Annotated in this window: 56 protein-coding genes (2 of these 56 running past the window's edge); 36 read left to right on the top strand and 20 right to left on the bottom strand. The window is 65.4% G+C overall.

Features of this window, described 5'->3' with window-relative positions:
- Positions 1–601: the end of an isoleucine--tRNA ligase gene (gene ileS / locus HNQ95_RS05945; protein ID WP_154385460.1), read on the top strand. Its footprint begins 2,321 nt before the window's first position; 601 of the gene's 2,922 nt are visible here — the last part of the coding sequence; its start codon lies beyond the left edge, outside the window; its stop codon occupies positions 599–601.
- 249 nt (positions 602–850) lie between these two features.
- Positions 851–1,468, top strand: coding sequence for a hypothetical protein (locus tag HNQ95_RS05940; RefSeq protein ID WP_154385459.1), 618 nt, complete (start codon positions 851–853; stop codon positions 1,466–1,468).
- 172 nt (positions 1,469–1,640) lie between these two features.
- On the opposite strand, the gene HNQ95_RS05935 is transcribed toward HNQ95_RS05940, so the two are convergent.
- The gene (locus HNQ95_RS05935) at positions 1,641–2,093 is read right to left on the bottom strand and encodes a nucleoside deaminase (protein ID WP_182573670.1); all 453 of its coding nucleotides are present in this window, start codon (positions 2,091–2,093) and stop codon (positions 1,641–1,643) included.
- 76 nt (positions 2,094–2,169) lie between these two features.
- Between HNQ95_RS05935 and HNQ95_RS05930 the strand changes: the two genes are divergently transcribed.
- From HNQ95_RS05930 to HNQ95_RS05910, 5 genes are all read left to right on the top strand, one after another.
- A complete protein-coding gene (locus HNQ95_RS05930; RefSeq protein ID WP_182573671.1) occupies positions 2,170–4,344 on the top strand; it encodes a pseudouridine synthase in 2,175 nt (724 codons plus the stop codon).
- Entirely contained in the window at positions 4,344–4,898 is a 555-nt protein-coding gene (gene rsmD / locus HNQ95_RS05925; protein WP_182573672.1) for a 16S rRNA (guanine(966)-N(2))-methyltransferase RsmD, read from the top strand. The genes HNQ95_RS05930 and rsmD overlap by 1 nt, the downstream gene beginning before the upstream one ends.
- Positions 4,899–5,010: 112 nt before the next feature.
- Positions 5,011–6,384, top strand: a complete 1,374-nt coding sequence (locus HNQ95_RS05920; RefSeq protein WP_154385456.1) for a M16 family metallopeptidase — start codon at positions 5,011–5,013, stop codon at positions 6,382–6,384.
- 4 nt (positions 6,385–6,388) lie between these two features.
- Complete coding sequence (locus tag HNQ95_RS05915; RefSeq protein WP_154385455.1) at positions 6,389–7,759, top strand: M16 family metallopeptidase; 1,371 nt, start codon at positions 6,389–6,391, stop codon at positions 7,757–7,759.
- Positions 7,756–8,577 carry a patatin-like phospholipase family protein gene (locus HNQ95_RS05910; RefSeq protein WP_154385454.1) on the top strand — a complete coding sequence of 274 codons (822 nt, stop codon included), beginning with the start codon at positions 7,756–7,758 and terminating at the stop codon, positions 8,575–8,577. The genes HNQ95_RS05915 and HNQ95_RS05910 overlap by 4 nt, the downstream gene beginning before the upstream one ends.
- A 23-nt stretch (positions 8,578–8,600) precedes the next feature.
- Here HNQ95_RS05910 and HNQ95_RS05905 read toward each other — a convergent pair whose 3' ends face one another.
- Positions 8,601–10,031, bottom strand: a complete 1,431-nt coding sequence (locus HNQ95_RS05905; protein WP_067963352.1) for an MATE family efflux transporter — start codon at positions 10,029–10,031, stop codon at positions 8,601–8,603.
- Positions 10,032–10,176: 145 nt separating this feature from the next.
- Here HNQ95_RS05905 and HNQ95_RS05900 point away from each other — a divergent pair, with 145 nt between their 5' ends.
- The 6 genes from HNQ95_RS05900 to lpxK all read left to right on the top strand — a co-directional run bounded on the left by HNQ95_RS05900 (position 10,177) and on the right by lpxK (position 15,793).
- Positions 10,177–11,520: a TldD/PmbA family protein gene (locus HNQ95_RS05900; RefSeq protein WP_067963350.1), complete on the top strand. Its 1,344-nt coding sequence runs from the start codon at positions 10,177–10,179 to the stop codon at positions 11,518–11,520.
- The gene (locus HNQ95_RS05895) at positions 11,507–12,313 is read left to right on the top strand and encodes a 3'(2'),5'-bisphosphate nucleotidase CysQ (protein ID WP_182573673.1); all 807 of its coding nucleotides are present in this window, start codon (positions 11,507–11,509) and stop codon (positions 12,311–12,313) included. Before HNQ95_RS05900 ends, HNQ95_RS05895 begins: the two co-directional genes overlap by 14 nt.
- Before the next feature lie 78 nt (positions 12,314–12,391).
- Positions 12,392–12,643 (top strand): DUF4170 domain-containing protein, encoded by a 252-nt coding sequence (locus HNQ95_RS05890; protein WP_067963345.1) that lies wholly within the window; start codon positions 12,392–12,394, stop codon positions 12,641–12,643.
- Positions 12,643–13,452: a lysophospholipid acyltransferase family protein gene (locus tag HNQ95_RS05885; protein ID WP_067963341.1), complete on the top strand. Its 810-nt coding sequence runs from the start codon at positions 12,643–12,645 to the stop codon at positions 13,450–13,452. Before HNQ95_RS05890 ends, HNQ95_RS05885 begins: the two co-directional genes overlap by 1 nt.
- Positions 13,449–14,765, top strand: a complete 1,317-nt coding sequence (waaA, locus tag HNQ95_RS05880) for a lipid IV(A) 3-deoxy-D-manno-octulosonic acid transferase (protein WP_154385450.1) — start codon at positions 13,449–13,451, stop codon at positions 14,763–14,765. Before HNQ95_RS05885 ends, waaA begins: the two co-directional genes overlap by 4 nt.
- Before the next feature lie 2 nt (positions 14,766–14,767).
- Positions 14,768–15,793, top strand: coding sequence for a tetraacyldisaccharide 4'-kinase (lpxK, locus tag HNQ95_RS05875; RefSeq protein ID WP_154385449.1), 1,026 nt, complete (start codon positions 14,768–14,770; stop codon positions 15,791–15,793).
- Between the two features lie 47 nt (positions 15,794–15,840).
- On the opposite strand, the gene HNQ95_RS05870 is transcribed toward lpxK, so the two are convergent.
- The gene (locus tag HNQ95_RS05870) at positions 15,841–16,074 is read right to left on the bottom strand and encodes a DUF2093 domain-containing protein (RefSeq protein WP_067966764.1); all 234 of its coding nucleotides are present in this window, start codon (positions 16,072–16,074) and stop codon (positions 15,841–15,843) included.
- Positions 16,075–16,246: 172 nt separating this feature from the next.
- Entirely contained in the window at positions 16,247–17,173 is a 927-nt protein-coding gene (locus HNQ95_RS05865; protein WP_154385448.1) for a LysR substrate-binding domain-containing protein, read from the bottom strand.
- A gap of 91 nt (positions 17,174–17,264) precedes the next feature.
- Between HNQ95_RS05865 and HNQ95_RS05860 the strand changes: the two genes are divergently transcribed.
- The gene (locus HNQ95_RS05860; protein ID WP_154385447.1) at positions 17,265–18,164 is read left to right on the top strand and encodes a DMT family transporter; all 900 of its coding nucleotides are present in this window, start codon (positions 17,265–17,267) and stop codon (positions 18,162–18,164) included.
- A 246-nt stretch (positions 18,165–18,410) separates the two neighbouring features.
- On the opposite strand, the gene mutL is transcribed toward HNQ95_RS05860, so the two are convergent.
- Positions 18,411–20,267, bottom strand: a complete 1,857-nt coding sequence (mutL, locus tag HNQ95_RS05855; protein WP_182573674.1) for a DNA mismatch repair endonuclease MutL — start codon at positions 20,265–20,267, stop codon at positions 18,411–18,413.
- Positions 20,268–20,535: 268 nt separating this feature from the next.
- Positions 20,536–21,438 (bottom strand): LysR substrate-binding domain-containing protein, encoded by a 903-nt coding sequence (locus HNQ95_RS05850; protein WP_067963326.1) that lies wholly within the window; start codon positions 21,436–21,438, stop codon positions 20,536–20,538.
- Positions 21,439–21,529: 91 nt separating this feature from the next.
- Between HNQ95_RS05850 and HNQ95_RS05845 the strand changes: the two genes are divergently transcribed.
- The 3 genes from HNQ95_RS05845 to HNQ95_RS05835 are packed head-to-tail and all read left to right on the top strand — an operon-like array spanning position 21,530 to position 23,978.
- Positions 21,530–23,095: a trimethylamine methyltransferase family protein gene (locus tag HNQ95_RS05845; protein ID WP_154385445.1), complete on the top strand. Its 1,566-nt coding sequence runs from the start codon at positions 21,530–21,532 to the stop codon at positions 23,093–23,095.
- Between the two features lie 11 nt (positions 23,096–23,106).
- A complete protein-coding gene (locus HNQ95_RS05840) occupies positions 23,107–23,499 on the top strand; it encodes a nuclear transport factor 2 family protein (protein WP_182573675.1) in 393 nt (130 codons plus the stop codon).
- The gene (locus tag HNQ95_RS05835; protein ID WP_083948618.1) at positions 23,496–23,978 is read left to right on the top strand and encodes a nuclear transport factor 2 family protein; all 483 of its coding nucleotides are present in this window, start codon (positions 23,496–23,498) and stop codon (positions 23,976–23,978) included. The genes HNQ95_RS05840 and HNQ95_RS05835 overlap by 4 nt, the downstream gene beginning before the upstream one ends.
- Positions 23,979–24,001: 23 nt before the next feature.
- Here HNQ95_RS05835 and queF read toward each other — a convergent pair whose 3' ends face one another.
- Entirely contained in the window at positions 24,002–24,463 is a 462-nt protein-coding gene (gene queF / locus HNQ95_RS05830) for a preQ(1) synthase (protein WP_067963317.1), read from the bottom strand.
- A gap of 113 nt (positions 24,464–24,576) precedes the next feature.
- Between queF and HNQ95_RS33925 the strand changes: the two genes are divergently transcribed.
- The gene (locus HNQ95_RS33925; protein WP_154385443.1) at positions 24,577–26,622 is read left to right on the top strand and encodes an NADH:flavin oxidoreductase; all 2,046 of its coding nucleotides are present in this window, start codon (positions 24,577–24,579) and stop codon (positions 26,620–26,622) included.
- Here the strand turns inward: HNQ95_RS33925 and HNQ95_RS05820 are convergent.
- A complete protein-coding gene (locus HNQ95_RS05820) occupies positions 26,612–27,505 on the bottom strand; it encodes a LysR family transcriptional regulator (RefSeq protein ID WP_067966757.1) in 894 nt (297 codons plus the stop codon). The genes HNQ95_RS33925 and HNQ95_RS05820 overlap by 11 nt on opposite strands.
- Before the next feature lie 119 nt (positions 27,506–27,624).
- On the opposite strand from HNQ95_RS05820, the gene HNQ95_RS05815 reads away from it, so the two are divergent.
- Together HNQ95_RS05815 and HNQ95_RS05810 are read left to right on the top strand one after the other, a co-directional pair.
- Positions 27,625–28,827: an acyl-CoA dehydrogenase gene (locus HNQ95_RS05815; protein WP_182573676.1), complete on the top strand. Its 1,203-nt coding sequence runs from the start codon at positions 27,625–27,627 to the stop codon at positions 28,825–28,827.
- A gap of 322 nt (positions 28,828–29,149) precedes the next feature.
- Positions 29,150–29,623 (top strand): cupin domain-containing protein, encoded by a 474-nt coding sequence (locus HNQ95_RS05810; protein WP_067963307.1) that lies wholly within the window; start codon positions 29,150–29,152, stop codon positions 29,621–29,623.
- A gap of 51 nt (positions 29,624–29,674) precedes the next feature.
- On the opposite strand, the gene HNQ95_RS05805 is transcribed toward HNQ95_RS05810, so the two are convergent.
- A complete protein-coding gene (locus tag HNQ95_RS05805) occupies positions 29,675–30,790 on the bottom strand; it encodes a mandelate racemase/muconate lactonizing enzyme family protein (RefSeq protein WP_182573677.1) in 1,116 nt (371 codons plus the stop codon).
- 261 nt (positions 30,791–31,051) lie between these two features.
- Here HNQ95_RS05805 and HNQ95_RS05800 point away from each other — a divergent pair, with 261 nt between their 5' ends.
- The 7 genes from HNQ95_RS05800 to HNQ95_RS05770 all read left to right on the top strand — a co-directional run bounded on the left by HNQ95_RS05800 (position 31,052) and on the right by HNQ95_RS05770 (position 36,906).
- Positions 31,052–31,531, top strand: a complete 480-nt coding sequence (locus tag HNQ95_RS05800) for a cupin domain-containing protein (protein ID WP_067963300.1) — start codon at positions 31,052–31,054, stop codon at positions 31,529–31,531.
- 177 nt (positions 31,532–31,708) lie between these two features.
- Entirely contained in the window at positions 31,709–32,896 is a 1,188-nt protein-coding gene (locus tag HNQ95_RS05795; RefSeq protein WP_182573678.1) for a glycine C-acetyltransferase, read from the top strand.
- A 55-nt stretch (positions 32,897–32,951) separates the two neighbouring features.
- Positions 32,952–33,986 carry an L-threonine 3-dehydrogenase gene (gene tdh / locus HNQ95_RS05790; protein WP_067963295.1) on the top strand — a complete coding sequence of 345 codons (1,035 nt, stop codon included), beginning with the start codon at positions 32,952–32,954 and terminating at the stop codon, positions 33,984–33,986.
- Between the two features lie 177 nt (positions 33,987–34,163).
- Positions 34,164–34,616, top strand: a complete 453-nt coding sequence (locus HNQ95_RS05785; protein WP_246719227.1) for an HPP family protein — start codon at positions 34,164–34,166, stop codon at positions 34,614–34,616.
- 112 nt (positions 34,617–34,728) lie between these two features.
- Positions 34,729–35,598 carry an MBL fold metallo-hydrolase gene (locus tag HNQ95_RS05780; protein ID WP_067963289.1) on the top strand — a complete coding sequence of 290 codons (870 nt, stop codon included), beginning with the start codon at positions 34,729–34,731 and terminating at the stop codon, positions 35,596–35,598.
- A gap of 14 nt (positions 35,599–35,612) precedes the next feature.
- Positions 35,613–36,356, top strand: coding sequence for a fumarylacetoacetate hydrolase family protein (locus tag HNQ95_RS05775; protein ID WP_182573679.1), 744 nt, complete (start codon positions 35,613–35,615; stop codon positions 36,354–36,356).
- Between the two features lie 13 nt (positions 36,357–36,369).
- Positions 36,370–36,906, top strand: a complete 537-nt coding sequence (locus HNQ95_RS05770; protein ID WP_182573680.1) for a DinB family protein — start codon at positions 36,370–36,372, stop codon at positions 36,904–36,906.
- Here the strand turns inward: HNQ95_RS05770 and HNQ95_RS05765 are convergent.
- The 8 genes from HNQ95_RS05765 to aztA form a co-directional block, all read right to left on the bottom strand.
- Positions 36,903–37,280, bottom strand: coding sequence for a type II toxin-antitoxin system VapC family toxin (locus tag HNQ95_RS05765; RefSeq protein WP_182573681.1), 378 nt, complete (start codon positions 37,278–37,280; stop codon positions 36,903–36,905). The two genes, HNQ95_RS05770 and HNQ95_RS05765, sit on opposite strands and share 4 nt — an antisense overlap.
- Positions 37,277–37,504 (bottom strand): type II toxin-antitoxin system Phd/YefM family antitoxin, encoded by a 228-nt coding sequence (locus HNQ95_RS05760; RefSeq protein WP_182573682.1) that lies wholly within the window; start codon positions 37,502–37,504, stop codon positions 37,277–37,279. Before HNQ95_RS05760 ends, HNQ95_RS05765 begins: the two co-directional genes overlap by 4 nt.
- A 93-nt stretch (positions 37,505–37,597) precedes the next feature.
- The gene (locus tag HNQ95_RS05755) at positions 37,598–37,936 is read right to left on the bottom strand and encodes a protein tyrosine phosphatase family protein (protein WP_182573683.1); all 339 of its coding nucleotides are present in this window, start codon (positions 37,934–37,936) and stop codon (positions 37,598–37,600) included.
- 93 nt (positions 37,937–38,029) lie between these two features.
- Positions 38,030–39,256 carry a zinc metallochaperone GTPase ZigA gene (gene zigA / locus HNQ95_RS05750; protein ID WP_182573684.1) on the bottom strand — a complete coding sequence of 409 codons (1,227 nt, stop codon included), beginning with the start codon at positions 39,254–39,256 and terminating at the stop codon, positions 38,030–38,032.
- Between the two features lie 141 nt (positions 39,257–39,397).
- Complete coding sequence (gene aztD, locus HNQ95_RS05745; RefSeq protein WP_182573685.1) at positions 39,398–40,588, bottom strand: zinc metallochaperone AztD; 1,191 nt, start codon at positions 40,586–40,588, stop codon at positions 39,398–39,400.
- Between the two features lie 136 nt (positions 40,589–40,724).
- Positions 40,725–41,660, bottom strand: coding sequence for a zinc ABC transporter substrate-binding protein AztC (gene aztC, locus HNQ95_RS05740; protein ID WP_182573686.1), 936 nt, complete (start codon positions 41,658–41,660; stop codon positions 40,725–40,727).
- 23 nt (positions 41,661–41,683) lie between these two features.
- On the bottom strand, positions 41,684–42,550 hold the full coding sequence (gene aztB, locus HNQ95_RS05735; RefSeq protein ID WP_182573717.1) for a zinc ABC transporter permease AztB: 867 nt from the start codon (positions 42,548–42,550) through the stop codon (positions 41,684–41,686).
- A gap of 8 nt (positions 42,551–42,558) precedes the next feature.
- Positions 42,559–43,434 carry a zinc ABC transporter ATP-binding protein AztA gene (gene aztA, locus HNQ95_RS05730; protein ID WP_182573718.1) on the bottom strand — a complete coding sequence of 292 codons (876 nt, stop codon included), beginning with the start codon at positions 43,432–43,434 and terminating at the stop codon, positions 42,559–42,561.
- A gap of 193 nt (positions 43,435–43,627) precedes the next feature.
- Here aztA and HNQ95_RS05725 point away from each other — a divergent pair, with 193 nt between their 5' ends.
- Complete coding sequence (locus HNQ95_RS05725) at positions 43,628–43,972, top strand: RidA family protein (RefSeq protein ID WP_055979001.1); 345 nt, start codon at positions 43,628–43,630, stop codon at positions 43,970–43,972.
- A gap of 92 nt (positions 43,973–44,064) precedes the next feature.
- Here HNQ95_RS05725 and HNQ95_RS05720 read toward each other — a convergent pair whose 3' ends face one another.
- Genes HNQ95_RS05720 through HNQ95_RS05710 form a run of 3 tightly spaced genes read right to left on the bottom strand, consistent with a single transcriptional unit; the run spans position 44,065 to position 46,541 of the window.
- Positions 44,065–44,400, bottom strand: a complete 336-nt coding sequence (locus tag HNQ95_RS05720) for a DUF8220 family protein (protein WP_182573687.1) — start codon at positions 44,398–44,400, stop codon at positions 44,065–44,067.
- An 8-nt stretch (positions 44,401–44,408) separates the two neighbouring features.
- On the bottom strand, positions 44,409–45,152 hold the full coding sequence (gene hutC / locus HNQ95_RS05715) for a histidine utilization transcriptional repressor HutC (protein WP_182573719.1): 744 nt from the start codon (positions 45,150–45,152) through the stop codon (positions 44,409–44,411).
- A 36-nt stretch (positions 45,153–45,188) separates the two neighbouring features.
- Positions 45,189–46,541, bottom strand: a complete 1,353-nt coding sequence (locus HNQ95_RS05710; protein ID WP_182573688.1) for a formimidoylglutamate deiminase — start codon at positions 46,539–46,541, stop codon at positions 45,189–45,191.
- 94 nt (positions 46,542–46,635) lie between these two features.
- Here HNQ95_RS05710 and hutI point away from each other — a divergent pair, with 94 nt between their 5' ends.
- The 8 genes from hutI to HNQ95_RS05670 all read left to right on the top strand — a co-directional run.
- The gene (gene hutI, locus HNQ95_RS05705; RefSeq protein WP_376769246.1) at positions 46,636–47,865 is read left to right on the top strand and encodes an imidazolonepropionase; all 1,230 of its coding nucleotides are present in this window, start codon (positions 46,636–46,638) and stop codon (positions 47,863–47,865) included.
- On the top strand, positions 47,862–49,406 hold the full coding sequence (hutH, locus tag HNQ95_RS05700; protein WP_182573690.1) for a histidine ammonia-lyase: 1,545 nt from the start codon (positions 47,862–47,864) through the stop codon (positions 49,404–49,406). The genes hutI and hutH overlap by 4 nt, the downstream gene beginning before the upstream one ends.
- Complete coding sequence (hutG, locus tag HNQ95_RS05695; RefSeq protein ID WP_067963253.1) at positions 49,403–50,230, top strand: N-formylglutamate deformylase; 828 nt, start codon at positions 49,403–49,405, stop codon at positions 50,228–50,230. The genes hutH and hutG overlap by 4 nt, the downstream gene beginning before the upstream one ends.
- A 13-nt stretch (positions 50,231–50,243) precedes the next feature.
- Positions 50,244–51,917, top strand: coding sequence for a urocanate hydratase (gene hutU, locus HNQ95_RS05690; protein ID WP_154385427.1), 1,674 nt, complete (start codon positions 50,244–50,246; stop codon positions 51,915–51,917).
- Positions 51,918–51,989: 72 nt separating this feature from the next.
- Complete coding sequence (locus HNQ95_RS05685; RefSeq protein ID WP_182573691.1) at positions 51,990–53,315, top strand: YjiH family protein; 1,326 nt, start codon at positions 51,990–51,992, stop codon at positions 53,313–53,315.
- The gene (locus tag HNQ95_RS05680; protein ID WP_182573692.1) at positions 53,315–53,884 is read left to right on the top strand and encodes a HutD/Ves family protein; all 570 of its coding nucleotides are present in this window, start codon (positions 53,315–53,317) and stop codon (positions 53,882–53,884) included. The genes HNQ95_RS05685 and HNQ95_RS05680 overlap by 1 nt, the downstream gene beginning before the upstream one ends.
- A gap of 114 nt (positions 53,885–53,998) precedes the next feature.
- Entirely contained in the window at positions 53,999–54,571 is a 573-nt protein-coding gene (locus tag HNQ95_RS05675; RefSeq protein ID WP_067963236.1) for an NADPH-dependent FMN reductase, read from the top strand.
- A gap of 350 nt (positions 54,572–54,921) precedes the next feature.
- Positions 54,922–55,749, top strand: partial view of a glycoside hydrolase family 94 protein gene (locus HNQ95_RS05670; protein ID WP_182573693.1) — the start only. Its footprint extends 7,764 nt past the window's final position; 828 of the gene's 8,592 nt are visible here — the first part of the coding sequence; the start codon lies at positions 54,922–54,924; its stop codon lies off the right edge, out of view.

The raw sequence follows: 55,749 nt of genomic DNA, 5'->3' as shown, positions 1-55,749 counted from the left end.
CTGCGATGCGCCGTCGAGCATCCGCCGCAAGGCGGCCGTCCATGTCGTGCGCGTGCTGTTCAACTGCGTCGTCAAGTGGCTGGCGCCGATGCTGCCCTTCACCACCGAAGAGGCCTGGCTCGAACGCCACCCGGGCGCCGAGTCGGTGCATCTCGAACAGTTCCCCGACGTGCCGGCTGCCTGGCGCGACGAGGCGCTGGCCGAGAAGTGGCGCAAGGTTCGCCAGGTGCGCAGCGTGGTTACCGGCGCGCTCGAGCTCGAGCGGGCCAAGAAGACCATCGGCTCGTCGCTGGAGGCGGTTCCTGTCGTCCATATGAGCGACGCGGTGCTGGAAGACGCGCTCTCGGGCATCGACCTGGCCGAGATCAGCATCACCAGCGATCTCGTCATCTCCCATGATGCGGCGCCGGCCGATGCCTTTGTCCTGCGCGAAGTTCCCGGCGTTGCCGTCGTCGTCGAGAAGGCGGAGGACCGCGGGCTGGTGAAATGCGCGCGTTCCTGGCGCTACACCGGCGATGTCGGTTCCGACGCCGCCTTTGCCGATGTCTCCGCGCGCGACGCCGCGGCCCTGCACGAACTCAAGGCGCTCGGCCGGCTCTGACACCCGACCGGCTGGCATGGGCCTGCTCTGAGATGGGCCGGCTCTGAGATGGGCCGGTTCTAACAGATGCTGAAATGCAACGACCGGTAGACATCTCCGGCCGGTCGTTGCCCTTGACGACCCATTAAGGTAAAAGCGCGAAACTCCGGCAGACAAATTGTCGCCGGAATTCCGTCGGATGAGCATACGGACCGGGACCCGGCTCAAGGCCGGCATCTAGCGAGAGGCGTTCGAGTGAAAATTACTGGCATGACGGACCGCATCAGCGCGCGCGGAGCTTTGCTTGCGTCGCTCGCCGTTTCCGGCCTGGCGCTTACGGGCTGCATGAGCGCGCCCACCTACGGCACCGACAAGTCGGCGACGACCCAGCTCGCGACCGACCTGACCAACATCATGTCGTTGAAGCCGAAGACCAACACCATCGACTACAAGCCGCGTCCGGAGCTGGTGAAGCCGAAGACCGGCCAGGTCGCCGCCCTGCCGGCGCCGCAGGACAACATCGTCACCACGGCAAGCGCCGACTGGCCCGAATCGCCCGAGGCACGCCGCGCCCGCATCCGCGACAACGCCACCAAGAATCGCGACAACCCGAATTTCGAGCCGGAAGTCGTCAACGACATGTCTGCGCTGAACGGCCCCGACATGAGCAAGTGGACGCCGGCGCAGCGCAAGGCCGAGATCGAACGCCGCCTGCGCGAGAACAAGCAGGGCAGCACCACTTCCCGCAAATATCTGAGCGAGCCGCCGCTGGCCTACCGCCAGGCAGCCGCCACCGCCGCCCAGGATGAGCTCGGCGAAGACGAGATCAAGAAGGAACGCCGCAAGAAGAAGCTCGCCAAGAAGGGCACGAGCTGGTGGCCGTTCTGATCCTGGCCACAATTGCAGACTGACCGGGCGCCCTGACTGGTTCAGGGCGTTTTCGTTTTTGCGGGGCTGCCTGCAGCAATTCCAGGAAAAGTGTGCAGCGGTTTTCCCTGGGAATTGCGCAACAACAAAAATGCTGGAGAGATTCCGCGATTCGAAGCAAAGCGGAAACGCTCTAGTCCTCGCGCCTGTCCTTGAAGAAGCTCTTGAGCATCTCGGCGGCGCGGGTTTCACCGATGCCGGCATAGACGTCGGGTGCGTGATGGCAGGTGGGGGAGGCGTAGAACCTCACGCCGCTGACCACAGCGCCACCTTTGTCGTCGGCGGCGCCGAAATAGAGCCGGCGCAGGCGGGCAAACGATATGGCCGCGGCGCACATGGTGCAGGGTTCGAGCGTCACATAGAGGTCGAGCCCGGTCAGGCGCTCCTGGCCGAGCCGCACGCAGGCCTGGCGGATCGCCAGTATCTCGGCATGTGCCGTGGCATCGTTGAGTTCACGGGTGCGGTTGCCGGCCCGGGCGACGATTTCGTTGCCCTGGACGATGACCGCGCCGATCGGCACTTCGCCGCGCGCCGCTGCCGCTTCGGCCTCGTCGAAGGCCAATGCCATGTAATCGGGCCGTTTCACGCCTCAACCATCCTGTTACCCCTCGCTAACCCCCGAGCTTCCTGTTATCTAGCCGCCGAAAAGGGCAAAGGCCACCATGGACGACGATCGTAAGAAATTCCCCCGCAAGGGCGGGTCAAAACCGGCTGGAGCGGGCGGCCGTGACGGCGGTGCCAAGAAATTCGGCAAGCCGCGCAGCGAAGGTGGCGCAAAACCCTTTGCCAAGAAGCCGTTCGTGAAGCGCGCCGAAGGTGCCGAGGGCGGCGAACGCCCGAAGCGCGATTTCCGCCCGCGCGACGGCGAGGCGCGCGCCGAGCGGCCGTTCAACAAGGGGCCGCGCCCCGAAGGCAAGCCGTATGAAAAGCGCGAAGGCGGCCGCTCGTTCGGCGGCGACAAGCCCTTTGCCAAGAAGCCCTATCGTGCGCGCGCCGTCGAAGGTGCCGAAGGCGGCGAACGCCCCAGGCGCGATTTCGCGCCGCGTGATGGCGAAGCCCGCGCCGAGCGTCCGTTCCACAAGGGCCCGCGCCCTGAAGGCAAGCCATATGAAAAGCGCGAAGGCGGTCGTTCCTTTGGCGGCGACAAGCCGTACCGTGCGCGCCCGGCCGAGGGTGGGGAGCGTCCGCAGCGTGAATTCCGTCCGCGCGACGGCGAGGCGCGCGCTGAAGGCGGCGAGCGTCCGTTCCGCAAGGGCCCGCGCCCCGAGGGCAAGCCATATGAAAAGCGTGAAGGCGGCCGTTCGTTTGGCGGTGACAAGCCTTATCGTGCCCGTCCTGCCGAAGGCGGCGATCGTCCGCAGCGCGAGTTCCGTCCGCGCGACGGTGATGCGCGCCCGGCAGGCGGCGATCGCCCGTACCGCGCGCGCCCCGAGGGCGGCAAGCCCTTCGAGAAGCGCGGCGAAGGCTTCAAGCCGCGCCCGCGTGCTTCCGAGGATGCACCGGAGCCGGGCGAGCGCATCGCCAAGCGCCTGGCGCGTGCGGGCCTCGCCTCGCGCCGCGATGCCGAGGAGCTGATTGCTGCCGGCCGCGTCAAGGTCAACAACAAGGTGCTGGCGTCTCCGGCGGTCAACGTCATGCCTGACGACATCATCCATCTCGACGGCATGGAAATCCCGCCGATCGAGCGCACCCGCCTGTTCCTGTTCCACAAGCCGGCCGGCGTGGTCACCACCAACCGCGATCCCGAGGGCCGCAAGACCGTCTTCGACGTGCTGCCGCAAGAGCTGCCGCGCCTGATGACGATCGGCCGCCTCGACATCAACACCGAAGGCCTGTTGTTGCTGACCAATGATGGCGGCCTGTCGCGCGTGCTCGAACTGCCGGCGACCGGCTGGCTGCGCCGCTACCGCGTGCGCGTCCACGGCAAGGTCGAGCAGAAGACGCTGGACGGTCTCAGGGACGGCATCGCCGTCGAGGGCGTGTTCTACGGCTCGATCGAGGCGACGCTCGACCGCGAGCAGGGCAGCAATGCCTGGATCACCATCGGCCTGCGCGAAGGCAAGAACCGCGAGGTCAAGAACATCCTCGGCGCGCTCGGCCTCGAGGTGAACCGCCTGATCCGCATCTCCTATGGCCCGTTCCAGCTCGGTGAGCTGCCGGAGGGCCATGTCCAGGAGATCAAGGGCAAGATGCTGCGCGACCAGCTCGGCGAGCGGCTGATCGAGGAGTCGGGGGCCAATTTCGACGCCGACATCGTCAAGCCGTTCTCCAACAAGCCGACCTTCCGCCGCGAGGAAGAGGCGCCGCGCGCCCCGCGTGCACCCCGCCTCGACATCGGCGAAGGCGGCCTGATCAAGAACCGCAAGCGCGATCGCGAGCGTCATCGCGAGGACGTGCTGGGCCGCCTGTCGACCGAACGCCCTGCCGGCTTCGGCGACAAGCCGAGTTTCGGTGACAAGCCAAGGTTCGGCGACAAGCCGAGATCCGGGGACCGGCCGAAATTCGGGGACAAGCCCAGGTTCGGCGACAAGCCCAGGTTTGGCGACAAGCCGAAATTCGGCGGCAAGAAGGGTGACGAGCGCGAAAAGAAGCCGTTCGAGACGCCTGGCGCCCGCAAGACAAATGTCTGGATGGCTCCGGGCGCGCGTCCGCAGAGCGAAAAGGCCAAGGCCGATGCCGCGTCGAAGCCGCGCTTCGACAAGCCGCGTTCCGACAAGCCTCGTTCCGACAGGCCTCGTTCCGACAGGCCCCATTCTGACAGACCCCATTCTGACAGACCGGGCGGCGACGGCCCGCGCGGTGGACGGCCCGGCGGTCCGCGCCGGGATCGCGGCTGATGCGGGTAGTCGGTGGTGATTTGCGCGGCAGGCCGTTGGCCACGCCGCGCGACAACGCCATTCGTCCGACAACGGATCGCACACGCGAGGCGGTGTTCAACATGCTTGCCCATCGCTTCGGCGGCAGGCTCGACGGCGTGCGTGTGCTCGACCTCTTCGCCGGCACCGGCGCGCTCGGCATCGAGGCGCTGTCACGCGGCGCTGCCTATTGCGTGTTCATCGAGGAATCGGCCGAAGGCCGCGGACTTGTCCGCACCAATGTCGAGAGTTTCGGCCTGACCGGCCGGACCAAGATCTTCCGCCGCGACGCAACCGCTCTCGGAGACGCCGGCACGCTCGGGCCGTTCGGCCTGGTCTTCGCCGATCCGCCCTATGGCAAGGGCCTGGGCGAGAAAGCCTTGCGTTCGGCTCGCGCCGGCGCCTGGCTGGCGCCGGGCGCGCTCTGCGTCGTCGAGGAAGCGGCATCCGCTGCGTTCGAGCCGGGACCCGGCTTTGCCGTCGTCGACGAACGTTCTTATGGCGAGACGGTGATCCGCTTCATCGAGGCGCAATAGCTGCGGCGCCCGACTTCGGCCTCTTTCGGACCGGAAGATTACGAACAATTCACTTCCCGCCGCTTTGTGCCGAAGCCTATAAGGCGGGCACGTCCACATTCAGAGGCAGTTGATGATCTTGAGATTCTTGCGGGCGAAAGCCTCGCTGCCAGCCCTGTTGGCCCTGGGGCTGGCCTCGTCGGCGCCGGCTCTCGCCGAAGCGCCGCGCAGCGACTGGAAGGTCACCAGCTTCACGCTCGACAATGGCATGCAGGTCGTGGTCATCCCCGACCATCGCGCCCCTATCGCTACCCACATGGTCTGGTACAAGGTCGGCAGCGCCGACGAGATGCCCGGCAAGTCGGGCATCGCCCATTTCTTCGAACATCTGATGTTCAAGGGCACCAGCAACCACAAGGCCGGCGAGTTCGGCCAGAAGATCGCCGAGATCGGCGGCAGCGAGAACGCCTTCACCACCTATGACTACACCGCCTATCACCAGACGGTGACCCCCGCTGCCCTCGAAACGATGATGAGCTTCGAGGCCGACCGGATGCGCAACCTGGTGCTGACCGATGCGGTGATCGAGCCCGAACGCGACGTCATCCTCGAAGAGCGCCGCTCGCGCGTCGAAAACAATCCTGGCGCGCTGCTCAACGAGGAAGTCGACGCGACGCTGTATCAGAACCAGCCCTACCGCATTCCGGTCATCGGCTGGATGCATGAGATCGAAAAGCTCAACCGCGTCGACGCCACCGACTTCTACGTCAAGTATTACGCCCCCAACAACGCGATCCTGATCGTTGCCGGCGACGTCGAGCCTGATACGGTCAAGGCGCTGGCCGAAAAGACCTATGGCAAGGTGGCGCGCGGGCCGGAACTGCCGCCGCGCATCCGCCCGGTCGAGCCGGAGCAGAACACCAAGCGCACCGTCGAACTGACCGACGAGCGTGTCAGCGTGCCGAGCTTCTCCAAGGCCTGGGTGGTGCCGTCCTACCAGACGGCCGAGCCGGGCGAAGCCGAAGCGCTCGATCTTCTGTCGGAGATCCTTGGCGGCGGCAGCCGCAGCCGGCTCTACCAGGGCCTGGTGGTCAAGGACGGCATTGCCTCCTCCGCCGGCGCCTTCTTCCAGGGCACGATGGTCGACGACACCAGCTTCACCGTCTATGGCGCGCCGCGTGGCGAAGCCGGGCTGCAGCAGGTGGAAGCCGCCGTCGACGTCGAGATCCGCCGCATCATCAAGGACGGCGTGACATCGGACGAGCTCGAAAAGGCCAAGGACCGTTTCGTCCGCTCGATGATCTTTGCCCGCGACAACCAGGCCAGCATGGCCAACATCTATGGCAGCACGCTGGCGACCGGCGGCACGGTTGCCGACATCGAACAGTGGCCGGACAGGATCCGCACTGTCACCACCGACCAGATCAAGGCGGTTGCCGCCAAATATCTCAATCCCGACCATTCGGTTGCCGGCTATCTGCTGCCGGCGAAATCAGTCGAGAAGTGATGTGATGACCAGGCTCATGGCAATGCGTTTCAAGGCCCCCACTTTCTCGACGACGCGTGCATCAGCGGCGACGCTGATGCTGGCACTGGTTTTCCTGGTCCTGCCCGCCATGGTCGCGCGCGCCGAGGTCCGTATCCAGGAGGTCAAGTCCGACAAGGGCATCACCGCCTGGCTGGTCGAGGACTATTCGGTGCCGATCATCGCGATAAAATTCCTGTTCGATGGCGGCAGCACCCAGGATCCCCAGGGCAAGGAAGGCCTCGCCAACCTGATGACCGGGCTTTTCGACGAAGGCGCCGGCGATCTCGACAGCGACGCCTTCCAGATCAAGCTCGACGAGGCTGGCGCCGAAATGGGCTTCAACGAAGGCAATGACGCCGTCGGCGGCGGCATGCGCATGCTCGCCGAGCGACAGGACGATGCCTTCGAACTGCTCAAGCTTGCGGTCGAGACGCCGCGCTTCGACCAGGCGCCGCTCGACCGCATCCGCGCGCAGATCGTCAACGGCATCGTTGCCAATGCGCGCGACCCCGAGACCCAGGCGGCGCGCAAATGGGCCGAGGCGATCTACGGCACGCATCCTTATGCCAGGCCCGACATGGGCACCGAGGCGTCGCTGGCGACCATCACCGCCGATGACCTGCGCGCCTTCCACAAGGCCAATTTCGCCAGGGAAAACATCCATGTCGCCGTCGTCGGCGCCATCGACGCCGAGACGCTGAAGAAGCGGCTCGACCAGGTGTTCGGCGAATTGCCTGACAAAGCCGAATTGCGGCCGGTCGAACGCGTCGAGCCCAGGCTCGGCCAGACCATGCATATCGAATATCCCCTGCCGCAGACCTCGCTGCAGCTGGTCTATCCCGGCGTGCCGCGCGAAGCGCCCGATTTCCTTGCCGCGGCACTGATGGAGCACATCCTGGGCGGCGGCACATTCTCGTCGCGGCTGTTCGACGAGGTGCGTGAAAAGCGCGGGCTGGCCTACAGTGTCAGCTCCGCGCTGATCAACCAGGAGCATTCGTCGTCGCTGATCATCGGCACCGCGACACGGTCGGACCGGGCGGCCGAGACGCTTGGCGTCATTCGCGAGGTGATCCGCAAGATGGCGGAGGAGGGGCCTACCGCAGCTGAACTCGACGCGGCCAAGAAGTACATGCTCGGCGCCTATGCCATCAACAATCTCGATTCCTCGGGCGCGATTGCCGGCACGCTTGTCGACCTGCAGACCGACAAGCTCGGCATCGACTATATGCAGAGGCGCGTCGAGCTGATCAACGCCGTCACGCTCGACGACGTCAGGGCGGCGGCGCGCAAGCTGTTGTCGGTCGACCCCGCGATCATGATCCTCGGTCCGAAATTCGGAGAGAGCAAGGGATGAGCGCCACCTTCGCACTGGCACTTGGCGGCGGCGGCGCGCGCGGCCTCGCTCATATCCATGTCATCGAGGCGCTCGACGAGCTCGGCATCAGGCCGGTGGCGATCGCAGGGTCCTCCATAGGTGCTGTGATGGGCGCCGGCATGGCCGCCGGCCTGACCGGCAGGGAAATCCACGAGCACTCCCGCGCCGTGCTCGGCCGGCCGGCCGAGGTGGCCAGCCGCATGTGGCGGGCCCGGCCGGGCACGCTGTCGGAGATGGTCGAGACCGGCATCAGGGTCACCCAGTTCAATGTCGAGCGCATCCTCAAGTCGTTTCTGCCCGAGGGCGTGCCTGATACCTTCGAGGAGCTGAAGCTGCCCTTGAAGGTGACGGCAACCGACTATTACGGCCATTGCCTGAAGGTGTTCGAGGAGGGCGAGCTGTTTTCGGCGCTCGCCGCATCGGCGGCGATCCCGGCGGTGTTCAAGCCGGTGACGCGCGGCAACACGCTCTATATCGACGGCGGCATCTACAATCCGGTGCCGTTCGACCTGCTCGAGGGCCTGGCCGACCACGTCATCGCCATCGACGTCGTCGGCGCGCCATTCGAGAACGGCCGCAAGCCGCCCAATTCGATCGACCTGATGTTCGGCGCCAGCCAGCTGATGATGCAGTCGATCATCGCCAACAAGCTCGGCCAGAACCCGCCAGACATTTTCCTGAGGCCGCCGGTGTCGCGCTTCAAGGCGCTCGACTTCCTCAAGATCGACCAGGTCATGGCCGAGACGGCGGCGATCAAGGACGAGCTCAAGCACGCCCTCGACGAGATCCTGCGCTAGGCCCGGCGGGCGGCTTTCTCCAGCTATTGCAGCGTCGAAGCCTTGCCGGTGGAGAAGGGCGACTGTGCCGCCGGCGGCAGCGCCGGCACCGGCTCGTCCTGATGCTGCGGTTCGCGCGCGATCGCGTTGACGACGCGGAAGCAGACGAACATCGAGACGACACCGAACACCACAGCGCCCAGGCCCCAGCCGGCGATGACGCCGATGGCGCCCCAGTAATGCGCGCCGATCCAGACGAAGGGGATGACGCCGAGCGTCGAGCGGCCCCAGTTGAACACGGTCGAATAGGTCGGATAGCCCAGATTGTTGAAGGCAGCGCTCGACACGAAGATCGCGCCGTTGAACAGGAAGCTGCCGGCGGCGAAATGGCAGAAGAACACGATCAGTTCGCGGGCGATGCCGTCGGCGCCGAAGGCGCTGGCGATCGGGTTGGCGAAGATCGCCAGCAGCCCCCACACAGCCAGCACATAGACGATGGTGAACAGCAGGCTGTCGCGCATCGTCGTGGTCAGGCGCTCGAACTTGCGGGCGCCGTAGTTCTGCCCGAGGATCGGCCCGACGGCACCCGACAGCGCGAAGATGACGCCGAAGGCGACCGGCACCAGACGGCCGATGATCGCCCAGCCGGCCACTGCCTGGTCGCCGAAGGCAGCCATTTCGATGGTGACATAGGCGTTGCCGACAGGGGTCGCGACCTGGGTCAGCATGGCCGGCACGCCGATGGCGAAGAAGGGCCTGACGGCCTCGCGCAAACCGCTCAGATCCGGGAGCTTGATCAGCCGATGCACAACATGGGCGCCGTGCAGGCCGATGGCCAGCATGACGAAACGTGTCAGCACCGTCGAGATGGCGGCGCCGTCGAGGCCGAGGTCGAAGCCGAAGATCAGGATCGGGTCGAGAATGGCCGCGGCGATGCCGCTGCCGAGCGTCACATACATTGCCCGTCGCGCATCGCCGACGCCGCGTAATATGCCTGTCGTGCACATGCCGAGCGCCATGACAGGGAAGGACGGCAGCACGATCTGCAGGAACCGGGTCGACAGGTCGAGCGTCGCACCGGTGGCGCCGAGCAAAGCGAGCAGGGGCCGCAGGAACGGCAAGGCAGCGAGCGTCATCACAAGCGTGGCGACGCCCATGAACACCATCGAGGCGCCGCCCATGGAGCGGGCCTCCTCGCGCTGGCCGCGGCCGAGGCAGCGCGCCACCAGCGCGCCGCAGGCGATGGTGAAGCCGATCGAGATCGACAGCGTGAAGAACAAAAGCGTCGAGGCAAAGCCGATGGCCGCCGCCAGCTCCTCGATGCCGAGCAGGGAAATGTAGAACAGGTTGAGCGCGTCGACGATGAAGATGGCGATCAGCCCGACCGAGCCGGTGCCGGTCATGACCACGACATGGCGCATGGTCGAACCGGTGGTGAATTTTGCCGGTGCCGCCGCCGGAGCCTGTGTGGACATGCGATTTCCCTGGAAATTTCGGCGGCGAAGCACCGCATCACGGTGGTTTGACCATGCACCCGCCCATTGCACAAGCGGGTTGGGGACAATAGATGGGGTGGTACGGGCCGCGTCCAACGGGCGGCAAGCAATCGGAACATGCCAAATGAACGATACCAACGACGCCGCGAAACTGGCCGACCGGGTGGCGAGCCTCGTCGAGGCGGCAAAGAAGGCCGGCGCTGACGCCGCCGACGCGGTTGCGGTACGCGGCCGCTCGACAAGCGTTTCGGTGCGCCTCGGCAAGGTCGAGGCGACAGAGGCCTCGGAGAGCGAGGACATGTCGCTCAGAGTGTTCGTCGGCCAGCGTGTCGCCAGCGTTTCGGCGACCGCCGCCTCCGACCCCAGGGTTCTGGCCGAGCGCGCCGTGGCGATGGCCAGGGTATCGCCGGAGGATCCCTATCAGGGCCTGGCCGATGCCGCCTTGCTGGCGCAAACGCCGCGCGACCTCGACCTGTTCGACGACACCATCGTCTCGGCCGAACGCCTGAAGGAAGACGCGCTCGCCGCCGAAGAGGCAGCGCTCGCCGTCAAGGGCGTGACCAATTCGTCCGGCGCCGGTGCTGCCGCCGGTCTTGGCGGGCTGGTGCTCGCCACCTCGCACGGCTTCGTCGGCCATTATGTCGGCTCACGCTTCTCGCGCTCGGCCAGCGTCATCGCCGGCGAGGGCACGGCGATGGAGCGCGACTATGATTTCTCGTCACGCATCCACTTTGCCGATCTCGATGCATCGGCCGATATCGGCCGCAGCGCCGGCGAACGCGCGGTCAAGCGGCTCAACGCCCGCAAGGCGGCAACCGGACCCGTCGACGTCGTCTTCGATCCGCGCGTCGCGCGCGGCATTGCCGGCCACCTCGCCGGCGCCATCAACGGCGCCTCGGTGGCGCGCAAGACCAGCTTCCTGCGCGACATGATGGGCAAGCCGGTGGCTTCCGCCGCCATCACCGCCATCGACGAGCCGTTGAAGCGGCGCGGCCAGGCGTCGCGTCCGTTCGACGGCGAGGGCATCGAAGGTGCGACGCTCAAGATGGTCGACAAGGGCGTGCTCAACCACTGGTTCCTGTCGACATCGGCGGCGCGCGAACTCGGCCTCGTCACCAATGGCCGTGGCGCGCGCAGCGGCTCGTCGGTCACGCCGTCCTCGACCAATTTCAGCATCGAGCCGGGCGAGCGCTCGCCCGAGGACATCATCCGCTCGCTCAAGCGCGGCTTCTATGTCACCGAGGTGTTCGGCCAGGGCGTCGACATGGTGACGGGCGAATACAGCCGCGGCGCTTCCGGCTTCTGGATCGAGAATGGCGAGATCACCTGGGCGGTGTCGGAGGTGACGATCGCCTCCAACCTCAAGGACATGTTCCTGCGCATGGTGCCGGCAAGCGACCTCGACCGCAATTTCGGCACTGCCGCGCCGACGCTTCTGATCGAAGGCATGACCCTTGCAGGCGACTGACAACATCGACAATTCCGACCTGAAGGCCGAACTCGACCTGCTGCGTGCTGCTGCCACCGAGGCCGGGCGGATCGCCATGGGCTTTTTCCGGCAGAGCCCGGAAGTCTGGTTCAAGGGCGGCAATTCGCCGGTCAGCGAGGCCGATTACGCCGCCGACCACTATTTGCGCGAAACCCTGACCGCGGCACGGCCCGGCTATGGCTGGCTGTCGGAGGAAACCGCCGACAATCCCGACCGGCTCGGCGCGCGCCGCACCTTCGTCGTCGACCCGATCGACGGCACGCGCGGCTTCGTCGAGGGGCGCACGGCATGGTGCGTCAGCGTTGCCGTCGTCGAGGCCGGCCGCTCGCTCGCCGGCGTGCTCGAATGCCCGGCGCGGCAGGAGACCTTTTGGGCGGTCAAGGGCGGTGGCGCCTTTCTCAACGGCCAGCCCCTGAAGGTGCGCGAGGCGGGCGAACGCATGCGTATTGCCGGTCCCAAGCCGATGATCGACAAGATGCCTGTGCACTGGCAGGGCAGGCTCGATCGCGAGACCTACATTCCCTCGCTGGCCTATCGCGTGGCGATGATCGCCAACGGGGTGCTCGATGCGACTTTCGTCAAGCCCAATGCCCATGATTGGGACATCGCCGCTGCCGAGCTGATCCTGACCGAGGCGGGCGGCAAGCTGCTCGACCGGCATGGCAGCCGGCTCGCCTTTGCCGGCAGTGACATCGTTCACGGCGCGCTGATGGCCGGCAGCGGCACGCTGCTCGATGTCATGGCCGGGGTGCTTGCCAGCCACGACGGTTGATGATTTTACCGACTGTTCCAAAACGGCGCGCTTTGGTCTAGATCAGGCGAGCCCTGAGATGATGAATCAAGGAAACAGATGTCCGAAGAAAACGGAAAAAAGCAGCTCCTGCATCTGGTGTTCGGCGGCGAGTTGACCAAGCTCGGCGGAACCGAGTTCCGCGACCTCGATGCGCTCGACATGGTTGGCATCTATCCCGACTACAAGTCGGCCGAGCTGGCCTGGAAGGCAAAGGCGCAGGCAAGCGTCGACAACGCCCACATGCGCTACTTCGTCGTCCACCTGCATCGACTGCTGGAGCCCGACACGAAGGCTGCCGGTCAGAACTGATGGAGCAACCCCGCATGGCGTCGCCGGCCGTGAGGCCCGCGGCGAAGAAGAAGCGCGTCAAGCAGCCGGCGTCGAAGACGTTCTGGCGCCGCATCCGCGAGCCGCTTGCCAAGTCGCGCTTCGCCAAGGGGGCGGTGGCGAGCCTGTTTGCCGGGGCGATGCGCTTCATCAAGCTGACCAACCCGATGGTCAAGGGCTCCTATGCGCTGGCCGGCGGCAGCCATGCCGACAGCGAGCCGCTGATCGTCGGCCTGTGGCACGGCCAGCATCTATTGGCGCCGGCGCTCTATCCGAGCCAACGCGGCCTGGTGGCGATGGTGTCGCGCAGCGCCGATGCCGAGCTCAATGCGCTTGTCATCAACAAGTTCGGCATCGAGGCCGTGCGCGGCTCGGGCGGCCGCGAAACCAGGCGCAAGCACGAAAAAGGTGGCGCCGTGGCGCTGATCGCCCTGAAAAAGGCGCTCGATGCCGGCAAGAACGTCTGCATGATCGCTGACATTCCGCATGGCACGCCGCGCGACGCCGGCATGGGCATCATCCTCCTGGCCCGGCTGTCCGGGCGCCCGATCGCACCGGCAGCGATTGCCACCAGCCGTCGCAAGGTGCTGGAAGGCAGCTGGGACAAGACCACGATCAATCTGCCGTTCGGCCGCTGCGCCATCTTCGTCGCTCCGCTGATCGAGGTTCCGGCCGATGCCGACGATGCCGAGATGGAGCGCAAGCGCCAGGAACTGACCGCCGCGATCGACCATGCCACCGAGCAGGCCTACCGCCTGGTCGATGGTGGCAAAGGGAGCGGTGGCAAATGAGCGAACGCTGGGCTCGCGCCTTCCTCAGAGCCTATCGTTACGCAGGTGCCGCTGCCTATCCGATGGTCGGCGGCTATGTCGCCTGGCGCGCCTCCAAGGGCAAGGAAGACCGCAACCGCCGGCGCGAGCGCTACGGCGTGCCGAGCCGGGAGCGGCCTGACGGGCCGCTGGTCTGGTTCCATGCCGCAAGCGTCGGCGAGACGATCGCGGTCGTGCCGCTGATCGAATCCATCCTGGGCTATGGCATCAACATCGTGCTGACCACCGGCACGGTCACCTCGGCGCAGGTCGCCGAGGAACGGCTGGGCGGCCGCATCATCCATCAATATGTGCCGCTCGACCTCAAGCCGGCGGTCAGCCGCTTCCTCGACCACTGGCAGCCGGATCTGGCAATCATTGCCGAATCCGAAATCTGGCCGATGACCATCCTCGAACTCGGCGCCCGCCGCGTGCCGCAGATCCTGGTCAATGGCCGCCTGTCCGACCGCTCCTTCAAGTCGTGGAAGAAGCGCGCCTACATCGCCGAGGCGCTGTTCGAAAACATGGCCCATGTGGTGGCGCAGTCGGAGGTCGACGGCGAGCGTTTCCGCGCGCTCGGCGCACGCCCGGTCACCGTCTCGGGCAACCTCAAGGTCGATACCGCGCCGCCGCCGGCCGACGAAACCGCGCTCTACGCCATCCAGCGCCAGATCGGCCGCCGCCCGACCTGGGCTGCCGTGTCGACCCATGACGGCGAAGAGGTGATGGCTGCCGAAGTGCACGCCATGCTGCGCAGCCGCCATCGCAGCCTGTTGACCATCATCGTGCCGCGCCATCCCGACCGCGCCGCGGCCCTGGTGACGGAACTGACCGCCCTGGGCCTGAACGTCGCCCGCCGCAGCACCGGCGACCGCATCACCCCTGACACCGACATCCTGCTCGGCGACACCATCGGCGAGATGGGACTTTACCTGCGCCTGACCGAGATCGCCTTTGTCGGCCGTTCGATGACGGCCCAGGGCGGGCAGAACCCGCTCGAGCCGGCGATGCTCGACACCGCCGTTCTCGCCGGGCGCAACGTGCAGAACTTCCGCGACACCTACCAGCGCCTGATCGACAAGGGCGGAGCCAAGATCGTCCGCGACCGCGACATGCTCGCCGGTGCGGTCAACTTCCTGCTCGGCAACGAAATCGCACGCCACGACATGATGTTGGCCGGTGCCGCCACCGTCGAGGAAATGCGCGGTGCGCTCGCCCGCACGCTGAAGGCGCTCGAACCCTTCATCCACCCGCTGATCGTGCAGTCGCGCCTCAAGGGCGCGGGCGGGAGGTAGCTCTGGCCAGCGAAGCGCCTCCTTTCTGGTGGGAAAAGCCGGACTGGCGCGCTTACGCGCTCTATCCGGTGTCGGCGCTGTACGCCTTGGTGGCGGGCCGGCGCATGAAGGCGGCGAAGCGCGAAAAGATGGACGCACCGGTGCTGTGCGTCGGCAATTTCACCGTCGGCGGCACCGGCAAGACGCCTGTTGCCATAGCCCTTGCCAGGCAGGCCAAACGCATGCATCTGGTGCCCGGTTTCCTGTCGCGCGGCCATGGCGGCAGTTTTTCCGAACCGCACATCGTCGATCCTCATCACGACAGCGCCAAGCATGTCGGCGACGAGCCGCTGCTTCTGGCCGAACATGCGTTGGTCGCGGTGTCGGCCAACCGAGCAGCCGGCGCGCGCATGCTGATCGAGCGCGGCTGCAATTTCCTGATCATGGATGACGGCTTCCAGAGCGCGCGCATCCACATCGACTATGCGCTGATCGTCGTCGACGCCCGTTATGGCCTCGGCAATGGCCACGTCATCCCCGGCGGGCCGATGCGGGCGCGGCTGATCGACCAGCTCCGCTTCGCCGACGCCGTGCTCAAGATGGGCGAGGGCGAGCGCGCCGATGCGGTGGTGCGCCGGGCGGCGCGTGCCGGCAAGCCGGTCTTTGCCGCTGTGGCGCGCCCACGCGGCAAGAAGGCCTTTGCCGGCCGTCGTTTCCTGGCTTTCGCCGGTATCGGCCATCCGGAAAAGTTCTTCGCCACGCTGGCCAAGGCAGGGGCGACGGTGGTGCTGGCGCATCCCTTCGCCGACCATCATTTCTACCTGCCCGACGAACTCGAGGATCTGGTCACCGCCGCGCGCGTCGGCGAGCTCGAACTGGTCACGACGTCCAAGGATGCCGCCAGGTTGCGCCATGGCGCGGCGTCGCCGGAATTTCTCGAAAACCTGAATGTGCTGGAGATCGACGCCGTCTTCGACGTCGAGAACGCGCCCGAGCGCATCATCAGCGAGACGCTCGAAGCCTGGCGCCGCCGGAAGATATCAGGTTGAAGATATCAGGTTGAAAATCTCAGCCTGAAGATCTCAGGCTGGCCGGCTTATTTGCGCGTGCGCAGCTCCGGGTTCATGTCGATTTCACGCGACAGCGACACCGCGGCATCGCGGTAAGGTTCCTGGCGGGCGACGCTCCAGTATTTGAGCTCGTCCAGCGGGATGGATTCCCCCGTCACCGCGCAGCGCACGAAGGAACCGGGGCTCGTCACCTGGAAATCGCCGTCGAGATAGCGGATGCGGGCTTCGCGTGCGCCGGGGCCTTCGAAACGGTTCATCATGGGCTTTCGCTCAATCTCCCTGTGCCGGCTGCCGGTCGCCGGCGGCATCGCCTGCCGAAATCTACAGTTTCTTGACCCGCTAAAGAAGGGGGGCCATCAAGGCGGTCGCCCGTCAAGAAGGGCGGGCCGTGCCTTGCCCGGCTTTTACGGTCACAGAACGTCCTGGGTCAAGTTACCTGTCCTCGGCGAGGAAGCGTTCGACCGTCTCCAGCGACAGCCCGGCATGGTGGCCGATGCGCCGCGCCAGCTCGGCCGCAGCATGTCGCGGCCGTCCCGCAGGGCGATCGAGCCAGTAGGACACAGGGTTCAGCGCGCGGTGTTCGTCGACCATGACGAGATGGCCCGCCTTGAGCTGGTTTTCGGTCAGCGGCGGCCGCGCCAAAGCGATGCCGAGACCGTGGCTCGCCGCCGACAGCACCAGATTGTAGTCCTCGAAGCGCCGGTCCTGCGGTCGCGGTCGGTAGTCGAGGCCGTGGGTGCTGAACCAGGACCGCCAGCTCGACGCATCGGAATCGTGGATCAGCGGAAAGTCCAGCAGCCTTGCCGCGTCGCCCTTGCCGATGCGGGCCGCAAGCGCGGGTGCTGCGATGGGAAAGCAGTGCTCCTCGAACAATTGCGTCGAGATCCGCCCCGGGATCTTGCCGCGGCCGCAGCGGATGGAGAGATCGATGCCCTCGTCGGCGAGGTCGGCCTGGCGGATGTCGACGTCGAGCACGACGCGCAGCTTCGGCTCGCCCGCTTCGAGCTGCGACAGGCGCGGCATCAGCCACAGCCCGGCAATCGACGGGATCGAGGTCAGCCGCACCACGGCCGCACCGCGCGGCTCGACCCAGCGGTCGGTGGTGTCGGAGATCAGCGAGAACGCCTCATTGGCGCGCAGATGCAGGCGCTGGCCCTCGAGCGTCAGCGTCACGCCGCGCGCCCCGCGCTCGAACAGCCGGAGGCCGAGCCAGTCCTCCAGCTTGGCGACCTGCCGGCTGATCGCGCCATGCGTCATGTTGAGCTTTTCGGCCGCCGCCGAGAAGCTGCCGCTGCGCGCCGCCGCCTGGAAGGCGCGCAAGGTTTCGAGAGGGAGCATCTGTTCTGAGCTGTGATCCATGCTCACAGCTGAGCCTCGATTTATTCGTTTGTCAATCAGCTCGGTGTCGGCGACATCTTGGCATGCAGACCCAGACTGACGAGGCCCAGCCATGACCGCCCAGACCACCATCCAGACCGGCAATCCGACACAGCGGGCTTCCACTGTCACCGTGCTTGCGGTGGTCGTGACGATCGTCGGCTGGGCCTCGTCCTTTCCGGCCATCCGCGCCGGGCTTGATGCCATCGATCCGATCGAACTCGGCGCGTTGCGCTTCGCCATCGCGGCCGTGCCGTCGGCGATCTACCTGATGATCCTGCGCCCGGCCTTGCCGGCGCTGAACGAACTCTGGCGTTTTGCCTTTGGCGGCGCGGTCTTCATCGCGCTCTACACGGTGCTGCTCAACTATGGCGAGACGACGGTTTCGGCGGGGGCGGCGAGCTTCATCATCAACGTCAATCCGATCATCACGGCGGTGCTGGCGATGATCCTGCTCGGCGAGCGTTTTCCGGTGCTTGCCTGGGCCGGCACCTTCCTGTCCTTTGCCGGCATCGGCATCATCGCGCTCGGCGAGGGGCAGGGGCTGACCTTCAACACCGGCGCCTTGCTGATCCTCGGCTCGGCGTTCTGTACCTCGCTGAGCAGCATCGTCCAGAAGCGCCTGTACATCAGCCATCGGCCGCTGACCGTCTCGGCCTGGAACATGATCCTCGGCGCGCTGTTCCTGGCCCCGGCGCTGCCCAACGGCCTTGCCCAGATGTCGGTCGCCTCATCGGAACCCTTCTGGTCGGTCATCTATCTCGGCATCGTGCCCAGCCTGATCGCCTATGGCAGCTGGTCGGTGGCGCTGTCGCGCCTGCCGGCGTCGCGTGCCTCCAACTTCATGTATTGCGTGCCGCCGGTGGCGGTGGCGATCGGCTTTGTCTGGCTCGGCGAGACCCCCGGCCTGTTCGGCATCCTGGGCGGCGCGCTGGCGCTGGCCGGTGTGGTGCTGGTCAATCTCAAGCGCTGAGGCGTGCGGACTGTAGCGACTGCCTTGATGGCGCCAGGTGGCAGCACCTGGCGCCATCAATGTCTGAAGCGGTTTTCCCCAGGAGTTGCGCAAAAACAAGGAGATAGCGCGTTTCCTTGATTCAGGCACAAGTGCTGCGCTCCGGCGCAATTCCAGCAGGGCTGTGCAGCGCTTTTCCGGCCGAGATTGTGTAGAAACAAGGAGATAGAGCGGTTTCGCGATTCAGGATGAAAAGCGCGAAACGCCCTAGCGGCGGCCGAACAGCTTCTCGATGTCGGCGAGCTTGAGCTCGATATAGGTCGGGCGGCCGTGGTTGCAGGTGCCCGATCCCGGCGTCGCCTCCATCTGGCGCAGCAGCGCGTTCATTTCCTCAGGCCTGAGACGGCGGCCCGAGCGCACCGAGCCGTGGCAGGCCATGGTGGCGGCGATCGCATGCAGCCTTTCCTTCAGCGTGTCGGCGGTGTCGCTGTCGGCGATCTCGTCGGCGAGGTCGCGGACCAGCTTGACGACGTCGGTTTCGCCAAGCATCGCCGGCGTTTCGCGCACCGCCACGGCACCAGGGCCGAACCGTTCGACGCCGAGACCGAAGCGGGCCAGGGTTTCGGAATGCAGCGCCAGCCGCTCGGCGTCTTCCTCGGGCATGTCGACGATCTCGGGCAGCAGCAGCATCTGCGAGGGGATCGGGCGCGCATGCAGCGCGTTCTTCAGCGCCTCATAGACGAGCCGCTCATGGGCGGCGTGCTGGTCGACGATGACAAGCGAGTCGCTGGTCTGGGCGACGATGTAGTTTTCATGCACCTGCGCCCGGGCAGCCCCCAGTTCGGTGCGCAGCAGCGCTTCGACCACCTCTGACTGGCCGGCGCGGGCATCGGCACTATCAAGCGGCCCGGCGTCGAAGCTCGCCTGCGCTGCCTCGGCAAAGCCCGCGTCGAGCGGCCGGAACGGCGAGCGCTGCGGTTCGTAATTGGCCGAGGTGGCGGCACGGAAATCCGGCCGTATCTGCGGGTTGTAGGCGCGATGGCCGTTGGCCGGGTCGGGGTGGCCGTAGCTGGTCGGCCCCGGCCGGAACGCCCCCATCATCGCCTGCGTGCCTGTCGTCGCCGGCCGGATGCCGGCATTGGCCAGCGCCTGGCGGATCGCGCCGACGATCAGGCCGCGCACCAGGCCGGGATCGCGGAAGCGCACGTCGGCCTTGGCCGGATGCACGTTGACGTCGACGATGGCCGGGTCGAGCGTCAGGAACAGCACCGTCACCGCATGGCGGTCGCGCGGCAGAACGTCGGCATAAGCGCCGCGGATCGCCGAGGCGATCAGCTTGTCGCGCACCGGCCGGCCGTTGACATAGGCATATTGCTGCAGCGCATTGCCCCTGGTGTAGGACGGGATCGAGACATGGCCTTCGAGCCGCACGCTCTCACGCGCGGCGTCGATGGCGATCGAATTGTCGGGGAAGTCATTGCCCATCACCTGGGCGATGCGGGCAAGCCTGCCTTCGACCTCATCCGAGGTCGCCGACAATTCCAGCGTCGAGCGGTCGGTGCCCGACAGGGTGAAACGCACGGCCGGGAAAGCGATGGCGATGCGCTTGACGGTGTCGGCGATGGCGGTCGCCTCGGCGCGCTCGGTCTTCATGAATTTGAGCCGGGCAGGCGTGGCGTAAAACAGGTCGCGCACCTCGACTGTCGTGCCGCGGTTGCTCGGCGCCGGGCGCACGCCCGACACCCGGCCGCCCTCGACGGTGATCTCGGCGCCGCTGTCGGCTGATCTGGTGCGCGAGCGGATGGCGAGCTTCGACACCGAGCCGATCGACGGCAAGGCCTCGCCGCGGAAGCCGAGCGAGCGGATGTCGAGGATGTCGTCACCGAGCTTGGAGGTGCAGTGGCGCGAGATCGCCAGCGCCAGCTCGTCCTCGGGCATGCCCGAACCGTCGTCGACGACGCGGATCAGATTGAGCCCGCCGCCTGCTGTCGCCACCTCGATGCGGCCGGCACCGGCGTCGAGCGCGTTTTCGACAAGCTCCTTGACCACGCTGGCCGGCCGCTCCACGACCTCGCCGGCGGCGATCTGGTTGATCATCGTTTCGGAAAGCTGGCGAATGGGCATGGCGGAACTATAGCGGGATTCGGTTGGGCGGCGACAGGGAGATTGCGCGGGGCAAGGGCATCCACAGCGGATTGGTGACACTGGCATCTTACAGGGGAGGCAGCGCTGCCCGTCATCCCCTGCCGGGACCTTCTCCCCGTAACGGGGAGAAGCAGGCTGGCCGCAGCCTTGGCGCTCTTCCTTCTCCCCGTTCACGGGGAGAAGGTGCCCGAAGGGCGGATGAGGGGCAGCGCGACGATGCAGACTGGGGACACAGCCGCTGTCCGCCTCACGCCTGCGCCGCCAGCCAGTCGCGCACCTTTTCAGCGCTTTCGCTCAGCACGCGATTCCTGGGCCAGGCGACATGGAACCCCTTGTTCGTCGTCATGACGTGGTCGGACAGCCGGACCAACAGCCCCGCCGCGATCAGCCGGTCGGTGAGGTGACGCCAGCCGAGCGCGATGCCCTGGCCTTCCATCACGGCCTGGATGACCAGCACATAGTCGTTGATGACCAGGCCGCGCTTGGCGACGGCGCCGTTCAGGCCGGCCGACTGGAACCATTCGTTCCAGGTTGCAGCAGGGCGATAGGGCTCGTCGAGGTGGATCAGATGGTGCAGGGTCATCTCGGCCGGCGTCATAGGCGTGCCGGCGCGCGCCAGATAGGCCGGGCCGGCGACCGGATAGACCTCTTCGTCGGCGATCTGCAACAGCTCGTAGTCGGGCCAGTCGGCGGCGTCGCCGCCGCGAATGCCGAGCGGAATGCCCTCGGCGACGAGGTCGAGGTCGCGGTCGGCAGTCTGGATGCGCAGGTCGATGCCGGGCAGGTCGTCGCGGAATTTCTGCAGTCGCGGCATCATCCAGAACGAGGCAAAGGCAGTCGAGGCCGACAGCGTCACATGCATGCCGCCGGCGCGGGCGCGCAGTTCTTCCGCCGACTTGCGGATATGCGACAGGCCGAGCGTGACGTCGGCATGGAACCGTTCGCCGGCCTCGGTCAAAAGCACCTGGCGGTGGCGGCGCTGGAACAGCTTGGCACTGAGCTGATCCTCCAGCCCGCGGATGGCGTAGGACACCGCGGCCTGGGTCATGCCGAGCTCGCGCCCGGCGGCGGTGAAGCTCGCCAGCCGCCCGGCGGCTTCGAAGACGATCAGGCTGCCGGCCGAGGGCAACAGGTGGCGCAGGCTTTGCATAAATCAAGCTTATGCAAGTGATGAGGATTTTCAAGCGTCACAGCATCGGATCCAAAGGCTAGCTTCATGCTGGAACGATTTGGAGCCTGACATGAGCGTCGCCACCGCAAAAGCCCCGAGCGAGCCCGCCAAGCGCCGCGAGCGCGGCGGCCGCAACGCCCGCCGCGAGCAGCGCTCGCATGGGCCCGAGGCGCATGGCCGGCCCTATATCACGAGGAACATCCCGACCTACGACATTCTCTCCGAGGACAACCTTGTCCGCATCGAGGCGACCGCCGACAGGATTCTTGCCGAGATCGGCATCGAGTTCCGCGACGATCCTGTGTCGCTGGATCACTGGAGACGGGCAGGGGCCAAGGTCGAGGGGGTGCTGGTCAAGTTCGAGCCCGGCCTGCTGCGCGAGGTGCTGAAGACAGCACCTGCAAGCTTCACCCAGCACGCCCGCAACCCCGAACGTTCGGTCGAGATCGGCGGCAAAAGCGTGGTGTTTTCGCCGGCCTATGGCTCGCCCTTCGTCATGGATCTCGACAAGGGCCGTCGCTACGGCACCATCGAGGATTTCCGCAATTTCGTGAAGCTGGCGCAGTCCTCGCCCTGGCTGCACCATTCCGGCGGCACCATCTGCGAGCCGGTCGACGTGCCGGTGAACAAGCGCCATCTCGACATGGTCTACAGCCACATCCGCTATTCCGACCGCGCCTTCATGGGCTCGGTGACCTCGGAAAGCCGTGCCGAAGATTCCATCGACATGGCGCGTATCGTTTTTGGCGAGGACTTCACCGACCGGAACTGCGTCATCCTGGGCAATGTCAACGTCAACTCGCCGCTGGTCTGGGACGCCACCATGACCACGGCTTTGCGCGCCTATGCCCGCGCCAACCAGGCGGCTGTCATCGTGCCCTTCATCCTCGGCGGCGCCATGGGCCCGGTGACCAATGCCGGCGCCATCGCCCAGTCGCTGGCCGAGACCATGGCCGGCTGTGCCCTGACCCAGCTCGAACGGCCCGGCGCGCCCGTCATTTTCGGCAATTTCCTGTCGTCCATGTCGCTGCGCTCGGGTTCGCCGACCTTCGGCACGCCGGAACCGGCGATCGGCTCGATGGTCATCGGGCAATTGGCCCGGCGGCTCAACCTGCCGCTGCGCTGCTCCGGCAATTTCACCACCTCCAAGCTGCCCGACGCCCACGCCATGAACGAAGGCACCATGTCGATGCTGGCGGCAGTGCATTGCGGCGCCAACTTCATCCTGCACTCGGCCGGTTTCCTCGACGGGCTGTTGTCGATGTCCTACGAGAAGTTCGTCATGGACGCCGATTTCTGCGGCGCGCTGCACACCTATCTCGACGGCGTCAAGATCGACGACAACCAGCTGGCGCTCGACGCCTTCCGCGAGGTCGGCCCCGGCAACCATTTCTTCGGCTGCGCCCACACCATGGCCAATTACGAGACGGCATTCTGGGATTCGGCCATTGCCGACAACGAGCCTTACGAGAAATGGGAGGCGGCAGGCTCGGTCGACGCCGCCACTCGCGCCAACCGGCGCTGGAAGACGATGCTCGCCGAATATGAGGCGCCGCCGCTCGACGAAGGCATAAACGAGGCGCTGCAGGACTTCATGACGCGCAGGAAGGCGTCGATGGAAGATGCCTGGTATTGAGGCCGCAACCTATGCAGGACACGGCCTTCGATCCCCTCGCTGCTCTGAAAACCTACCACGCGGCAATCGACGTGCTCGACTTCGCCGCCATCGAAGCCTGTTTCGCGCCTGACGCCTGTTATGTCTCCGATGGTGTCGGTGACGCCGTCGTCGGCCGCGACGCGATCCTCCAGGCATTTCGCGGCTATTTCGCCTGTTATGGCGACCAGGTTTCCAAGGACGAGCAGGTGGCGGCATTGTCACAGCGCTCCGCCTGGTCGCGCTGGCGGCTCGAGGCGACGCATGCCGTGTCAGGTGTCCGTCTTGTCAGGTCGGGCGAGGAGACGGTGACGTTCGACGTCGACGGCAGGATCATGCGTGTCGAGGTGAAGGATGACGCTGGCGCGCAAGGCAGCGGCCGATGAGGCGTGCTATTGAGGGCCATCACGCCAACGCCGAGGCCGCCATGAAAGCCGCTTTTGCAACTGCCATCCTGCCCTTTCTGGTCACGCCTGCCATGGCCGGCACCGCCGTCGAGGCGGTCAGGCCGTTCTACGACCATGTCGGGCTCGAACTCGATCCGGCCGAGCGCGGCCGTTTCGTCGATCCGGCCAAGGCGGTGCTCGACGCCCGCGACCAGCTCGAGAAATCGGAGCAGGGCGATTGCCTCGATGCCAACATGCCGCTCGACAGCACAGCCTATGACAAGGCCGAACTCGACAGGAGCCTGAAGATCATCGGCTCGGAAACAGGCGACACCGCGATCGTCGTCGCGGCGTTTACGGCTCAGGGCGAGCCGCATCGCATGCAGTGGAAGCTGAAGAAGGTCGACGGCGAATGGAAGGTCGCCGACCTGCTGTCGGTGACCAATGAATGGGCGCTCAGCCAGTATCAATGCCAGTGAGCGCCGCTATCCCTTCGATGCGTTCAGCCGCGGCCGCGATAGGGCGCGACACCCGTGTCGGGCAGCCACACGCCCTCCGGCGGCCTGCCGGTCTGCCAGAACACGTCGATCGGGATGCCGCCGCGCGGATACCAGTAGCCCGCGATGCGCAGCCACAGAGGTTTTGTCGCGGCGACGACGCGGCGGCCGATCATCACGGTGCAATCCTCGTGGAAGGCGCCGTGGTTGCGGAACGAGACCATGAACAGCTTCAGCGACTTGGATTCGACCAGCAGCCGGTCCGGGGCATAGTCGATGACGATGTGGGCGAAGTCGGGCTGGCCGGTGACAGGGCACAGCGAGGTGAACTCCGGGCAGGTGAAGCGCACGATGGCGGGCGGGCCGCCGAGGCGGTCGTAAGGCACGGTTTCGAGCACGGCGGTCTCGGGCGAGGCCGGCGTCTGCACCTGGGTGCCAAGCTGGGTGAGGCTGTCGGTGATGGTCATTGGGCGGCTCTTCTGGATGGGCCTGGCTCAATGCCCGAAAGGCGGCATGCGCCAGACTGCACGGGCCAGATTTTCAAGTGGCGTGTATTAGCGCCTGACAATGCGGGAAGGCAATGACCAGCAACGATCCGCTTCTCCAGCCCTACCAGCTCCGGCATCTCACGCTCAAGAACCGCATCATGTCGACGAGCCACGAGCCGGCCTATTCCGAGGACGGCATGCCCAAGGAGCGCTACCGGCTCTACCATGCCGAGAAGGCCAGGGGCGGCATGGCGCTGACCATGACGGCGGGCTCGGCCATCGTCTCGCGCGACAGCCCGGCCGCCTTCGGCAACCTGCACGCCTATGACGATGCCATCGTGCCCTGGATGGCCGAGCTGGCGGATGCCTGCCACGAGCATGACTGCAAGGTGATGATCCAGCTCACCCATCTCGGCCGGCGCACCGCCTGGAACAAGGCCGACTGGCTGCCGGTGCTGAGTGCCTCGCCGGTGCGCGAGGCCGCCCACCGCACCTTCCCCAAGACCGCCGAGGACTGGGACCTCGACCGCATCGTCGGCGACTATGCCTCGGCCGCCCAGCGCATGCAGGCAGCGGGGCTCGACGGCATCGAGTTCGAGGCCTATGGCCATCTGCTCGACGGCTTCTGGTCGCCTGCCACCAACCACCGCGACGATGTCTATGGCGGTTCGCTCGACAACCGCCTGCGCTTCACCTGGCGGGTCATCGATGCGGTGCGCGCCGCCGTCGGCCCGGATTTCCTCGTCGGCATCCGCATGGTCGCCGACGAGGATTTTGACAAGGGCCTGTCCAGGCAGGAGGGCGTCGAGATCGCCCGGCGGCTGGCCTCGTCGGGGAAATTCGACTTCCTCAACATCATCCGCGGCCATATCGACACCGATGCCGCACTGACCGGCGTCATCCCCATCCACGGCATGCCGTCCTCGCCGCATCTCGATTTCGCCGGCGACATCAGGGCGGCAACGAAGTTTCCGGTTTTCCACGCCGCACGCATCGCCGACGTTGCCACCGCCCGCCATGCCATTGCATCAGGCAAGCTCGACATGGTCGGCATGACACGCGCCCACATCGCCGACCCACACATCACCGCCAAGGTGATGGCCGGCGAAGAGCACCGGATAAGGCCCTGCGTCGGCGCCACCTATTGCCTCGACCGCATCTATGAAGGCGGCGGCGCGCTCTGCATCCACAATGCCGCCACCGGCCGCGAGGCGACGATCCCACATGTCATTGCCCGCACCGACGGGCCGCTGCGCAGAACCGTCGTGGTCGGCGCCGGCGCTGCCGGGCTGGAGGCGGCACGGGTCCTTGCCGAGCGCGGCCACAAGGTGACCGTTCTGGAGGCGGCGAGCCAGGCCGGCGGCCAGATCAGGCTGGCCGCCCAGAACCCGCGCCGGCGCGAGCTGATCGGCATCGTCGACTGGCGGCTGGCCGAGCTGGAGCGCCTCGGCGTCGAGATCCGCTACGACATCTGGGCCGGCTTGGACGACGTGCTGGCGCTCGATCCGGACGCCGTGGTGATCGCCACCGGCGGCCTGCCGCAGAACCCGCCGCTCGACGGCGGTGACGAGCTGGTGACCTCGAGCTGGGACATCATTGCCGGCAGCGTCAAGCCGGCCGAAAACGTGCTGCTTTATGACGACAATGGCGGCCACCAGGGCATGACCGCGGCCGAACTGATCGGCAAGGCCGGCAGCAGGCTCGAGCTTCTGACGCCGGAGCGCTTCTTTGCCCCCGAGATCGGCGGCATGAACCACGTGCCCTATATGGAGGCGTTTCACCGCCATGGCGTGAAGATCACCATCAACACACGGCTCAAGCAGGTGCGGCGCGACGGCAACCAGCTGGTGGCAACGCTTGTTTCGGATTTCGCCAAGGGTTGGAGCGAGGAGCGCCGCGTCGACCAGGTGGTGGTCGAGCATGGCACGCTGCCGCTCGACGAGCTCTATCTCGAGCTCAAGCCTTTGTCGAAGAATTCAGGCGCCATCGACTACACCAGCCTGATCCATGGCGGTGACATCTTCCCTGACAACAATCCGGATGGCCGTTTCCTCTTGCTGCGCATCGGCGACGCGGTCCAGGCGCGCAACATCCACGCCGCCATCTATGACGGCATCCGCTTCGGCCTCAGGATCTGACGGTCTCCGCCGTCAGCCAGCGTACGAATTCGCGCAGGCCCGGCCGGTCCTCGCTGCCGGGGCGGAAGGCGAGCCGGTAGGGCGCTTCGCCGGCGATGCGGTTGGGCGAGGCCATGACCAGCCGGCCGGTGCCGAGTTCGCGTTCGGCCAGCACCTCAGGCACCAGCGCCACGCCCAGGCCGGCAACCGCCGCCTCGACCACCATCGAGAACTGCTCGAAGCGATGGCCCCGCAAGGTCGTGCGCGGGTCGATGCCGGCGGCCTGGAACCATTGCAGCCACAGCGTCGGCCGCGTCGACTGCTGCAAAAGCGGCAGCGCGGCGAGTTCGGCGTCATCGAGTGCTGCGCGGCCATCGAGCAGGGCAGGTGAGGCGACCACCACCAGAACCTCGTCGAACAGCCTGACGATGCCTGCCTGTCCCGCCCCGGCCGGACCGCGCTGGATCGCGGCATCGAAAGCTTCGGTTTCGAAGTCGACGGTTTCCAGCCGCACCGCGAGGTCGATGGCGACATGCGGGTGGGCGGCGTGGAAGCCGGCGAGCCTGGGGATCAGCCAGCGGTCGGCCAATGTCGGCAGCACCGCGATGCTGAGCACGTCGGACTGGCCGCCGAAAGCCATGGTGCGCACCGCCGCCTCATGCAGGCTGTCGAGAATGGCCTCGGCATCGCGGGCAAAGCGCCGGCCGGCATCCGACAAGGCCAGCCGCTGCCTGACACGGTGGAACAGCGCCACGCCGAGCCGGTCCTCCAGCTGCCCGATCGAGCGGCTGACCGAGCTCTGCGTCAGGCCGAGCTGATCGGCGGCGCGAATTGTCGTGCCGAGGCTGGCGCAGGCGCGAAACGCCTCAAGCTCTGCAATCGTTGGGACATAGCTGCGGCGCATCGCCTGGCCTTTGACCGAGTTGATCGAATTTACGCATAAACTATGCGAGATTACTTGTTAGCGAAATGTGCCGAAGCGGTCTAGGATGTCTGGGAAATCACCCATTCTCCGGAGGAACCATGAGCGCATCCACACCGGCCGGCGGCGGCAGCTTTGTCTGGGCCGACCCGTTCCTGATCGAAGACCAGCTGACCGAGGACGAGCGCATGGTGCGCGACGGCGCCGCAGCCTTTGCCGCCGACAAGCTCGCGCCGCGCATCGAGGAGGCCTATCTCGACGAGAAGACCGATCCGGCGATCTTCCGCGAAATGGGCGAGGCCGGCCTGCTCGGCATCACCGTTCCCGAGGAATATGGCGGCCTTGGCGCCGGCTACGTCACCTATGGTCTCGTCGCCCGCGAGGTCGAGCGCGTCGATTCCGGCTATCGCTCGATGATGTCGGTGCAGTCGTCGCTGGTGATGTACCCGATCTATGCCTATGGCTCCGAGGAGCAGCGCAAGAAGTACCTGCCCAAGCTCGCCTCGGGCGAGTGGATCGGCTGCTTCGGCCTGACCGAGCCGGATGCGGGTTCCGACCCGGGCGGCATGAAGACCCGCGCCGAGAAGACCGCCAATGGCTACAGGATCTCCGGCTCGAAGATGTGGATCTCGAACGCGCCGATCGCCGACGTCTTCGTCGTCTGGGCCAAGTCTGCAGCCCATGACAACCAGATCCGCGGTTTCGTGCTCGAAAAGGGCATGAAGGGCCTGTCGGCGCCGAAGATCGGCGGCAAGCTGTCGCTGCGCGCCTCGATCACCGGCGAGATCGTCATGGAGGGCGTCGAAGTCGGCGAAGACGCGCTGCTGCCCAACGTCTCGGGCCTCAAGGGTCCGTTCGGCTGCCTCAACCGCGCCCGCTACGGCATCTCCTGGGGCGTTCTGGGCGCGGCCGAGGATTGCTGGCACCGTGCCCGGCAATACGGCCTCGACCGCAAGCAGTTCAACAAGCCGCTGGCCGGTACCCAGCTCTACCAGAAGAAGCTGGCCGACATGCAGACCGAGATCGCGCTCGGCCTGCAGGGATCCTTGCGCGTCGGCCGCCTGATGGACGAGCATAAATTCGCGCCCGAGATGATCTCGATCGTCAAGCGCAACAATTGTGGCAAGGCCCTCGACATCGCCCGTATCGCCCGCGACATGCATGGCGGCAACGGCATCCAGATCGGCTACCACGTCATGCGCCATGCGCAGAACCTGGAGACGGTCAACACCTATGAAGGCACGCATGACGTGCATGCGCTGATCCTGGGCCGCGCCCAGACCGGCCTGCAGGCGTTCTTCTAGAGCGTCTTGCGCAATTCCGGACGGAAAACCGCTTCGCAGTTTTCCTGGAATTGCTCCTGGCGTCAGCCGCAACCCGAAATCGCCTGATACGGCCGCGAAGCAAGCGCTTCGCGGCCGCTTTTTGCTTGGCGCCGCAAACTGCCCGCGCATGCAGAATGGCTTTCGCTTTCAGGTTTAGGAAGTGCGAATATATTTCGACTTACACGCGAATTGTTTCATTGGCTTGAAACACTGGCGGCGGCTGCCAACCTCAAACGGTTACATCGCATCGATAACTCCGGACCTGGGCGGCAGTTTCGCCTGCGTGCGGGGAGAATAATCTGTGAGCGATCAGACCAGGGCTGAGAACGCCAACCAGATCTTGTGGTTCGGCGACAACCTGATGACCATCCGTGTGCCGGCCGGCGCCGGCGACGACCAGATCAGTGTCATCGAATGCCGCATGCCGCATGGCGAAACGACGCCGCTGCACATCACGCTCAGCGGCGACGAAGTCATTCACATGCTCGAAGGCACGATGCAGTTCTTCGTCGACGGCAAGGACTTCCCTGCCCATGTCGGCCAGACGGTGATGGCGCCCAAGGGGCTGCCGCACAATTTCAGGATCGAATCGACTGACGCCGCGACCTGCCTGATCGTCACCCAGAGTGGCGCCTTCGAGCAGATGGTGCGCCAGATGAGCCTGCCGGTGCGGGCGGACGTCCTGCCGTCGAGGGGCGAACGGGACGCAAGCAGGCGCTTCTTCGACAGCTCAGTGCAACGCAACATCGAGGTCGTCGGCGCTCCGCTACCATAGCGCCGACATCAGGCTGGACGGGTGCGGGGGCGTGTCCGTCCAGCCATCTCTTCAAAGGCTGCAAACAAACAGCGGTTCGCCGAACAGGTCAGGCTCGACGTCGAGGCCGAGGCCCGGCCCGCCGGGCACAGCCATCATGCCGCCTGAAATGGCAAATTCGCCGGTTGCATTGGCCACCGTCACCCAGTTGTGGAAGTCGACCGTGTGCTGCCTGAGATGCTCGGGCGTCGACAACAGCAGGCCCGAATAGGCCGCCGTGTCGATCTGGGCGCCGCCGGTGTCCTCGATCGTGACCTTCAGGTTTTTGGATATGGCGATGTCGCGCAAAAGTTTTGCGCGCGTGAGCCCGCCCACCCGCGCAAGCTTGATGGTGATGCCGTCGACGAGCCCGTCTGATATCGCGCGGATGAGCATGTCGGCGCTGTCGATGGTCTCATCCAGCACCAGCGGCCGGTCGGTGGCGCGGCGGATGGCGAGATTTTCCTCATAACTCGCGCAAGGCTGCTCCAGTGTGTAGTCGAGATTTCGTGTCGCCATCAGGAAGCGCCGCGTCTCCGCTGTGCCCCAGCTGGCATTGGCGTCGCAGAACAGCACCGTGTCGGTGGGTACTGCTGCCCGCACCGCTTCGAGCCTCGCGATGTCCTCGTTGACGTCGAGGCCGACCTTGACCTGCAGCCGGCGATAACCCTCGGCGATGTATTTTGTCGCCCTTATGGCCATCGCCTCGGGCGCCTGCTGGGCAATCGAGCGGTAGAGCGCAAGCTGCTCGCCCTCGGCGCCGCCTGAGAGCGCGGCCAGCGACAGGCCTGAACGTTTGCCGGCCAGGTCCCAGAGCGCCATGTCGATGGCCGACTTGGCGTAAGGATGGCCCTTGAGCAACAGCTCCATGCGCCGGTAAAGCGCCTCGATGCCGGAGGCTGCACAGCCGAGCAGCTGCGGCGCCAGCTCCTTCATCGCCTCGCGGGCGCCAGCGGCAAAGGCCGGGTCGTAGAAGCTGCCGAGCGGCGCCATCTCGCCATAGCCCCTGGCACCGTCGCGGCTGGTGATCTCGACGATTGTCGAATCGAAGCCTTCGGCACTTCGACCGCCCGAGCAGCGATAGGTGCCGTCGCGAAACGGCTGCCATTGCCTGTAGATGCGGATGCCTGAAATGGTCGCGTCGGCCATGTTGTCCCCTGGGCGAAGCCTGATCGTGGCCAAGGATAAACCGGGCAGTCGGCCGCCGCGGCGAGGGAAACGGCGCTTGGCCGCGTCGTTTTCCTGACAGGTCGGGCTCTCCAGTGCAGGGTTCTTTTGCTTTCGTATGAGACGCGAATTGTTTCAGCTTTCGGATACAGCGTTCGGTTTCGCTGAATTCGAGCGGATACGGTCGCCGCTTAGATCGGGGCACCGCGGATTTTCAGACCGCGCTGCTCGAAAGGACGAGAAATGACCATGCATGCGAAGACCGACAGTGACGGCGAGTTGTTGTGGTTTGCCGGCTCTCTGGCAACCATCAAGGTATCGGGTGAGGCGGGAGCCGACACGATCAGCGTCATCGAACATCTGATGCCCTATGGCTCATCGCCGCCGCTGCACATCCATGTCAACGAAGACGAGGTGTTCCATATCCTCGACGGCGTGATGCGCTTCAATGTCGGCGGCAAGGAGCTCGTGGGTCGCGCCGGCCAGACCATGATGGCGCCGAAGGGTGTTCCGCACAGCTACCGCGTCGAATCCGCCGAGGGTGCCCGTTGCCTGACCGTCACCACGCGCGGCGACTTCGAGCGCCTGGTGCGGGAGATCGGCGTGCCCACCGACAAGGCGGAGTTGCCGCCTCAGGTCGCGCCGACGCCGGAGGCCATCACGGCGCTCACCGAGGCCTGTGCCCGCAACGGCATCGACATCATCGGCGCGCCGCTGTCCTGACCCGTCTTGAAGAGCCGGTCGTCCCGGCCGGCTCTTTTCTCGTAAAACGTGCTCGTTGCAAGGCGGCCCGGCTTGGCCGCATCCTGTGCCAGGGATGATCGACCTCTCGGGTCGTATTTCCTGTAGTATCGGCCAGGTCTTGCCGCCATATCAGGCCAACGAACGGGACGTGACGCGATGACAAGTGCTTTCCTCTCCCATCTCCAGACGGAACTGTCCGGCCTCAAAACCGCCGGGCTCTACAAGTCCGAGCGCGTCATCACCTCGACGCAGGGTGCCGAGATCGAGGTCGGCGGCGAAAAGGTGCTGAACTTCTGCGCCAACAACTATCTCGGCCTCGCCGACAGCCATGAACTGCGTGACGCCGCCAAGTCAGCCCTCGACCGTTATGGCTACGGCATGGCCTCGGTGCGCTTCATCTGCGGCACCCAGGAAGAGCACAAGCAACTGGAGGCAAAACTCTCCGGCTTCCTCGGCATGGAGGACACCATCCTCTATTCCTCCTGCTTCGACGCCAATGCCGGCCTGTTCGAGACGTTGCTCGGCGAAGAGGACGCGATCATCTCGGATGCCCTCAACCACGCCTCGATCATCGACGGCGTCAGGTTGTCCAAGGCCAGGCGCTTTCGCTACGCCAACAACGACATGGCAGCACTTGAGGAGGAGCTGAAGAAGGCCGAAGGCAGCCGCTTCAAGCTGATCGCCACCGACGGTGTGTTCTCGATGGACGGCATCATCGCCAATCTCAAGGGCGTCTGCGATCTCGCCGACAGATACGGCGCGATGGTGATGGTCGACGACAGTCATGCCGTCGGCTTCGTCGGCAGGAACGGGCGCGGCACCCCGGAGCATTGCGGCGTCGAGGGCAGGGTCGACATCATCACCGGCACGCTCGGCAAGGCGCTGGGCGGCGCCTCCGGCGGCTACACCTCGGGCAGACGCGAGGTCGTCGACTGGCTGCGCCAGCGCTCGCGGCCCTATCTGTTCTCCAACACGCTTGCCCCTTCCATAGCCGGCGCCTCGATCAGGGTGCTCGAGCTGATCGCCGAAGGCGCGGACCTGCGCCAAAAACTCTATGCCAATGCTGAGCGTTTCCGCGCCGGCATGGGCAAGCTCGGCTTCAAGCTTGCCGGCGCCGACCACCCGATCATCCCGGTCATGCTCGGAGATGCCACGGTGGCCCAGGAGATGGCGGCGCGCATGCTGAAGCGCGGCATCTATGTCATCGGCTTTTCGTTCCCGGTGGTGCCCAAGGGGCAGGCGCGCATTCGCACGCAGATGTCGGCGGCGCATTCTTCAGCCGATATCGATCGCGCGATCGCGGCCTTCGCCGAGGTCGGGCGCGAACTCGAGGTGATCTGGTAGCACTGCCGGGATTGCGAAAAGCGATTCCGGATCAAGCGATTCCGAGGACAAGACAATGTCGAACATGATGCGCGCACTGGTAAAGGCGAAGGCTGAACCGGGGATCTGGATGGCAGAGGTGCCGGTGCCGGAGATCGGCCCCAATGACGTTCTGATCAAGGTCAGGAAGTCGGCGATCTGCGGCACCGACGTCCATATCTACAATTGGGACCAGTGGGCGCAGAAGACCGTGCCGGTGCCGATGGTGACGGGACACGAATTCGTCGGCACCGTCGCCGATTTCGGCGCCGGGGTGAAGGACTACAAGGTCGGCCAGCGTGTTTCCGGCGAAGGCCACATCGTCTGCGGCCATTGCCGCAACTGCCGGGCCGGGCGGGGACATCTCTGCCGCAACACGCTCGGCGTCGGCGTCAACCGGCCGGGTTCCTTCGCCGAATATGTCGCCATTCCCCAGCACAATGTCGTGCCGATCCCCGACGACGTCTCCGACGAAATCGCCGCGATCTTCGACCCGCTCGGCAATGCGGTGCACACCGCGCTGTCCTTCGACCTCGTCGGCGAGGACGTGCTGGTGACAGGCGCCGGGCCGATCGGCATCATGGGCGCGCTGGTCGCCCAATGTGTCGGCGCCCGGAAGGTCGTCATCACCGACATCAACCCGACCCGGCTGGCGCTGGCCCGCAAGATGGGCATCCATCACGTCGTCGACGCCTCGAAAGAGAAGCTGCGCGACGTGATGCGCGAGGAAGGCATGACCGAGGGATTTGACATCGGCCTCGAAATGTCGGGCTCGGCGGTTGCCTTCCGCGACATGATCGACACCATGAACAATGGCGGCAAGATCGCCATTCTCGGCATTGCCCCGACCGGATTCGAGATCGACTGGAACAAGGTCATCTTCAAGATGCTGCATCTCAAGGGCATCTATGGCCGCGAGATGTTCGAGACCTGGTACAAGATGATCGCGCTGGTGCAGGGGCCGCTCGACGTCAGCGGCCTGATCACCCACCGCATCGGCATCGACGACTATCAGGCCGGGTTCGACGCCATGCGGAGCGGCAATTCCGGCAAGGTCGTCATGGATTGGTAGGGGGGATTGGCAGGGTATTTCCATGGAAAGTTTTTTCACTGTGAGGTGAAAAATTCGAACAAAGCGCCGTTGCCAGCCGAAGCCCTGATTTGCTATTGAAGCGGGCCCTTCGGCCTGGAACTAACGATGCGCCGTCACATACGCACCCTTACTGCCCGGCATGAGCCGAAAGGCCAGATGCTCTCGCACGTCAAGTCGGGATCGGGCGCGATCGTCGGTCTGGCGGCTGTCGGCGGCCTCGCATCGGTCACCGGCCTGCCGATGCTGATTGCGCCGCTTGGCGCAACCGCGGTTCTGCTGTTCGGCCAGCCGGCCAGCCCGCTGGCCCAGCCGATCAACATCTTTGCCGGTTATTTCATCGCCACGCTGATCGGCGTCGCCGCTGCGATGGCTTTCCCCGGCCTGTGGGAAATGTCGGCGGTGGCGGTCGGTGTTTCGATCGCGCTGATGCTGATGTTCCGCGTCACCCATCCGCCGGCAGGCGCCATCCCGCTGGTGGCGACAGCCACGCCCTATCAGGGCAGCACATTGTTCATCGTCGTGCTGCTGAGCTGCATCAGCCTGCTTGTGCTGGCGCTTGTCCATCACTGGATCCCGCCGCGCGCCCAATATCCGCGCCGCGTCGATTGACGCTTTGACCTTGCCTCGGTTGCCGCCGCCGCTCTAGCTTGGGCGGCGGCATGAAGAGGTTTGACATGACATGTGAGTCGCAGATCGCAGCTGTTCGCCCGGGCAGGGGCGCATGAGCGGCCGTCTCGTCCTGCTCGGCACCAAGGGCGGGCCGGCGATCAGGCCGGGCGGCCCATGGCCGACATCGACGCTGCTCGAACTCGGCGGCCGCACTGTTGTCGTCGATTGCGGGCTCGGCGTGACGCGCGGCGTGACCGATGCCGGGCTCAGCCTCAAGGCGCTCGACCTCGTTTTCATCACCCATCTCCATTCCGACCATGTGCTCGAGCTCGGGCCGCTGCTGCATACCGCGTGGACGGCAGGGCTTGCCACACCGGTCACACTTTTCGGCCCGGTCGGATTGAATCGATACTGGCAGAGTTTCGTGCAAGCGCTTGAATTCGACATCGAAATCCGCATCGTCGACGAAGGCCGCCCGGATCTGCGCAAAATGGTCGAAGTGGTCGAGTTCGGCGAAGGCGAGGTGCTTAGCGACGGCGATCTGTCGGTTACCGCCCTGCGTGTCGACCATCCGCCTGTCACCGAGTGTTTCGCCCTGCGCTTCGAGCACCAGGGCACTTCGATCGTCTTTTCGGCCGACACGGCGTTTTTCCCGCCTTTGGCGGACTTTGCCCGCGGCGCCGACATCCTGCTGCATGAGGCGATGCTGGAGGAAGGTGTCGAGCGGCTGGTGGCGCGCACCGGCAATGGCGCGCGGCTGCGCGAACATCTGATGGCAAGCCACAGCCTGGCCGGCGAGGCGGGCATCATTGCGGCGCGTGCCGGCGTCGGCCGCCTTGTGCTCAACCACCTCATTCCGGCTGACGATCCCGACATCGGCGAGGCCGATTGGGTCGAAGCGGTCAGGAAAACATGGAATGGTCCCTTGACGATTGGTCGCGACGGGCTTGTTGTGACTGACAAGGGCGAAGACGCCCCCTAACCGGGAGGACGTGCATGAAACTGGCGACGCTGAAGAACGGTTCGCGTGACGGGAAACTGGTCATCGTCTCGCGCGACCTGACGCGATACACCGATGCCTCGTTCCTGGCACCCAACCTGCAGGCGGCGCTCGACGACTGGCGCCGCATCTCCCCGCATCTCGCGGCTTTGGCCGGCTCGCTCGAAATCGGCGCGGTGCCGTCGTCGCGCTTCCACGAGCATGACGCCCATTCGCCCCTGCCGCGCGCCTACCAGCGTCTCGGCGGCGGCGATGCCTTTGCCGGTCCGCGCGATCCGATCGAACTGCCCGGCAAGATCCGCGACGCGAGTATCGAAGCCGCGGTCGCCGTCATCGTCGGCGACGTTGCCATGGCGGCGACCGAAGAGGCGGCGAAGGAGGCGGTGGCGCTGATCGTGCTCTCCACCGATACCATCCTCGATGGCGGCCAGGCCGGCACTTCGGCGCTGTCGCCTGTCGCGGTCACCCCTGATGAGCTGGGCGGCGGCTGGGACGGGGCCGTGCATCTGCCGCTGATTGCCGGGGCGCGCAACGTCACCTCCGTCTGGACCAGCTTTCCCAAGCTGATTGCGGACGCCGCCGCAACCCGCGCGCTCGGCACCGGGGCCATCGTCAGGGGCGCGGTCGAAACGCTGTCGGTGTCGCTCGGCGACACGCTGCGCGTCGAGATGAAAGACAAGGCCGGCCACTCGATCTTCGGTGCCATCGAACGCCAGGTCGGCAGGTTCGAGCCGGCCTGAGACCGCTGCCCGGATGGAGTTGACCAGCCATTTCAGCCGCATGGCGCGGAACAGTCTGTGGTCCAACGACCGCATCTACCGCGCCGTGCTGGCCTTGCAGCCGGGTGAGCTCGAGGCCGAACGGACGAGCTTTTTTCCCTCGCTCAAGGAGACGCTCAACCACATCCTCGAAGTCGACCTGTTCTATCTCGACATGATCGAGGAGGGCGGCGAGGGGCAGAAGCTGTTCGACCGATATGTTGCCTTCGACACGGCGCAAAGCCTTGCCGCGGCGCAAGCCGAATTCGACCGGCGGCTGGTCGCCCGTTGCGATGGTCTGAGTGCTGTCGATCTCGACAGGCGGGTGCTGTCGGATCGCGGTGAGGCCGGCCAGATCCCCGAGCGCATCGGTGACCTTTTGGCCCATCTGTTCATCCACCAGATCCATCATCGCGGCCAGGTCCATGCGATGCTGTCGGGTAGTTCGGTGGATCCGCCGCAGCTCGACGAGTTCTTCCTCGACTACGATCTGCGTTTCAGGGGCGAAGAGGTCGAGCGGCTAAAACTTTAGGCAAGCGCCACATCGTAGCACGCAAATGCCGGATCGGCCGTGAGGATCGACAGCTTCTCGACCTGCGCCTGCGCGATGAGCAGCCGGTCGAACGGGTCGCCATGATGGCGGGGCAGTTCTGTCACTTTCTGGGCATGCTCGATGGTGATGGCAAGCGGCGTAAACTGCATCCTGGGAAGAAGGAAGCCGAAGTCGGTCGGCACGTCCAGCTTGCCTATGCTCTGCTTGATCGCGATCTCCCAGACGCTCGCCGCACTGGCATATACAATCGCCGACGATGCCAGAATGTCCCGGTGGGCTGATCGCAGGCGGGGATCGTCGTTGATCGACCACAGAATGACATGCGTGTCGGCGAGAAAGGCCTCGCCGCTCACGTCATGTATTCCTTGAAGTCGTCAAGCGGTTCGTCAAAATCGTCAGCGATCCAGATCTTGCCCTTGAGCGCACCGATCCGCGGGAGCAACGCCGGTTCCGGCTCAGGCGGCATGACGCGCGCTACGGCCTTGCCGTGGCGCGTGACGATGATTTCTTCGCCGGCTTCCGCCCGCTTGATCAGTTCGGAGAACTTGGCCTTGGCTTCTGCGACCGAAACATTCATGGCCCAACCCTACGACAACAATGTTGTCCTTATGACCATAATTTAGGTCATAACAGGGCTTCACGCAAATATGAGCCCCAGTCGCAGGGCCGGTCAGCCCTTGCTCTGCTGGATTGCCATATAGAGATTGGTGCAGCGTGTACCCGAACGGCAATAGGCGAAAACAGGACCGTCCATCTCGTCGAGCGCGTCGGCCATGTCGGCAACATTGTCGCCGGTCATGGCGCCGCTGATGACCGGGATGTAGCGGAAGGCGAGGCCGGCGGCTTCGACGGCGGCCTTGACGCTGTCCGCGGAAGGCTGGCCGGGCTGCTCGTCGTCGGGCCGGTTGCAGATGACACTCTTGAAGCCGGCGGCCTTGATGGCGGCAACTTCATCAGGGGTTATCTGGCCTGAAACCGAGTAGTCGTCGGTGATCTGACGGTATTCCATCTTGGTCCTCACAGTTTGTTGGCCGCCGCGGCGGCGCGTCGGCGCCAGTCTTGCCACTGCTGGCGCCGCGGGGCAACTGCTGTTGGGCCGGTGTCAGGCAGCCGGGCGCTGCCAGGACGGGAAGGGGTCGGCGAGATCGCGCCATTTGCCTGGGGTAAAAGACGAGGCGTCGACAAGACAGTGGTCGAGCTCGGCGCGGATTTGCTGCTCGTTCATCGGATGGCAGCCGATGAAGACGATCTCCTGGCGGCGGTCGCCCCAGACCGGGTCGAGATAGGGCGTCATCGCCTCATGCCACTCGGGGTGGTCGGGCCATTGCCCGCGCGGCACCGCCGACCACCACAGGCCGCGCTTGCCGGTGCGCACCAGGGCGCCGGCCTGGCTGATCTCGCCGACGAAATCGGACCTTGTGGCGAGCCAGAAAAAGCCCTTGGCGCGGATCACTCCGGGCCATTGCCGGTTGATGAAGCCGTGCAGCTTCTCGGGGTCGAACGGCCGCCGCGCGCGATAGACAAAGGAGCGGATGCCATATTCCTCGGTTTCGGGCACGTGATCGCCAAAGCCGTTCAACTCCTTGAACCACAACGGATGCTGTTCGGCCTTTTCGAAATCGAACAGGCCGGTGCCGAGGACTGTGTCTGTCGGCACGCGGCCGAAATCGGTCTCGACCAGCCGGGCATCGGGGTTGAGCGCGAAGACGATCTTGCGTGCGGCGTCGCGGTCGGCAGCACTGGCTGACGACGCCTTGTTGAGCACGACGACGTCGGCAAATTCGATCTGCTCGACGAGAAGGTCGACCAGAGCGCGATCGTCGCCGGCGCCGGCGCCGGCCTGCTCGCCGCGGTCGCTGAGAAAGTCGGATGACGCATAGTCCTTGAGCAGGTTGGCGGCGTCGACGACAGTCACCATGGTGTCGAGGCGGGCGACGTCGGACAGGCTTTGGCCGTTCTCGTCGCGGAACTGGAAGGTCGAGGCGACGGGCAGGGGCTCGGAAATGCCTGTCGATTCGATCAGCAGGTAGTCGAAGCGGTTCTGCCCGGCGAGCGCGCGCACCTCCTTGAGCAAATCGTCGCGCAAGGTGCAGCAGATGCAGCCATTGGTCATTTCGACAAGTTGCTCGTCAGTGCGCGACAGGTCGGCGCCGCCGTCGCGGACCAGCGCTGCGTCGATGTTGACCTCGCTCATGTCGTTGACGATGACGGCGACGCGCAGGCCGTCGCGGTTGTTGAGGATGTGGTTGAGAAGCGTGGTCTTTCCTGCACCGAGGAAACCGGACAGCACTGTCACGGGCAGTCGTGTCGGCTTGTTTGGGACGGGCATTGGTCATTCCCTTCGATGTGGGTAGCCGGCGACGGATGCCGCCGGCCAGGACGTTGGGGAAGAGCCCGGCGGCGAACGCCGCCGGCCGGGACGTGGGCGAAACATCCGGCGGCGAATGCCGCCAGATGTGCGAGTCGCTGCTCAGTGCGTTTCGCCGGAGCCGCCGACGGCAACGAGGTTGAAGGGCTTGCCTTCGAGCGCGATGTCGTCGCCTTGCTTGAAGCTCTCAGCATCGACGATATGCAGCACGCTCTTGAGGGGATCGGAGACGACGATGCGGCTGCCGGCAACCGCGATGCGCGGGCGCGGGTCGCTCCAGTGGCCGTCCATGGAGTAGGGTTCGGTCAGCTTCAGCGAGGCGTCGATCTTGCCCGCGATCACGTCGATGCGGTGCAACTGGCCGTCCTCGGTGAAGACATAGGCAAATTTCGCCTGCACCGGATCGACGGTGAAATGCACCCGGCGCGTCGGCAGCTCGATCAGCCGGAAGGCGTCTTCCGACTTCGGGTCGATCAGCACGACAGCACTTGGGCCATAGTTGCCGAGGAAATATTGCAGGCCGCGGCCGCCGACCAAAGTCGTCGATTTGCCCGCGGGCAAGGCCTTGTCATAAGGCAAAAGCTCGATCTTGCCGTCGCCTGAGGTGATAAGAAGCCCTTCGGCGCAGGCAATGGCCACCAGGTTGCCCGAGGATGCTTCGCCATGCAGGTCGGGGCAGGCATGGATATCGCCGACGGTCGCACCGGCGCGATCGACGACACGAATACCTATTGGCAGCTCGTCGGGTTTGTCCGTGTTGGGCTCCGATATCAGTACGTCGTCGCCAAGGGCGATCGCGACGCCATGGTGGGGAGCGTCGGTCACCACCTCGCGGATGGCCGGCTTGCCGTCCAGAATGTCAGCCTCGCGGGTGACGCGCGCCTTGCCTTCGCCGTCGAAGAACAGGGCGATGTCGCCGTCATGGTCGACGAAATGCGACGGCTTCTTGCCCTCGAAGGCGACGTCGAGCAGCCTGGGTGCCTCGACCTTGATGTCGCCGTGGTCGCCATGGTCGCCGAAGGCGATGCCGCTCGACAGCACCGAGATCACGTCGCCCTTGCCTTGGACGGCAAAGATGCTGCGGCCGCTGTCTGAGCGGTAGAGGCTGGTTGGCGCCTTGACGTCGAAGGTTTCGATCGTCTTGCCGGTTTCCATGTCGAGGGCATGGACGACTGAGGCTGCATGGTCGGAGACGAACAGCCGCCATGCCGTCTTTTCCTCTGAAGAGGCGGGGGCGGTGGCGAGGCCGATCAGCATGGCGAGCGCGGACGCCGTGGAGAGCAGGTGTTTCATGATATCCTCATAAATGTTATTACATAACAGATTGTGCGAGAAGAAAAGGCGAGGTTTTGCGCCCCGCCTTCACCAGGCTGGTCGGGTCGTGCGGCAGCCCGATCGCGCGGGCCGCCGGTGCTTCGGACGGGCAGTCCTAGCTGCCGAGGATCGCGCCCTTGATGGTGGCGATGTTGGACTTCATCATCTCGATATAGGTTGCGGCAGGGCCGTCGGCCTTGGACAGGGCATCGGAGTAGAGCGTGCCGCCGACCTTGACCCCGGTTTCGGCCGAAATCTGCTCGACAAGGCGCGGATTGGTGATGTTTTCGACGAAGATCGCCGACGCCTTGTCGCCGCGAACCTGCGAGATCAGGGCCGCCACGTCGGCAGCGGAGGCCTCGGCCTCGGTCGAAATGCCTTCGGGGGCCAGGAAGGTCAGGCCATAGGCGTTTTCGAAATAGCCGAAGGCGTCATGCGAGGTGATGACGGTGCGCTTCGCCTCGGGGATCGATGCCACCGCTTCCTTGACCTCGGTCTCGGCCGCGGTGAGTTTGGCCGTATAGGCGTCGGCGTTGCTCTTGTAGGCATCGCAACCGGCGGCATCCGCCGCGCAGAAGGCGTCGGCGATGTTCTTCACATAGATCTTGGCATTGGCGATCGACTGGAAGGCATGCGGGTCGAGGTCGCCGTGATGGTGGTCATCACCGCCTGCCTCAGCGGCGTGCTCATGTTCTTCCTTCATCTTGATCGGCTCGACGCCCTTTGTCAGCTCGACGACCGACGCCTTGGTGGCGCTGGCCTCGACAAGCCGCTGCAGGAAACCCTCGAACTGCAGGCCGTTGACCAGCACGACATCGGCCTTGGACATCTTCACCGCATCGGCGGGCGAAGGTTCATAGACATGGGCGTCGCCGTCGGGGCCGACGAGTGTGGTCAGCTCGATGCGGTCGCCGCCGACATTTCTGGCGAAATCGCCGATGATCGAGAAGCTCGCCACTACTTTCAGCGGTTCGGCTGCGGCCGAAATCGTGGTCAGCGACGTTAATGTTATAACGCTCATAAGCGAGGCGAAGCCAATTGTTCTGAGCATGTGTCTCTCCATGTTGAAGCGGATCAGGCGGTGCGGTGGCGGTGGCGGCGCAGCTTGGTGTTGAAGACGCCGCGTGTGCCGAAAAGGATGGAGGCGAGATAGATCGCGCCTGAAGACAGGATGATGGCCGGGCCCGAGGGCAGGGAGGCGTGGTAGGACACCAGCAGGCCGGCGATGCAGGAGATGGCGCCGAAGCCGAAGGCGAGAACGCACATCGGCTCGACGCGCGCCGTCCAGAAGCGTGCCGCGGCTGCCGGCAACATCATCAGGCCGACCGAAAGCAGCGTACCGAGCGCCTGGAAGCCGCCGACGAGATTGAGCACGACGAGGCCGAGGAAGATGAAATGGACAGGCGTGCCGAGCCGGCTGACCGAGCGCAGGAACAGCGGATCGAGGCATTCGGCGACGAGGGCGCGCCAGAAGATGGCGAGGGTCAGCAGCGTCAGGCCCGATATCAGCGCGATCAGCGTCAGCGCGTCGTCATTGAGCGCCAGCACGGTACCGAACAGCACATGCATCAGGTCGACGCTCGAGCCGCGCAGCGACACGATCAGCACGCCGAGCGCCAGCGAGATCAGGTAGAAGGCGGCCATCGAGGCGTCTTCGCGCTGCACGGTGAAGCGTGACACAGCACCTGCGCCGAGCGCCACGATGACGCCGGCGATCAGCCCGCCAATGGTCATCGGCACGATCTGCAGGCCATAAAGCAGGAAGCCGGCGGCAGCACCGGGCAGGATGGCGTGCGCCATGGCGTCGCCGGTCAGGCTCATGCGCCGCAGCATCAGGAAGACGCCGACCGGGCAGGCGCCCAGTGCCAGCATCAGCGAACCGGCCAGCGCGCGCTGCATGAAGCCGAATTCGACGAAGGGAGCGATCAGGAACTCATACATGGCGAAGGTCACGCTGCCCGGGGGCCGGATTCATGGTCGGGATGATCATGGACCTCGCCATGATCGTGATGGTGATGCCCGCCATGCCCCTCTGTGTGGGAATGCGCGTGGTCATGTCCATGAGCGTGGGAATGCGCATGGCCGTGCCCGTCGTCCGGCTCGCACCAGGGCGCATCGTCATGCCAGGCCTCGTCGAAACGGCGCGCCTTGAGCAGGTTTTCCGGGCGCAGCACCTCGCGCGTTTCGCCCCAGGCGACCGGCCGGCGGGCCAGAAGCAGCGTGTGCGGGAAATGTGCGCGCACCAGTTCGAGGTCGTGGGCGACGACAAGCACCGTGCGGCTTTCGCCATGCCAGCGCTGGATCAGCTGGATCAGGTCGCCGACAGTCTTGGCGTCGACCGCGTTGAACGGTTCGTCGAGCAGGATCAGATCGGCATCCTGCACCAGCACACGGGCAAACAGCGCGCGCTGCAGCTGGCCGCCCGACAGCGTGTCGATGGCGCGCTTTTCGAAACCTTCGAGGCCAACCGCCATCAGCGCCTTGGAGACGGCATCGCGGTCTTCCGTGGAATAGCGGCCAAGCAGGCCGCGCCTCGGCCAGAGACCGAGCGAGACGAGATCGACGACGCGGGCCGGGAAGCTGCGGTCGAGTTCGGACTGCTGCGGCAGATAGGCGACGCGTTTGCCCGGTGTGACGGTGCAGATGCCGGCCATCGGCTTCAGCACGCCGACGATGCCCTTCATCAAAGTGGATTTGCCCGAGCCATTGGCGCCAATCACGGCGGTCAGCGATCCCGAGCTGATCGAGCCGCTGAGATGGTGCACTGCCGGATGGCTGTTGTAGCCAAGCGTCAGGTCCTTGAATGTCAGGCAGGCGTCGGTCATCGGCTTCATGCTTTGTCGCAGCGAACTGGTCCTTGGATATGTGATGTTATTACATTAGTCAACGAGGTCGGGCGACAAAGCGGTGGATCGGTGCGGCAAAGCCGCTGGCCCACGCAATTCGACCACTGCGGCCTTGCCGGGGGAGGTGGCAAAATCTAAGAAGGCGCCACCCCTAACGGAAGGAGACCCACCCATGAGCGTTCGTCGTATCGATGTCGGCCCCCGCATGAGCCAGATCGTCATCCACAACAACACCGTTTACCTGGCTGGCCAGGTCGGCGCCCCGGGCGAAAGCGTTGCCGCGCAGACCAAGGCCATCCTGGCCGAGATCGACGCGCTGCTCGCCAAGGCCGGCACCGACAAGACCAAGATCCTGCAGGCGATCATCTGGCTCGACGACATGTCGACCTTCGCCGAGATGAACTCGGTCTGGGACGGCTGGGTGCCGCAGGGCAACACGCCGGCGCGCGCCACCGGCGAAGCCAAGCTGGCGGGCCCGGAATACAAGGTCGAGATCATCGTCACCGCCGCTGCATAAGCGACGCGTTTCGGCTCGAAGCCCAAAAGAACGCCGCGTATCCAAGGGGATGCGCGGCGTTTCTGATTCCGTATCGAGGCGACTTGGAAAAACTAACGGTGTCTGGCGAACAGTTCTCGCTGAGCCTGGTTGAGGGAGCCATCGTCCCAATCGACTTCACGTTTCGACAGCGGCATATGGTTTCGCCGATGCTGATTGTCGTAGAACAGGGTGCCATGAATGCCGAGGGCGTCACGCTTCAGGATGGGACGGCCCCAAAGCTGCGCCAGGACCGAGCCTGCGGCCTTCTTGCCAAGCCGCTTGATCAGGTCTTCGACCAACTCCATGTCGCGATCGGCCGGGAAGATGGCGGCAAACTCCTCCTCCGTTGCCTGGAATACACTGAAGGTGGCGTTCGCAGCGCCGTCGATGATCTGGATGTTTTTCATGGGGCCGGCTAGCCGTCGGACGGCGTGAAGCGCGCCACCACGGCATGCGCATTGGCCGGATAGGTGAAGCGCACATGGGTGACCGGGCGCTCCGCGCTCCAGGTCCGCCTTTCGATGATCAGGCAGGGTGCGCCGCTGGCGAGGCCAAGGTCGGCGGCCGTCTCGCCATCGGCGGAGGCGGCGCGAATGACATGTTCGGCAGCACTCCACGGCACCTGTCCGATCAGCCACGGCCCGGGCGCCGATTTGCGAAACTCCTGATCGGCGGCTTCGGGGACGGCGGCGAGGCTGATTAGCCGGTCCTCGACGCAGAACGGACGCACCCCGGCATAATGCAGGCACTGCAAGGCCAGGACCTGGCCTGCGGTCGACGGGCTGGGGCCGAGCCTGTCGCGGTCGACTGTCGTGGCGCGCCGCTTGGTCTGGGCCATCAGCTCGTAGCGATAGGGCAGGCCGAGCGCTTCGACCTCGACGCGGATGTCGTGGATTTCGAGCACCGCCGCCTGCGATTGCGGCCGGCGCACGAAGCTGCCGGAGCGGCGCCGCCTTTCGATCAGCCCGGCCTTGGCGAGCTGCGACAGCGCCTTGTTCACGGTCATGCGCGAGCAGCCATATTGCTCGGTCAGCTCGTGTTCGAAGGGGATGCGGTAGCCGGGCTCCCATTCGCCCGAGACGATGCGGTCCCTGATGTCGTTGAGGATGCGCTGGTAGAGCGATGTCGATGCATCGCCGCCAACCGTCTCTTCAACCATCTCCGCTATCGAATCGGACACCCCAGTCTCCCTTTCTTACGCCGCCGTCAGCTCCATCATCACGTTACGAAACCGGGCCGCAATAGCATCCCTGCGGAAATGTGCGCCATCAGTCACGACTTTGCGGCCATTTGCCCAGACACAGTCGACTTTTCCGCCCGAGGCGAAGATCCAGGCATCGAGAATGGCGTCGTCCGACTTGCCGGCAAGCGTCGGGTGGTTGGGGGCGAGCGAGACGAAATCGGCGGCAGCGCCTGCCGCCAGTCCCGCCGTGCCCACGCCGAGCGCCTGGGCGCCACCGCCAAGTGCCGCATCGAACAAGGCGCGGCCGGTCGACTGGCCTGAGGTGGCAAGCACATTGCGGGCGCGATGGGCGAGGCGCTGCGAATATTCGAGCATCCTGAGTTCGCCACTGAGGCCGATCTCGACATTGGAATCCGAGCCGACGCCGTATTTGCCGCCATGTTCGACAAACAGCGGTGCGGCAAAGACGCCGTCGCCGAGATTGGCCTCGGTGATCGGGCACAGGCCGGCGACCGCGCCCGACCGCGCCATGGCGATCGTCTCGGCTTCGGTCATGTGGGTGGCGTGGATCAGGCACCAGCGCCTGTCGACATTGGCATGGCTGAGCAGCCATTCCACCGGCCGGGCGCCCGACCAGGCGACGCAGTCTTCGACTTCCTTGACCTGTTCGGCGATGTGGATGTGAACAGGGCCTGACGTCAGCGCGGTGACTATGGCCAGTTCGTCAGGCGTTGCGGCGCGCAGGCTGTGCGGCGCAAGGCCGAGCACCGCACCGTTGATGCCCTTCAGCGCTTCGCCGCACCTCTCAAAAAGCCTGGCGAAGCGATTCGTATCGTTGATGAATCGGCGCTGGCCGTCATTGGCGGGCGCGCCGCCGAAACCCGAATGGGCGTAGAACACCGGCAGCAAGGTCAGCCCGATGCCGGTAGCGACAGAGGCCGCCGCGATGCGTTCGGCCATCTCGGCGATGTTGGCATAGGGGCTGCCGTCGCGGTCGTGATGGAGATAGTGGAACTCGCCGACGCGGGAAAAACCGGCCTCCAGCATTTCGACATAGAGCTGGGCTGCGACCGCCTCGACCTGCTCTGGGGTCATCGACAGCGCGAAGCGGTACATCACCTCCCGCCAGGACCAGAAGCTGTCCGACGACGGCCCGCGGATTTCGGCGAGGCCGGCCATGCCGCGCTGGAAGGCATGGCTGTGCAGATTGGGCATGCCGGGCAGGACAATGGCGTGGCGCTCGTCGCCGGGCTGGGCGGCCGCGCCTGTTTCCACCGTCGCGATGCGGCCGCCGGCCAATGTCATCCGCACGTTGCGTTGCCAGCCGTCGGCCAGCAGCGCCTGTTCCGCAAAGATCGTCGCCACCAGAATCTCCTCACCTTTCATGTGCACGATAGCACTTGCATCGCCTTTCTGATATGTATATACATAATCGCAGTTGGAGGAAACGAAAAAGATGATGGCTGGCAACCAATCAGCGACATCGGCAAGAATCTGGCGCAATGCGCGGCTGGCGACGCTGGCTGAAGCTGCCACCGGCCTTGGCATTGTCGAAAACGGTGCGATTGCCGCCCATGACGGCCGCATCGTCTTTGCTGGCCCGGAAGCCGACATGCCCCAGGCTCTGCGCGACGGTGCCGACCTCATCGACTGCGAGGGGCGCTGGATCACGCCGGGCCTGATCGACTGCCACACCCATCTCGTCCATGCCGGCAACCGCGCCAACGAGTTCGAGATGCGGCTGGCGGGTGCGACCTATGAAGAGGTGGCGCGGGCAGGGGGCGGCATCGTCTCGTCGGTCAAGGCGCTGCGCGCGGCGAGCCAGTCCGATCTGGTGGCCCAGACCTTGCCGCGCCTCGATGCGCTGGTTTCAGAAGGTGTCACCACCGTCGAAGTCAAGTCGGGCTACGGTCTCGACCTCGACAACGAAGCCAAGTCGCTGCGCGCCGCAAGGCTGCTGGCCGAACTGCGGCCGGTGACCGTGCGCACCACGTTCCTCGGGGCGCACGCGCTGCCGCCGGAAGCCAACGGCGACAAGGACGCCTATATCGACCTCGTTGCCGGCCCGATGCTTGACAGGATCGCGGCCGAGGGCCTTGCCGACGCCGTCGACGGCTTCTGCGAGGGCATCGCATTCTCGACCGCGCAGATCACGCGTGTCTTCGACGCCGCGCGCGCCAAGGGCCTGCCGGTCAAGCTCCATGCCGACCAGCTGTCCAATCTCGGCGGTGCGACCCTTGCCGCACATTATGGTGCGCTGTCGGCCGACCATCTCGAATACACCGATGACGCCGGTGCCACCGCAATGGCTGCGGCAGGCACGGTCGCCGTCATCCTGCCCGGCGCCTTCTATTTCATCCGCGAGACAAAAAAGCCGCCGGTCGAGCTGTTCCGCCGCCACGGCGTCAGGATGGCGGTTGCCACCGACAACAATCCCGGCACCTCGCCGCTGACCTCGCTGCTTCTGACCATGAACATGGCAGCGACCCTGTTTGCCATGACGGTCGAGGAATGCCTCGCCGGCACCACCCGCGAGGCCGCCCGCGCGCTCGGGCTGCTCACCGAGACCGGCACGCTCGAAAAAGGAAAATGGGCCGATCTCGCCATCTGGGACATCGAAAGCCCGGCCGAACTTGTCTATCGCATGGGGTTCAACCCGCTCCATGCCCGTATCTGGAGGGGAAAATGACCACGCTTGTATTGAACCCCGGCAATGCCACGCTTGCCGACTGGCGCGCCATCTATCGCGGCGCCGTTCCTGAACTCGATCCGGCCTGTCGCCCCGGGATCAAGGCCAGCGCGGAGACGGTGGCGCGGATCGTTGCCAAGGGCGAGCCGGTCTATGGCATCAACACCGGCTTCGGCAAGCTCGCCAGCGTCCGCATCCCGGCCAACGACCTCGAAACGCTCCAGCGCAACATCGTGCTCAGCCATGCCGCCGGCGTCGGCGAGGCGATGCCGGTTGCCGTGACCCGCCTGATGATGGCGCTCAAGCTCGCCAGCCTGGCGCAGGGCGCCTCCGGCGTGCGCGAACAGACCATCGACCTGTTGCAGCAGATGCTCGCCAAGGGCGTCATTCCGGTCGTGCCGGCGCAAGGGTCGGTCGGCGCCTCGGGCGATCTGGCGCCGCTGTCGCACATGACCGCAACGATGATCGGCGTCGGCGACTGCCACACCCCGCATGGCATCGTGCCGGCCAAGGTCGCTTTCGTTACCCACGAACTCGAGCCGATCACCCTGGGCGCCAAGGAAGGCCTGGCGCTGCTCAACGGCACCCAGTTCTCGACCGCTTACGGGCTCGCCGCTCTGTTTGAGGCGGAAAATCTCTATCATTCGGCGCTGGTGTCAGGCGCGCTGTCGACCGATGCCGCCAAGGGCTCGGATGCGCCGTTCGACCCGCGCATCCATGTCCTGCGCAAGCACCGCGGCCAGATCGAGACGGCTGAGACGCTGCGCAATCTGATGGCCGGCAGCGCTATTCGCGAAAGCCACCGCATCGGCGACGAGCGTGTCCAGGATCCGTACTGCCTGCGCTGCCAACCGCAGGTCATGGGTGCTGCCCTGACCTTGTTGCGCCAGGCCGCCGACACGCTCGGCACCGAGGCCAACGGCGTCACCGACAATCCGCTGATCTTCACCGAGGACGACACCGCGCTGTCGGGTGGCAATTTCCACGCCGAGCCGGTGGCATTTGCCGCCGACATGATCGCGCTTGCCGTCTGCGAGATCGGCTCGCTGTCGGAACGCCGCATCGCCATGCTGGTCGATCCGGCCCTGTCGGGCATGCCGGCGTTTCTGACGCCGAAGCCCGGCCTCAACTCCGGCTTCATGATCCCGCAGGTCACGGCCGCTGCCCTGGTCTCCGAGAACAAGCAGAAGGCCTATCCGGCCAGCGTCGATTCGATCCCGACTTCGGCCAACCAGGAAGACCACGTCTCGATGGCCGCCCATGGCGCCCGCCGGCTGCTCGGCATGATCGAAAACGCCAATGGCGTGCTCGGCATCGAGCTGCTTGCCGCGGCCCAGGGCTGCGACTTCCATGCGCCGCTGGCCTCGAGTTCGGCGCTCGAAGCCGTGCGCAAGCTCGTTCGTGCCCAGATTCCGCATCTTGACGACGACCGCCATTTCCACCCCGACATGGAAAAGGCCATCGCCCTTGTCCGCAGCGGCGCCATCGTCCAGGCGATCGCCGGCGTCCGCCTGCCCGAGATCTCGGGTGGCGAAAGATGAGCGGCGCGCCCTGGTTGACGGTCCAGCGCGGCGACGCCCCGCTGCTCGTCAGCATCCCTCACACCGGCATAGACCTTGCCGGGCTCGACGATCTGTTCGTGTCGCGCTGGCTGGCGCGGCGCGACACCGACTGGTGGATCGAGCAGCTTTATGATTTTGCCGCCGGCCTCGGTGCAACGGTGGTGCGCACCACGGTGTCGCGCTCGATCATCGACGTCAATCGCGACCCCTCCGGTGCCTCGCTCTATCCCGGCCAGGCGACGACCGAACTCTGCCCGACCACGACCTTCGACGGCGAGGCCCTCTACAACGAAGGGCAGGAGCCCGACGAGGCCGAAGTCGCAAGGCGTCGCCAGACCTATTACGATCCTTATCATGCAGCGCTCGAAGGCGAGATCGTCCGTCTCAGGGCACTGCATCCCGAGATCGTGCTCTATGACTGCCATTCGATCCGCTCGGTCATCCCCAGGCTGTTCGACGGCAAGCTGCCGCTGTTCAACCTCGGCACCAATTCCGGCAAGAGTGCCGATCCCGCCTTGCAGGAACAGGTCGCATCGCTGATGGCAGCCAGCGGCAGGCCCTGGGTGGTCAATGGCCGCTTCAAGGGCGGCTGGATCACCCGCCGGCACGGCCAGCCGGAGCAGGGCGTCCATGCCTTGCAGATGGAACTGTCCTGCCGCGGCTACATGCTCGAGCCGACAGGCAAGGTCGAACCGGCCAACTGGCCGAGCCGCTACGATCCCGAATTCGCCGCACCGATGCGCGCGACGCTCACCAAGATCCTTGAAACCGCGCTCGCCTGGGCGGGCAGCCGACACTCCTAGGGAGGTTTTCGTAATGACCCAACATTCCCGCATCGACAATGCCCGCGTCATCCGCGCCGCCACCGGCACCGAGCTCACCGCCAAGAGCTGGCTGACCGAAGCGCCGCTGCGCATGCTGATGAACAATCTCGACCCGATCGTCGCCGAAAAGCCGGGCGAGCTCGTTGTCTATGGCGGCATCGGCCGTGCTGCCCGCGACTGGGACAGCTACGACCGCATCGTCGCTGCCCTGCGCAAGCTCGAAGGCGACGAGACGCTGCTGATCCAGTCGGGCAAGCCGGTTGGCGTGTTCCGCACCCACAAGGATGCGCCGCGCGTGCTGCTCGCCAACTCCAACCTGGTGCCGCACTGGGCCAACTGGGACCACTTCAACGCCCTCGATAAGAAGGGCCTGATGATGTACGGCCAGATGACCGCGGGATCGTGGATCTATATCGGCAGCCAGGGCATCGTTCAGGGCACCTACGAGACCTTCGTCGAGATGGGCCGCCAACATTTCGGCGGCGACCTCGCCGGCCGCTGGATCCTGACCGCCGGCCTCGGCGGCATGGGCGGCGCCCAGCCGCTGGCCGCGACCATGGCCGGTGCCGCCTGCCTCGCCATCGAATGCCAGGCAAGCCGCATCGAGATGCGCCTCAAGACCGGTTATGTCGACGTCCAGGCCAAGGATCTCGACGATGCGCTCGCCATCATCGACAGGGCCTGCAAGGACAAGAAGGCGATTTCGGTCGCCCTTCTCGGCAATGCCGCCGAAATCCTGCCCGAACTGGTCAAGCGCGGCGTCAAGCCGGATGCGGTGACCGACCAGACCTCGGCGCATGACCCCGTCAACGGCTACCTGCCGATTGGCTGGACCGTTGCCGAATGGGAAGAAAAGCGCGAGCGCGACCCCAAGGCGGTCGAAAAGGCGGCGCGTGCCTCGATGGCAGTGCACGTCAGGGCGATGCTCGACTTCCACAAGATGGGCATCCCGACCGTCGACTACGGCAACAACATCCGCCAGGTCGCCAAGGAAGAGGGCGTCGAGAACGCCTTCGACTTCCCGGGCTTCGTGCCGGCCTACATCAGGCCGCTGTTCTGCCGCGGCATCGGACCGTTCCGCTGGGCAGCCCTTTCGGGCGATCCCGAGGACATCTACAAGACCGACGCCAAGGTGAAAGAACTGCTGCCCGACAACAAGCACCTGCACAACTGGCTCGACATGGCGGCCAAGCGCATCCATTTCCAGGGCCTGCCGGCGCGCATCTGCTGGGTCGGCCTCGGCGACCGCCACCGCCTCGGCCTCGCCTTCAACGAGATGGTCGCCAAGGGTGAGCTCAAGGCGCCTGTCGTCATCGGCCGCGATCACCTCGACTCCGGCTCGGTCGCTTCGCCGAACCGCGAGACCGAGGCGATGAAGGACGGCTCGGACGCCGTCTCCGACTGGCCGCTGCTCAACGCGCTGCTCAACACCGCCTCGGGTGCCACCTGGGTGTCGCTGCACCATGGCGGCGGCGTCGGCATGGGCTTCTCGCAGCATTCGGGCGTGGTCATCTGCGCCGACGGTACCGAGGATGCCGCCCGCCGTCTCGAGCGCGTGTTGTGGAACGACCCGGCGACCGGCGTCATGCGCCATGCGGATGCCGGCTACGACATCGCGCTCGACTGCGCCAGGGACAAGGGCCTCAACCTGCCCGGAATCCTTTGAAACTGATCGACCTTGCGAGGCGGCACCCGGTGCCGCCTCGCATCTTGTTGACTTACTGGGAGGAGGACCCTCATGACCGATATCACCAGCCATGAAGGCGGATCGCGGGCCGGCGCCGGCCTGAAACTTGTGCTTTTCAGCCTCATTGGCATAATCTTCTTTTTCGTACCGGTCACGATCGGCACAAAATCCACCATCCTCCTTGATCATGCCGCGACCGCGCTGGCGGTCCAATTGCGCCCCGTGGCGGTTGCCTTCGTCTGTCTGCTGATCGCCTATGGCGCCATCGGCCCGTTCGTTCGCGGTTCCTGGAACAGGAACGTCACCGAAGCAATCTTTTCGGCCCTGCGTGTCCTCGGGCTCGGGCTCTCGGTCATGTATCTCACGGGGGGCGGGCCGGAGACTTTCTTTGCCCCCGACATGTTGCCCTTCCTGTTCGACAAGCTGGTGCTCTCGGTCGGGTTGATCGTGCCGATCGGCGCTTTGGCGCTCGCTTTCCTCGTCGGCTACGGCCTGCTGGAGTTCACGGGTGTGCTTGTGCAGCCGGTCATGCGGCCGGTCTGGCGGACGCCGGGCTGGTCGGCCATCGATGCGGTTGCGTCCTTTGTCGGCAGCTATTCGCTGGCGCTGCTGATCACCGACCGGGTCTTCAAGGAAGGCAAATACACCGTCCGCGAGGCGGTGATCATCGCCACCGGCTTCTCGACCGTTTCGGCAACCTTCATGATCATCGTCGCCAAGACCCTCGGCCTGATGGGCAACTGGAACCTCTACTTCTGGACCACCTTCGTCGTGACGTTCGTCGTTTCGGCAATCACCGCCCGAATCTGGCCGATCTCCGGCAAGGATCATCCCGCCAACCGCGACCAGCCGCTTGCGGCCGGAAAGTCCCGCCTCCAGACGGCGATCGATGTCGGCCTCGACCAGGCCCAGGCGGCTCCGCCGCTGCACGCGCTGCTGCGCGACACCTTCATCGACGGCCTGCGCATGGCATCGATCATCCTTCCCAGCATCATGGCGGTCGGGCTTCTCGGCCTGTTGGCGGCCAAATACACGCCGATCTTCGACATACTGGGTCTGGCGCTGTATCCATTCACCTGGCTGGCGCAGTTTAACGATCCGATGCTTGCCGCAAAGTCGCTGGCTTCCGGTCTGGCGGAAATGTTCCTGCCGGCGATCCTGCTGAAAGAAGCCGATCTCGGGCTGAGGTTCGTTGCCGCGGTCGTGTCGGTCAGCCAGGTGCTGTTTTTGTCGGCATCGATCCCGTGCGTGCTGGCGACGTCCATCCCTCTGTCTTTCCGGGACCTGATCATCATCTGGTATATCCGCACCGCTCTCAGCATTCTGGTCACCGCTCCGATCGCCTGGCTGGCGATCAGCATGGGCTGGCTGGCGTAATGGCAGCGCGCATCATCCGTCACGCCGACTGCCGCCCCATGCCGTGGAAGAACGGCGGCGGCGTGACGACCGAAATCCTGGCCTGGCCGTCCGCGGCCGGGCTCGACGCCTTCGACTGGCGCATCTCCATGGCGCAGGTCGCCGGCGGCGGGCCGTTTTCGGTCTTTGCCGGCATCGACCGGACGCTGACCGTTCTGTCGGGCACGATGCAGCTTGCCGCGGGCGATGCCGCACCGGTGGCGTTGTCTCCGCAGTCGCAGCCTTACGCTTTCCCAGGCGATGTCGGCACCGAGGCCGTGCTCATCGACGGGCCGGTGCTCGACTTCAATGTCATGACCCGGCGCGACCGTGTCAGCCATGCTGTCGAGCGGCTGGAATTTTCGGACACGGGCGAAATCGCCCTGGGGCAGGGCATCAGCCTGGTCTTCGTCGCATCAGGTGCGACGCGCATCGGCAGCGAAGCGGTCGCGGCCTTCGATACGCTCTATTCAGATGACGGGCCGGCCAGCTTGACGGTCGCGCCGAACGGGCCGGTATCGCTTCTCAAGGTCTCCATTCGCCTGATATAACAGGGCAATCTCCAAAATCGTCGTGACATCGGCGCGGAACTGGCAAACACTCCCCTGGGGGACGGGTAGGTCAGGCCGGCGATCCAGATCGCGCGGCGCAGTGGAGTATGTGCCATGGACACCTACAAGGTCGGCTATTTCGTCGGCAGCCTTGCCACAGCGTCGATCAACCGCAAGCTCGCCAAGGCGCTGGTCCGGCTCGCGCCCAAGCACCTCGAGATGGAAGAGATCCCGTTTCGCGACCTGCCGCTCTACAGCTATGACTACGACGCCGACTTTCCGCCGCCGGCGCGCGCCTTCAAGAAGGCACTGGCCGGCGTCGATGCCGTGCTGTTTGTCACGCCCGAATACAACCGCTCGATCCCCGGCGGCCTCAAGAACGCCATCGACTGGGCGAGCCGGCCTTACGGCACCAATTCCTTCACCCGCAAACCGTCTGCCGTCATCGGCACCTCGCCCGGCGCGATCGGCACCGCTGTCGCCCAGCAAAGCCTGCGCAGCGTGCTGAGTTTCTGCAACTCGCCGCAGATGAACGCGCCCGAAGCCTACATCCAGTTCAAGCCAGGACTGATCACCGACGAGGGCGAGGTGACAAATGAAGGCACCGCCGAATTCCTCAAGAACTACATGGCCGAATTCCATGCCTTCGTGGTCAGGGTCTACACCGTGTTGCCCCGCGGCGGCTGAGTGGCGGCTGAGCGGCTCGAAGCCCGTTTGGCCACCGTGGTGGCCTGAAATTCGGCTGAAGAAATGCCGGTGTTGCGAAGGTTGACGCGCAGCGCCTGAAATATGGCAAAGATTCATCATGCGAACACGAAAAAGCCCCAATCCTTGCGTTCCGCTCGCGGCCCTGCACTGCTATGAGGCGCGGAGGGAGATTGGCGGCGCCGACGCCATATTTTCACTCCATCCAGGTGCAAGAGCGCTCAATCGACCTGTTGGTTGCATGCAACCAATTCTTGTTTGAAACGGTTTATGTGGCAGGTCCGCGACGCCGGCAGGCGCTGCGGACTTTCTGTCAAACGGAAATGCTGTAGATGAATATTCAGACCGACCCGCGCCGGATCAAAGACGTAGTGCCGAGTTTTCCGGCCGTGGCCGAACAGCCGATCAGGGCGACGGTGCTGCATGAGGACCGGCTGCGCGCGACGGGCGAGAGCATGGCTCGCAAGGAGCTGCGCTCCTATTTCGGTCTCGAAGCCTTCGACTTCCACGCCCGCATCCGCGAGAGCGCCAAGAAGATCCTCCAGGTCTATCGCGACACCAATGCCGCGCAGGGCAGGGGCGAGCCGATCACGCCGGCGGCGCAATGGCTGCTCGACAACAACTATCTGGTCGAAGAGACCATCTACCAGGTCAAGCGCGACCTGCCCAAGCGCTTCTACCGCGAATTGCCGACGATCGATCTCGGCAACGGCCAGTCGGTGCCGCGCGCGCTGGCCATCGCCTGGGTCTATGTCGCCCATTCCGACAGCACCGTTTCGGCGCATATGTTCAAGGCGATCGTCGAGGGCTACCAGGCCGTCGAGCCGCTGCATATCGGCGAGTTGTGGGCGCTGCCGTCGCTGCTGCGTTTCGTTCTGGTCGAGAACCTGCGCCGCATCGCCGTCCGCGTGAACCGCGCCCGCGAAATGCGCGCAATCGCCAACGACGTCGCCGACCGCCTGCAGAGCGTGCAGGAGCAGGACGACGGCCTGGCCCTGCTCAGGGCCTATGCTGCCCACGCCCGCGACACGACCTTTGCAACGCAGCTGCTCTATCGCTTGCGCGACGGTTCGCAGAACGCCGGCAAGGCGTTGATCTGGCTTGAGAACGAGCTCGAGAAGTCGGGCAGCGACGCCGAAGAGATCATCATCGGCGAGCAC

Origin of the sequence: Aminobacter ciceronei (genome assembly GCF_014138625.1) — a bacterium.
GTDB lineage: Bacteria > Pseudomonadota > Alphaproteobacteria > Rhizobiales > Rhizobiaceae > Aminobacter > Aminobacter ciceronei.
This window is presented reverse-complemented; position numbering and strand designations above follow the sequence as displayed.

Excerpts from the sequence above, each read along its gene's own strand:
- HNQ95_RS05920 (WP_154385456.1), top strand. The coding sequence starts at position 5,011 with ATGATCTTGAGATTCTTGCGGGCGAAAGCCTCGCTGCCAGCCCTGTTG.
- HNQ95_RS33925 (WP_154385443.1), top strand. The coding sequence starts at position 24,577 with ATGACCAGCAACGATCCGCTTCTCCAGCCCTACCAGCTCCGGCATCTC.
- HNQ95_RS05850 (WP_067963326.1), bottom strand. The coding sequence starts at position 21,438 with ATGCAAAGCCTGCGCCACCTGTTGCCCTCGGCCGGCAGCCTGATCGTC.
- aztC (WP_182573686.1), bottom strand. The coding sequence starts at position 41,660 with ATGCTCAGAACAATTGGCTTCGCCTCGCTTATGAGCGTTATAACATTA.
- queF (WP_067963317.1), bottom strand. The coding sequence starts at position 24,463 with ATGACCATCACCGACAGCCTCACCCAGCTTGGCACCCAGGTGCAGACG.
- waaA (WP_154385450.1), top strand. The coding sequence starts at position 13,449 with ATGAGCGAACGCTGGGCTCGCGCCTTCCTCAGAGCCTATCGTTACGCA.
- HNQ95_RS05760 (WP_182573682.1), bottom strand. The coding sequence starts at position 37,504 with ATGAATGTTTCGGTCGCAGAAGCCAAGGCCAAGTTCTCCGAACTGATC.
- HNQ95_RS05865 (WP_154385448.1), bottom strand. The coding sequence starts at position 17,173 with ATGGATCACAGCTCAGAACAGATGCTCCCTCTCGAAACCTTGCGCGCC.
- HNQ95_RS05930 (WP_182573671.1), top strand. The coding sequence starts at position 2,170 with ATGGACGACGATCGTAAGAAATTCCCCCGCAAGGGCGGGTCAAAACCG.
- HNQ95_RS05815 (WP_182573676.1), top strand. The coding sequence starts at position 27,625 with ATGAGCGCATCCACACCGGCCGGCGGCGGCAGCTTTGTCTGGGCCGAC.
- rsmD (WP_182573672.1), top strand. The coding sequence starts at position 4,344 with ATGCGGGTAGTCGGTGGTGATTTGCGCGGCAGGCCGTTGGCCACGCCG.
- zigA (WP_182573684.1), bottom strand. The coding sequence starts at position 39,256 with ATGCCCGTCCCAAACAAGCCGACACGACTGCCCGTGACAGTGCTGTCC.
- HNQ95_RS05785 (WP_246719227.1), top strand. The coding sequence starts at position 34,164 with ATGCTCTCGCACGTCAAGTCGGGATCGGGCGCGATCGTCGGTCTGGCG.
- HNQ95_RS05805 (WP_182573677.1), bottom strand. The coding sequence starts at position 30,790 with ATGGCCGACGCGACCATTTCAGGCATCCGCATCTACAGGCAATGGCAG.
- HNQ95_RS05770 (WP_182573680.1), top strand. The coding sequence starts at position 36,370 with ATGGAGTTGACCAGCCATTTCAGCCGCATGGCGCGGAACAGTCTGTGG.
- HNQ95_RS05890 (WP_067963345.1), top strand. The coding sequence starts at position 12,392 with ATGTCCGAAGAAAACGGAAAAAAGCAGCTCCTGCATCTGGTGTTCGGC.
- HNQ95_RS05885 (WP_067963341.1), top strand. The coding sequence starts at position 12,643 with ATGGAGCAACCCCGCATGGCGTCGCCGGCCGTGAGGCCCGCGGCGAAG.
- HNQ95_RS05720 (WP_182573687.1), bottom strand. The coding sequence starts at position 44,400 with ATGAAAAACATCCAGATCATCGACGGCGCTGCGAACGCCACCTTCAGT.
- mutL (WP_182573674.1), bottom strand. The coding sequence starts at position 20,267 with ATGCCCATTCGCCAGCTTTCCGAAACGATGATCAACCAGATCGCCGCC.
- HNQ95_RS05725 (WP_055979001.1), top strand. The coding sequence starts at position 43,628 with ATGAGCGTTCGTCGTATCGATGTCGGCCCCCGCATGAGCCAGATCGTC.
- HNQ95_RS05835 (WP_083948618.1), top strand. The coding sequence starts at position 23,496 with ATGAGGCGTGCTATTGAGGGCCATCACGCCAACGCCGAGGCCGCCATG.
- HNQ95_RS05795 (WP_182573678.1), top strand. The coding sequence starts at position 31,709 with ATGACAAGTGCTTTCCTCTCCCATCTCCAGACGGAACTGTCCGGCCTC.
- HNQ95_RS05780 (WP_067963289.1), top strand. The coding sequence starts at position 34,729 with ATGAGCGGCCGTCTCGTCCTGCTCGGCACCAAGGGCGGGCCGGCGATC.
- hutG (WP_067963253.1), top strand. The coding sequence starts at position 49,403 with ATGAGCGGCGCGCCCTGGTTGACGGTCCAGCGCGGCGACGCCCCGCTG.
- HNQ95_RS05775 (WP_182573679.1), top strand. The coding sequence starts at position 35,613 with ATGAAACTGGCGACGCTGAAGAACGGTTCGCGTGACGGGAAACTGGTC.
- HNQ95_RS05800 (WP_067963300.1), top strand. The coding sequence starts at position 31,052 with ATGACCATGCATGCGAAGACCGACAGTGACGGCGAGTTGTTGTGGTTT.
- HNQ95_RS05900 (WP_067963350.1), top strand. The coding sequence starts at position 10,177 with ATGAACGATACCAACGACGCCGCGAAACTGGCCGACCGGGTGGCGAGC.
- HNQ95_RS05870 (WP_067966764.1), bottom strand. The coding sequence starts at position 16,074 with ATGATGAACCGTTTCGAAGGCCCCGGCGCACGCGAAGCCCGCATCCGC.
- HNQ95_RS05845 (WP_154385445.1), top strand. The coding sequence starts at position 21,530 with ATGAGCGTCGCCACCGCAAAAGCCCCGAGCGAGCCCGCCAAGCGCCGC.
- HNQ95_RS05680 (WP_182573692.1), top strand. The coding sequence starts at position 53,315 with ATGGCAGCGCGCATCATCCGTCACGCCGACTGCCGCCCCATGCCGTGG.
- aztA (WP_182573718.1), bottom strand. The coding sequence starts at position 43,434 with ATGACCGACGCCTGCCTGACATTCAAGGACCTGACGCTTGGCTACAAC.
- HNQ95_RS05910 (WP_154385454.1), top strand. The coding sequence starts at position 7,756 with ATGAGCGCCACCTTCGCACTGGCACTTGGCGGCGGCGGCGCGCGCGGC.
- HNQ95_RS05685 (WP_182573691.1), top strand. The coding sequence starts at position 51,990 with ATGACCGATATCACCAGCCATGAAGGCGGATCGCGGGCCGGCGCCGGC.
- HNQ95_RS05940 (WP_154385459.1), top strand. The coding sequence starts at position 851 with ATGACGGACCGCATCAGCGCGCGCGGAGCTTTGCTTGCGTCGCTCGCC.
- hutC (WP_182573719.1), bottom strand. The coding sequence starts at position 45,152 with ATGGTTGAAGAGACGGTTGGCGGCGATGCATCGACATCGCTCTACCAG.
- HNQ95_RS05820 (WP_067966757.1), bottom strand. The coding sequence starts at position 27,505 with ATGCGCCGCAGCTATGTCCCAACGATTGCAGAGCTTGAGGCGTTTCGC.
- HNQ95_RS05915 (WP_154385455.1), top strand. The coding sequence starts at position 6,389 with ATGACCAGGCTCATGGCAATGCGTTTCAAGGCCCCCACTTTCTCGACG.
- hutI (WP_376769246.1), top strand. The coding sequence starts at position 46,636 with ATGGCTGGCAACCAATCAGCGACATCGGCAAGAATCTGGCGCAATGCG.
- HNQ95_RS05755 (WP_182573683.1), bottom strand. The coding sequence starts at position 37,936 with ATGGAATACCGTCAGATCACCGACGACTACTCGGTTTCAGGCCAGATA.
- HNQ95_RS05840 (WP_182573675.1), top strand. The coding sequence starts at position 23,107 with ATGCAGGACACGGCCTTCGATCCCCTCGCTGCTCTGAAAACCTACCAC.
- aztD (WP_182573685.1), bottom strand. The coding sequence starts at position 40,588 with ATGAAACACCTGCTCTCCACGGCGTCCGCGCTCGCCATGCTGATCGGC.
- hutU (WP_154385427.1), top strand. The coding sequence starts at position 50,244 with ATGACCCAACATTCCCGCATCGACAATGCCCGCGTCATCCGCGCCGCC.
- HNQ95_RS05905 (WP_067963352.1), bottom strand. The coding sequence starts at position 10,031 with ATGTCCACACAGGCTCCGGCGGCGGCACCGGCAAAATTCACCACCGGT.
- tdh (WP_067963295.1), top strand. The coding sequence starts at position 32,952 with ATGTCGAACATGATGCGCGCACTGGTAAAGGCGAAGGCTGAACCGGGG.
- HNQ95_RS05860 (WP_154385447.1), top strand. The coding sequence starts at position 17,265 with ATGACCGCCCAGACCACCATCCAGACCGGCAATCCGACACAGCGGGCT.
- aztB (WP_182573717.1), bottom strand. The coding sequence starts at position 42,550 with ATGTATGAGTTCCTGATCGCTCCCTTCGTCGAATTCGGCTTCATGCAG.
- hutH (WP_182573690.1), top strand. The coding sequence starts at position 47,862 with ATGACCACGCTTGTATTGAACCCCGGCAATGCCACGCTTGCCGACTGG.
- HNQ95_RS05675 (WP_067963236.1), top strand. The coding sequence starts at position 53,999 with ATGGACACCTACAAGGTCGGCTATTTCGTCGGCAGCCTTGCCACAGCG.